Source organism: Pseudomonas sp. MT3 (assembly GCF_054720805.1).
This window is the reverse complement of record NZ_JBTVPY010000008.1, coordinates 170,890-211,561: the sequence shown is the minus strand read 5'-3', so window position 1 is coordinate 211,561 and position 40,672 is coordinate 170,890. Positions and strand designations below refer to the sequence as shown.

The window sequence follows — 40,672 nt, the reverse complement described above, 5'->3', positions numbered from 1 at the left end:
GCCCTTAATGCTGGAGTTCGGAAGGTGACTTGGCTGGACGCTTACGTCGCGTCGTCATTGCTTTTCGTAGGAGCGAGGGGGACGCCTAGTTCTTGCTCGCGAACAACTTCGCAGCGGGGCTAGTTCGCGAGCAAGCTCGCTCCTACAAGAGCCGATCCTCCGCCAGCGGGCAGGCACAAAAAAGCCGCCCGAAGGCGGCTTCTTCACCGAGGCAGAAGCCTCACAGCACCTGCCGCAGAAAGCTCTGCGCGCGCGCATCCTTCGGCTGGGCGAAGAACTCCGCCGGTGCGGCGTCTTCCAGCAGCTTGCCGTGGTCGAAGAACAGCACGCGATCCGCCACTTCACGGGCGAAGCCCATCTCGTGGGTCACGCAGACCATCGTCATGCCTTCCACGGCCAGGGTCTTCATCACGTCCAGCACTTCACCGACCATCTCCGGGTCGAGCGCCGAAGTGGGCTCGTCGAACAGCATCACCTTCGGCTCCATGCACAGCGCACGGGCAATCGCCACGCGCTGCTGCTGGCCGCCGGAGAGGCGCGACGGGTATTCGTTGGCCTTCTGACCGATGCCGACCTTCTCCAGCAACGCCTTGGCCTTGGCCTCGCGCTCGGCCTTGCCGCGCTTGCGCACGACTTTCTGCGCCAGGCACAGGTTCTCCAGCACGGTCATGTGCGGGAACAGGTTGAAATGCTGGAACACCATGCCGACTTCGCGGCGGTAGGCGTTGATGTCGGTCTTCGGATTGGCGAGGTCGACGCCGTCGATGCTCACCGAGCCGGAGTCGAACTCCTCCAGGCCGTTAAGGCAGCGCAGGAAGGTGGACTTGCCCGAGCCGGACGGCCCGATCACCACCACCACTTCGCCCTTGGCCACGCCGGTGCTGACGTCATCCACCGCGCGCACGACCTGCCCGCGGGTGTCGAAGACCTTGGTCAGGTTACGGACTTCAATCACTTTGGCCGAGCCTCCGCTCCAGGCGCCCCGCAATATGCGACAGCGGCAGGTTGATCACGAGATAGAGCGCGGCAACGCAGAACCAGATCTCGAAGGTGGAGAACGAGGTGGTGATCGCCTCGCGGCCGCTCTTGGTCAGCTCGGTGATGGCGATCACCGAGACCAGCGAGGTGTCCTTGACCAGGCTGATGAACTGCCCGGCCAGCGGCGGCAGCACGCGCTTGAAGGCCTGCGGCAGGATCACGTGGCGCATCGACTGCGCGGCGTTCAGGCCCAGGGAGCGCGCGGCTTCGTCCTGGCCACGGGCGATGGATTGCACGCCGGCGCGGACGATCTCGGCGACGTAGGCGCCGGTGAACAGCGCCAGCGCCGCCACACCGGCGAACTCGCGGGACAGGTTCAGCACGGTGCCGATGAAGAAGTAGAAGATGAAGATCTGCACCAGTAGCGGCGTGCCGCGCACCAGCTCGACGTAGAGGGTCGAGAGATCATGCAGGGTCGGGTTCTTCGACAGGCGGCAGAGGCCGGTGAACAGGCCGATGACCAGGCCGAACGCACCGGAGACGAAGGAGATCCACAAGGTGGTCCACAGACCCCAGGCCAGCGGGCCGGCGGCCCAGTGGCGGGTCGAGCCGACCACATCGCCTTCGGCGACATCGTCGTTCTCGGAGAACTGCAGGCTGTCGGCGGCGACGGTCAGCACCTGCTGCTTGCCGTCCTCGTCCACCAGGGTGACGCGGGCGCTGCCGCCCTGGTCCTCGATCTTCTCCACCCGCGAGATGCTCTCCGCGCGCTGCGGCTCTTCGGCCTGGTAGGCGAAGTACTGCGGGACGCGATTCCAGCGCCACTCGTAGGAAATCAGCGAAGTGGAATACCAGAGGGCCAGGCCGATCAGCAGGATGATCAGCCCGGTCAGCCCGTGCCAGGGCCAGGTTGCGCGTTTCGTTCTAGCCACGAATCTCTACCGTGAAAATGCGAACGCGCAGGCCGGGGCCTGCGCGTCGGGAAAACCTGCGTCGGACGTGGATTACTCCATGTCCTTGAGCCAGTCGGTGCTCTTGAACCACTTGTCGTGCAGACGATCGTAGGTGCCGTCTTCGTGGATCTGCTTGAGGAAGTTGTTGATGAAGTTGATCGAGTCGTAATCACCCTTCTTCAGGCCGAAGGCCAGCGGTTCGTAGGTGAACGGTTGGTCCAGGTACACCAGCTTGCCGGCGCCGAACTTGCTGACGGCCACGACGTTGTACGGCGAGTCGTAGATGAAGGCGTCGGCCTTGCCGTTGACCACGTCCATGACCGCTTCGGGCTCGTTGTCGAAGCCGTGGTACTGGGCCTTGGACAGCTGCTTCTTGGCGACGAACTCGCCGGTGGTGCCGATCTTGGAGGTGATGCGGTATTTGGCATCGTTCAGGTCCTTGTAGGACTTGATGGTGCCTTCGAGCTCCTTGCGGATCAGCAGGGTCTGGCCGACCACGATGAAGGGATCGGAGAAGTTCAGGCGCAGGTTGCGTTCCTGGGTCAGGGTCATGCCCGAGCCGATCATGTCGAACTTGTCGGTGAGCAGGGCCGGGATGATGCCGTCGTAGGCGGTGGAAACCAGCTCCAGCTTGACGTTCATGGCCTTGGCCATCGCCTTGAGCAGGTCCACTTCGAAGCCGACGATCTGACCGCGCTTGTTGGTCATCTCGAACGGCATGTAGGTCGGGTCCATGCCCACGCGCAAGGTGCCGCGCTTGGCCGCTTCATCGATGGCGCCGGCCTGTGCCGAAGCCACGCCCACCAGGGCGCAAACGCCCATGACCAGCGATGCCAGGTACTTTTTCATCCCCATACTCCCAAGCAAGTGAAAGGTCTTCTTGTTGTTCCCAGAAATCGAGTCGCGCCCGCCTCGCGGCGAGCCAGACGGTATGCCGCGCAGCGGAAGGGTGCGAAGCCTACCCCATGCGCTGGATATCTCAATCTTTTCTGGATAGCTGGCGCAGGGTACCAGCAGCGCCGCACCGGGAAAACAGGGAAACTCGCCAGTCGCCCTCGTCCACGCCGGGACGAGGGCGAACAGGCGTCAGGACTGCGCGGCAGGCAGCGGCATCGGCGCCTGTTCGGCCACCGGCGCCAGCGGTACGGAGGGCGCATGGCTGTCGGCCCGCAGCGATTGCTGCCATTGGCCGATCCACGCCTCCTTGTTGCCCTGCCAGAGCGCCAGGTGCAGGCGCGACAGCGCCACCGGGTCGCTCAGCAGCGCCAGGCGCAGGCCGCCATCCAGTTGCTCGGGGCTGGAGTCCAGCGCCGTCTGCACGCGCTCGGCGCGCATCGCCTCGATGGATCCGGCCTTGCCATGACGGGCCGTGCCCATTGCGCAGGCCAGGGCGTTGAGCACCGGATCCACGGCGGCACGGACGAAGCCGTCCTTCAGCGCCTGCCAGCGGTTCTGGTAGGTGTACTCGTCGGTGGCACGCAGCTCGCGCGGGGTGTCGTATTCCTCGGGGATGAGGAACAGCTTCTCGTCGCGCGAGGCCAGGCCCAGCCTGACCCGGCTGCTGATCACCGAGACCGGGATCGACAGCATCAGGGCGCCGACGATGGGCGACAGCCACCACAGGAAGCGCGGGTTCAGCCAGGCCACCAGCAGCGCCCAGCACAGGCCCAGCAGGGTCTGCAGGCCGTGGCGACGGATCGCCTCGCTCCACGGGGTGTCGTCGTCGTCGCGTTGCGGCGACTTCCACTGGGCTTCCCAGCCGAGGAACGCGGCCAGCACGAAGCGGGTGTGGAAGAGCATGCGCACCGGGGCGAGCAGCACCGAGAAGAACATCTCCAGGAGCATGCTCAGGGTCACCTTGATCACGCCGCCGTAGCCCTTGGCGCCCTTGGCCCAGATCAGCATGACGCTGAGCAGCTTGGGCAGGAACAGCAGGGTCAGGGTGGTGGAGAACAGGGCGATGGCCTTCTCCGGGTGCCACTGCGGCCAGATCGGGAACAGCTGGCGTGGCTCCAGGAAGTACTGCGGTTCCATCAGCTGGTGCACCGCCAGCAACGCGGTGGACAGCACCAGGAAGAAGAACCACAGCGGCGCCGACAGGTAGGACATCACGCCGGTGAGGAACACCGCGCGGTGCACCGGGTGCATGCCCTTGACCAGGAACAGGCGGAAATTCATCAGGTTGCCGTGGCACCAGCGGCGATCGCGCTTGAGCTCGTCCAGCAGGTTGGGCGGCAATTCCTCGTAGCTGCCTTCCAGGTCGTAGGCGATCCACACGCCCCAGCCGGCGCGGCGCATCAGCGCGGCTTCGACGAAGTCGTGGGAGAGGATCGCCCCGGCGAAGGAACCCTTGCCCGGCAGCGGCGCCAGGGCGCAGTGCTCGATGAAGGGTTTCACCCGGATGATCGCGTTGTGGCCCCAGTAGTGGGATTCGCCCAACTGCCAGAAGTGCAGGCCGGCGGTGAACAGCGGACCGTAGACGCGGGTGGCGAACTGCTGCATGCGCGCGTAGAGGGTGTCCATGCCCGACGCCTTGGGCGCGGTCTGGATGATGCCGGCCTCGGGGTTGGCCTCCATCAGGCGCACCAGCTTGGTCAGGCAGTCGCCGCTCATCACGCTGTCGGCGTCCATGACGACCATGTACTTGTACTGGCCGCCCCAGCGACGGCAGAAGTCGTCGATGTTGCCGCTCTTGCGCTTCACCCGGCGCCGGCGGCGGCGGTAGAAGATGCGGCCGAAGCCCTTGGCCTCGTTGCACAGTTCGATCCAGGCCTTTTCCTCGGCCACCGCGATATCCGGCTGGTTGGTGTCGCTGAGCACGAAGAAGTCGAAGCGGTCCAGCTCGCCGCTGGCGGCCACCGATTCGTAGGTCGCGCGCAGGCCGGCGAAGACCCGCGGCACGTCCTCGTTGCAGATCGGCATGACGATCGCGGTGCGCGCATCGGCGGCGATCGGCTCGCTCCCGGCGCTGCTGCCGGAGATGCGATAGCGATCACGACCGGTGAGCAGCTCCCAGAAGCCCATCAGGGCAGTCCAGAAGCCGGCGGAAACCCAACAGAAGAGGATGGCGAACAGCGTCAGCACGCCGAACTGGATGAGATAGGGCAGCACCTGTTCCAGGGTCTGCAGCCAGGTCTGGCGATTGATCTCTTCGAGGTCGACGAAGGCCCAGCCCTGGTAGGGCAGGATGCCTTTCATGTAGTAGGTGGCCACGCTGGTCTGGCCGAGCATGAGCAGGACCAGGATGAACCGGCGCAGCGAGCCGACCCGCTGCCAGCGCGCCTTGGGCAGGTCACGGGCGGGCCTGGACGGGTTGCTGCGGCCGGTCAGGCGGCGCCAGCCGCGCATGATCGGGTTGGTGCGCCAGGGCTCGGGGATGACCTTGGTACGCTGGATCGGCGGCGCGGCCTTGAGGTAGGTGCGGCCATTGTCGTCCATGCCCAGCATCCGGGCATCGTCCAGCTCCTGGCCGTAGCCGTGGCGCAGGCGCGCGCCGACCGAGGACAGCGCGACATCTTCGCCCTGGGAATCGCCAGCGAGCTGCTCGTGCAGCTCGCTGAAGGAACCGGCCCGGGCCAGACGCTCACGCTCCACCGCCGAAAGCGGCAGGTGCGCGAGGTAGTCGGCCACCGGCGCGGTGGTAGCGGTGGAGTTATTCATCGGCAGGCAGCTGGTAGCTCCAGGTTTCGGAAATGCTCTGGCCGCCATTCACCAGCGCGGCACGCATTTCCGTCGGCTTCTTCGGATCCTTGACCTTGATCCGCAGGGTCAGACGCCAGCCCTGGGTCACCGGGTTGTAGCGCAGGTTGTTCTCCTTCACCTCGGCGTTGTCATCCGTGCTCACCTGGGTGCTCACCGGCGCATCGCCGGCCAGCGCGCGCAGGGTCGGGCCGACGAAGTCGACGACCAGGGCGACGCTGCCGTCCGGCTGACGGATCAGGTTCTTCTGCTTCACGTCACCGACCGAGCGCAGGGTCTGCATGACCCAGGCGTTTTTCGGGTCGTGCAGGGCGTCTTCGTCCTTGGTCCAGCGCATGCGGTAGGCGAAGTCCAGCGGCTCGCCGTTCTCCGGGCGCTTCTCGGGATTCCAGAAGGCGACGATGTTGTCGTTGGTCTCGTCCGGGGTCGGGATCTCCACCAGCTCGATGGTGCCCTTGCCCCAATCGCCCTGCGGCTCGACCCAGGCGGACGGACGCAGGTCATAGCGGTCGTCGAGGTCTTCGTAGCGGGAGAATTCGCGGCCACGCTGCAGCAGACCGAAGCCACGCGGATTCTCGACGCTGTAGGCGCTGACCGACAGGTGTTTCGGGTTGTTCAGCGGGCGCCAGATCCACTCGTCGTTGCCGGCATGGATCTGCAGGCCGGTGGAATCGTGCAGTTCGGGACGGAAGTTGTGCTCGCCGGACGGCTGGTTGGAGCCGAACAGGAACATGCTGGTCAGCGGCGCCAGGCCCAGCTTGGAAACCTTGTCGCGCAGGAATACGCGGGCCTTCACGTCGACCACGGTGTCATTGCCCGGACGGACGATGAAGCGATAGGCGCCGGTGGCGCGCGGCGAATCCAGCAGGGCGAAGATCACCAGGTGCTTGTCGGCGGGCTTGGGATGCTCGATCCAGAACTCGCGGAAGCGCGGGAACTCCTCGCCGGACGGCAGCGCGGTGTCCAGCGCCAGGCCACGGGCGGAGAGGCCCCACCACTGGTCCTTGCCGATGATGCGGAAGTAGCTGGCCCCCAGGAAGGTGGCGATCTCGTCCTGCTTGTCCGGGCTGTTGATCGGATAGAGGATGCGGAAGCCGGCGTAGCCCAGGTCCTTGGTGGCATTGGCGTCGAACTTCAGCGAACCGAAGTCGAAACGCGAGGGATCGTACTTGATCTCCTTGACGCTGGTGGTGGTGACTTCGTTGATCTTCACCGGCGTGTCGAAATGCATGCCCTGATGGTAGAAGCTGATCTTGAAGGGCGTCTTCTCACCAGCCCAGTAAGCCTTCTCGTTGCGGAAGCGGATCTGCTGGTAATCGGCGAATTTCATTTCGCTGAATTCCGATGGCAGGTTGCTGGTGGGTGCGCTGTACTTTTCGCCCGCCAGCGCCTTGGCCTTCTCGGCCACGTCATCGAGATTGAAAGCCCATGCCTGGCCGATGCTCAACGCCATGAGGGCGGAGCCGACCAGTACGCGCAGGAAGCTAAGAGGTTGTTGAACGGAACGGAAAATCACGAGTCCCCCTCGTCCGTGAACATAAAGCTAATAAGGCCGGCAAAAGCGATGCCAAAATGCCGACGATTGAGTTCCGACCCCGGTGAGCCTGAATGATTCCCCGTTTTTTTCGACGGGTACTGAAGGCTCCCGGTGTCCCATTGTTCTAAGTGCATATGCCCTAACCATCATCCCACGGCGTTATGACAAGCTGCCGCGCGTTCAAGCCTCCAGAAGAAAGGTCACCGGCCCGTCATTGACCAGGTGGACCTGCATGTTGGCGCCGAAACGCCCCGTGGCAACCAGGGAATGACGGGCTCGCGCCTGCTCCACGAGTAGATCGAACAACGCGGCGCCCCTTTCGGGAGGCGCCGCGCTGGAAAAGCTCGGCCGCAGCCCCTTGCGGGTATCCGCGGCCAGGGTGAACTGCGAAACCAGCAACAGGCCGCCACCGACATCGCTCAATGAAAGGTTCATTTTACCTTCATCGTCGCCAAACACTCGATAGTTAAGCAGCTTGTGCAATAAACGGTTCACCGAGTCCTCGCTGTCCTGCGGCTCGACCCCCACCAGGACCAGCAGGCCGTGATCGATGGCGCCGACCACTTCGCCCTCGACTTCGACACGGGCGCCGCGCACCCGCTGGATCAAACCCTTCATTCAGCCTCCGGCGGGAGGTTCAGCAAGCGGCGGCCGATTTCATTGGTCGCACGCACCAGCGCGTCGGTGATCCCCGCCTCGCTGGCCGCGTGGCCGGCGTCGCGGACGATCTGCAGTTCGCTGTTGGGCCAGGCATTGTGCAGCGCCCAGGCATTGTCCAGCGGGCAGACCACGTCGTAGCGGCCATGCACGATGACACCCGGCAGATGGGCGATCTTGTGCATGTCGCGCAGCAGTTGATCCGGCTCCAGGAAGCCGCCGTTGACGAAGTAGTGGTTCTCGATGCGGGCGATGGACAGCGCGCGGTGCGGATCGGAGAAGCGGTCCACCACCGCCGGGTTCGGGCGCAGCGTGGCGGTGCGCCCTTCCCAGGTGGACCAGGCACGTGCCGCGTGCATCTGGGCGATCTGGTCGGGCCCGGTCAGGCGGCGATGGAAGGCGCGCACCAGGTCGTCCTGCTCGTCCGCCGGGATCGGCGCCAGGTAGTCCTCCCAGTAATCGGGGAACAGGCGGCTCGCGCCTTCCTGGTAGAACCAGCGGATTTCCTGCGGGCGGCACAGGAAGATGCCGCGCACGATGAGCGCCAGCACGCGCTCGGGGTGGGCCTGGGCATAGGCCAGCGACAGCGTCGAGCCCCAGGAGCCGCCGAACAGCACCCACTTGTCGATGCCCAGGTGCTCGCGGATGCGCTCGATGTCCTGCACCAGGTGCCAGGTAGTATTGTTCTCCAGGCTCGCGTAGGGCGTGGAGCGGCCGCAGCCGCGCTGGTCGAAGGTGACGATGCGGTACAGGTTGGGATCGAAGAAGCGTCGCGACATGGCATCGCAACCGGAACCCGGGCCGCCATGAATGAACAACACCGGCAGGCCGTCGGGCGTGCCGCTTTCGTCCACATAGAGGACGTGCGGCGCTTCGACGGCCAGCTCGTGGCGAGCGTAAGGCTTGATTTCCGGATACAAAGATTGCATGGCGCGCTCCTGGGTCAGTGCGTACGGTCGCTCCCGGACCAGTAACCATCCTATGGCCTGTTGGTGACTTGCAGGTAGTCGCGTTGCCGCAGCGCGCGACCCCGTTCAACTCACCAGCCCTCCAAGGTGTCGGGCATGATACTCGGGCCGGAGAAAAACCCATAAAGGAGTTGGTGCGCCATGCCACGGAAGTTGTTTCTTTCCCTGTTGCTGCTGGGCTTCCTGTTGACGGGCTGCGGACGGGACGATCCCCGCGCGCAACTCGATGCCGCCGTCAAGCAATTGCAGGACAACCTGGAAGCCAAGCATAGCGGGGCGGTAATGGAACAGCTGCATGGCGACTTCCGCGCCAACGGCGAGTTCGACCGCGACTGGGCGCGGCGCACCATGACACTGATGTTCCTGCGCCACCAGCAGATCAAGGTGATCGTCCTCTCCAGCGACAGCCAGCTCGACCCGACCTACTCCGGCCGCGGCCAGACCACCGCCCAGGTCGCCCTCACCGGCGCCGAGAATCTGATCCCCGACAGCGCCGCGCACTACGCTGTGAAACTGGAATGGTGGCGCGACGGCTCCGAGTGGAAACTGGCGAGGCTCGACTGGCAATGACTTCCCCCCTGCAACACCGCATCCGCGCCGCCGGCCTGCTGGTACGCGACGAACACATCCTGCTGGTGCGCCACGAGGTGGCCGGCGAGGAGTACTGGATCCCGCCGGGCGGCGGTTTCGAGTCGAACAAGGACGAATCCACCCGCGACACGGTGCGCCGCGAATGCTTCGAGGAAACCGGCCTCGCCGTGGACGTCGGCCCGCTGGTCTATGTCCGCGAGTTCGCCGAACCGCTGGCCGGGCGCTTCCACATGGAGCTGTTCTACCGCGTGGACGCCTGGGCCGGGGACGTCAGCCTGAACAACCTGCGCGGCCTGGGCGGAGACGAGTTCAACATCCGCGCGGTAGCCTGGGTACCGCGTGCGGAACTGCCGCGCCTGCCCTCCTACTACCCCGCCGAATTGCTCGACGACGTCTGGGAGCGCCTGGCCGAGGCGATGCCGCTGATCCGCCACCTCGGCCTGCAGCGCTGAACGCGGCTTACTGCACCGGTTCGCTGGTGGGCTTGGCGATGATCGCCTGCAGCTCGGCGGTCATCGGAAACTCCAGGTTGAGGTTCTTCGGCGGGATCGGCTGCTCGAACCAGCGCCGGTAGATGCCCTTGATCTCGCCGGAGGAGTACAGCTCAGCCAACGTCTGGTTGACCAGGGCGAGGAACTGCGGATCGTCCTTGCGCACCATGCAGGCGTAGATTTCCCGCGACTGCGGCTCGCCCACCACCACCCAATGGTGCGGGTCGCGCGCCTTGGCCTTCTCGCCGTAGAGCAGCGCATCGTCCATGTAGAAGGCCACCGCGCGGCCGGACTGCAGCATGAGGAAGGCTTCGCCGTGGTCCTTGGCGCTGACCACGTTCATGTCCAGCTTGTGCTCGGCGTTGTAGGCCTTGAGGTAGCGCTCGTTGGTGGTGCCGGCGGTGGTCACCACGTTCTTGCCCTTGAGGTCGTCGAAGCCCTGGATGCCGCTGTCCTTGGCGGTCAGCAACTGGCCCTTCACGTAGATGAAGCCGTAGGAGAAGGCGACCTGCTTCAGGCGCTCGGCGGTGACGCCGGTGGAGCCACACTCCAGGTCCACGGTGCCGTTCTGCACCAGCGGGATGCGCGTCTGCGAGGTCACCAGGTTGTACTTCACCTTCAGGTCCGGCTGGTTCAGCTTCTGCTTCACGCGCTCGACCACCTTGCCGGCCAGTTCCACCGAGTACCCCATCGGCTGGCCGCTGTTGTCGCCGAGATAGGAGAACGGCACCGAGGCATCGCGATAACCCAGGGTTATCGTGCCGCGATCAGCCACTTTCTTCAGCGTGCCGTCCAGCGCCTCGTTGGCCTGCGCCAGCGCGCAGACCAGGCTGGACGCCGCCAGCATTCCCAGTGCAAGTCGTTTCATGGATTGCGTGCCTCTCTTGTTGTTGTGAGTCGTATCGAGGTTCTGTTCAAGGCCGCGCGGCGATCACCGTGATTTCCACCAACACCTGCGGCCGCGCGAGCAGCGCCTGCACAGTGGTGCGGGTCGGCGCGCAGCCTGCGGGCAGCCAGGCCGACCAGACGCCGTTCATGGCCTCGAAATCGGCGGCGATGTCCTTCAGGTAGAGGGTTGCGCTGAGAATGTTCGCCTTGTCGGTGCCAGCCTCGTCCAGCAGCGCGTCGATCTTCGCCAGCACCTCGCGGGTCTGGCCCTGGATGTCGGTGGCCTGGCCGGGCACCTGCCCGGAGAGGAACACCAGCGAGCCGAAGACCATAGCGCCGGAGAGGCGTTCATTGGTGGCGATGCGGGTCAGTTGCATGTCGTGTCTCCAAATCGAGAGAGAAATCACCCGGCCAGGCGCTCCGGTGTCAGCCCTTGGGTATCGATAGCGGGGCGGCGTCCGGCGATCTGTTCGGCAATCAGTTGTCCGCTGCCACTGGCCAAGGTGAACCCCAAAGCGCCGTGACCGAGGTTGAGCCACAGGCCGCGCGGCCCGCAGGCCCCCACCAGCGGCACGCCGGTGGGCGTGGCCGGGCGCATGCCGGCCCATTCGATGGCGGCGCCGTAGTCGCAAGCATCGGGCAGGGTGTCCATCGCCTGCTGGCGGATCAGCGCCAGGCGCTTGGGCTCCAGACGCGGATCGAAGCCGACGATATCGACCATCGCGGCAATGCGCAGTTGTTCACCGAGGCGCGCATAAACCACCTTGCGGTCGTAGTCGGTGAGGCTCACGTCCGGCGCGCGGTCTCCGGCGCGGATCGGCGCGGTCAGGCTGTAGCCCTTGAGCGGATAGAGCGGCAGGCACGGCCCACCCGGCAGCAGCGCGGCGCTGCGATAGCCGGCGGCGAGCACGACGTGGTCGGCCTCGAAGCTCTCCACACCAGTCACCCCGCCCGCCTTCACGCCCGCCACGGCGTCGTTGCGCAGGATCAGCCGCGAAGCCGGATGGCCATAGACGATGCGGCAACGGCCGGACGCCTGGAGCCGCTCGGCCAGCCGCTGGCAGAACAGGAAGCAGTCGGCGACCTCCTCGCTCGGCGTATGGATGCCGCCGACGAAGGGCGCGCGCTCCAACGCCGGGTCCAGTTCGCGGCACTGCCGAGCCGAGAGCACGAACTGCGCGGCGGGATCGGAAAGGTTCTGCCGCGCGCTGCGGAAGCTGCCCTCAGCGCGGAAGGCCACCAGCTTGCCGTTGCACCGCCAGTCGAAGCCGTCCAGCCCGTCTTCGCGCCAGCGTGCCAGCGTGGCCTGGCTGAACAGGGCGAGGCGGAGCAGGTGTTTCGCATTGGCCTGGTTGACCGAGCGCCGGCAGGCCGCCGTGAACGCCATCAGCCAGCGCCATTGCGCCGGGTCCAGGCGCGGGCGCAGGCGCAGCGGCGAGTCCCCGCGCAGCAACCAGCCCAGCGCCTGCTGCGGCACGCCGGCATCGGCCAGCGGCGCCACATAGCGGTAGGACAACTGGCCGCCGTTGGCGAAACTGGTTTCCAGCCCGGCCTGGTCCCGTGCCTCCAGCAGGGTCACCTCGAATCCTTCCTGAACCAGCGCATGGGCGGTCGCCAGTCCGACCACGCCCGCGCCGATGATGCAAACCCGCTGTGCCATTGCCACTCCACCACCCAGAGATTCCAGGCCTCGACCTTAGGTCCGGATGACAGGCGGCGGACAATGAATAAAGATGGGCAATCCATAACCTTGGGTTATACACGCGATCCCGGAGCCCCCCATGCGCCTGCGCCATATCGAAGTGTTCCAGGCCATCCGCGAGACCGGTTCGGTCAGCGGAGCCGCACAATTGCTGCACGTCTCCCAGCCGGCGGTGACCAAGGTGCTGCAGCACGCCGAGCAGCAACTGGGCTTCCCGCTGTTCCTGCGCGTGCGCGGCAAGCTGCAGCCAACGCCCGAGGCGCTGGAACTGGAGCGCGAAGTGGCGAAGGTGACCGAGAGCCTGCAGGGCGTGCGGCGCCTGGCGCAAAGCCTGCGCCGCCAGCCGGAGAACCGCCTGCGCGTCGGCGCCACGCCGGCGATGGCGCTGTCGCTGCTGCCGCCGGTGATCCGCGAGTGGACCGACCGCTACCCGCAGAGCAGTTGCGAACTGGCCACCCAGCACTCCCGCGAGCTGATCCAGAACCTGCTGATGCGCGAACTCGACCTCGCCCTGACCCTGCAGCAGACCGACCATCCCGGCCTGCGCGTACAACCCATCGCCAGCGGCCCGCTGGTAGCCCTGGCGCCGCACGGACACTGGCCGGAAGAGCGTCTGGGCCAGCCGCTGACGCTGGACGAACTGGCCGGCGAACCCATGATCGGGCTCTCGACTTCCGACCCGCTGTCCGCACGCCTGGAAGGCCATCTGGCGAACGTCGAACCGCCGCCACGCGTGCGCATCGCGGTGCAGACCTATGCGCTGGCGCGCACGCTGGTGGAAGCCGGAACCGGATTGGCGCTGGTCGATCCCTTCACCGCGCTGGGCGCCGATGAACAGCTCACCGCGCGGCGCCCGCTGTCGCCACCGGTGAAGGTGACGCTCTACGCCCTGACCCGCAACGACGAAACACCGCCGCACACCCAGGCGTTGCTGCTGGAGATGCTGGTGCGGCACGCCGAGAAGCAACTGGCGCAGCACCGTTTCGAATGAAAAGACAGCTCCCTGCCAGGACAAGGGAAGCGCCGCCGGGATGCGTGGTCCGGCGGCGCCACGCCGACAAGATCCCCGCCCCGGCAGGAAGCTGCGTAAAACTCAGCGGCCGTAGCGCTCGCGGCCCCAGGCGATGAAGGTTTCCAGCATGCGTCGGATGACCTGGGCGGTCGGTGCGGCGAGGTCTTCGCGGTAGCCGAAGGGCGCCTGCTCATCCATGTAGTTGCACTGCGCGAGCTCCAGCTGCACCGCGTGCACGTTGTCCTGCGGCTGGCCGTAGTGGCGGGTGATGTGCCCGCCCTTGAAGCGGCCGTTGAGGATGTGCCGGTAGGCCGGGGCCTCGGCGCACACCGCGACCAGGCGCTCGGCCAGCTCTGCGTCGCAGCTCGCGCCGCTGTTGGTGCCGATGTTGAAGTCCGGCAGCTTGCCGTCGAACAGGTGGGGGATCACCGAGGCGATCGAGTGGGCATCCCACAGCAGCGCGTAGCCGAACTCGGCCTTCAGCCGCGCCAGCTCGGCGGCCAGGGTCTGGTGGTACGGCGTCCAGACTTCGGCGAGGTAACGCGCGCGCTCCTCGGCCGACGGCGTCTGGCCGTCCTTGAACAGCGGGCGGCCGTCGAACAGGGTGTCCGGGTAGAGGCCGGTGGTGGCGGTGCTGTACAGCGGCTTGTCGTCGGCCGGGCGGTTGAGGTCGATGACGTAGCGCGAGTAACCGGCGGCCAGGGTGCTGGCGCCCAGCTCCTCGGCGAAGGCGTAGAGCCGCGGGATGTGCCAGTCGGTGTCGGCCAGCTCGCGGGCCTCGTCCACCAGGCCGTTTTCCACGGCCGGGGTCAGGCGGGTGCCGGGGTGCGGCATGCTGATCAGCAGCGGCACGCGGCCGCGTTTGAAGGTCAGTACGTTATCCATGGGGTGATATCTCCAATACGGGCGAGACGTATGCATTGCCTGTAGGAGCGAGGGGGACGCCATCGTTATTGCTCGCGAACGCTCTGGTTCTCGGGCTGTTCGCGAGCAAGCTCGCTCCTACGAAAAGCGGCTTCACAGCTCTTCGCCATGACGAATAACGCGCTTGGGCAAATCACCGCCGAGCCAGTAGCTCAATTCGGCGGGGCGCTGGATGTCCCAGGCGATGAAGTCGGCGACCTTGCCCGCTTCCAGGCTGCCGTGGCTGTCGGCCATGCCCAGCGCCCGCGCGGCATTGAGGGTGACGCCGGCCAGGGCTTCTTCCGGGGTCAGGCGGAAGGCGGTGCAGGCCATGTTCAGCATCAGGCGCAGGGACAGCGCCGGCGAGGTGCCGGGGTTGAGGTCGCTGGCGATGGCGATGGCCACGCCGTGCTTGCGCAGGGCGTCCACCTGCGGCAACTGGGTTTCGCGCAGGACGAAGAAGGCGCCCGGCAGCAGCACGGCAACCGTGCCGGCCTCGGCCATGGCGATGGCGTCGCTCTCGTCCATGAACTCCAGGTGGTCGGCGGACAGCGCGCCGTAACGCGCAGCGAGGCTGGAGCCGTGCAGCGAGGACAGTTGCTCGGCATGCAGCTTCACCGGCAGGCCCAGGCGCTGGGCCGCCTGGAATACCCGTTCGACCTGCGCCGGGGAGAACGCCAGGTGCTCGCAGAAGGCGTCCACCGCGTCCACCAGCCCCTCGGCAGCAAGCGCCGGGAGGATGCGCGTGCAGACCTGCTCGATGTACTCGTCGGCGCGGCCGGCGTATTCCGGCGGCAGGGCGTGGGCGGACAGGCAGGTGGTGCGCACCGTCACCGGCAGCTCCTGCTCCAGCCGGCGGGCCACGCGCAGCATGCGGCGCTCGCTGTCCAGGTCCAGGCCGTAGCCGGACTTCACCTCCAGCACGGTGACGCCATCGGCCAGCAGCGGGCGGGCCCGCTTGATCGCGCTGGCCAGCAACTCGTCCTCGCTGGCCTCGCGGGTGGCGCACACGGTGCTGGCGATACCGCCGCCGGCCGCGGCGATCTCGGCATAGCTGACGCCGTTCAGGCGCTGCTCGAACTCGCCGCTGCGGTCGCCACCGAACACCAGGTGGGTATGGCAGTCGATGAAGCCGGGGGTGACCCAGGCGCCGCCCAGATCGGTACTTTGCCGAGGCTGCTCGGGCAACTCGGCGCGCGGGCCGATCCAGGTGATGCGCTCGCCTTCGGTGAGGATCGCGGCGTCTTCGATGATTGCGTAGCGGCCGTCCTTCATGGTCGCCGCGTGGCAGTGCTGCCAGAGGTGTTTCATTGCAGGCTCCCGATGCTCGCGCCGACGCTATGCAGCGCCGCCGGGTTGGCCAGCAGCTGGGCGGTGCGGGCGATGTCCGGCGCCAGCCAGCGGTCGCTGTCATAGGCCGGCACCTGTTCGCGCAGCAGGCTCCAGGCGCAGTCGGTGCCGCTGCCGAAGCGCTGCGGCTTGAGGAATTCGAAGGCCTGTGCGGCCAGCAGGTATTCGATGGCGAGGATACGCCGGCTGTTGTCCAGGGCGCGGCCGAGCTTGAGCGCGGCGCTGGTGCCCAGGCTCAGGTGGTCTTCCTGCAGACCGGAGGTGACGAAGTTGTCCACCACCGCCGGCTGCGCCAGCTGGCGGTTCTCGCCGGCCAGGGAAGCGGCGACGTACTGGGCGATCATCATCCCGGAGTTGACCCCCGGCTGGCTCACCAGGAAGGCCGGCAGGCCGCTGAGCAATGGGTTGACCAGACGATCCAGGCGACGCTCGGAAACCCCACCCAGCTCGGCCACGGCGATCGCCAGCAGGTCGGCGGCCATGGCCACGGATTCGCCGTGGGGATTGGCCTGGGACACCACCCGGTAGTCGTCCGGCGTGCCCAGCACCAGCGGGTTGTCGGTGGCGGAGTTGAGCTCGGTCTCGATCTGCTTCGCAGCGTGCTCCAACTGGTCGCGGCAGGCGCCGTGGATCTGCGGCATGGAGCGGATGCTCAGGGCGTCCTGGGTGCGGATGCCGCGGTTCGAGGCGATCACTTCGCTGCCTTCGAGCAGCGCGCGCAGGTTGGCGCCGACCTTCTGCATGCCGGGGTGCGGCTTGAGCGCGATGATCTCCGCGTCGAACGCGTCGATCTGCCCACGCAGGGCTTCGAAGCTCATGGCGCCGATCACGTCGGCCCACTGCGCGAGGCGGGTCGCCTCGTCGAGGGCGAGGCAGCTCAGCCCGGTCATGCACGGCGTACCGTTGACCAGGCAGAGCCCGTCCTTGGCGCCCAGCTGCACCGGCTCCAAACCTTCGGCGGCCAGCGCCCGGAAGGCCGGAACCACTTCGCCGCGATAGCTCACCTCGCCGATGCCCAGCAGCGCCACGCCGACGTGGGCCATATGGGTCAGGTAACCCACCGAGCCCTGGGACGGCACGCGCGGGGTGATACCGTGGTTGAGCAGCGCCAGCAGCGCTTCCACCACGCGGCGGTGCAGGCCGGACTTGCCGTGGCTGTAGTTGGCGATGGCGGCGGCGATGATCGCGCGGGTCTGTTCGTCCTTCAGCGGCTCGCCCACGCCGCAGGCATGGCTGAGCAGGGTGTTGCGCGACAACTGCGCCAGTTGCTCGCCCTGCAGCACCACGTTGCACAGCGCGCCCAGGCCGGTGCTGATGCCATAGGCCCGCTCACCCCGGCTGACGATGCGTTCGACGATGCCGTGGGCGTTGTCGATGCGCGCCCAGGCGGCCGCCGACAGTTGCAGGCGCGCCCCCTGGCGCGCCACCGCGACCAGGTCCTGCCAGCGCAGCGGGCCGTTGCCGAAGGTGAGGGTGGAAGAGGACGACATGCGGAACTCCTGTAGGCGGGGAAGCCCCCTTCCCCGCCGGCGAATGGTGTTACAGCGCGGCGACGCGGCGCTGGACGAAGCGGTCGACGTACTCGTCGGCGGGCTTGTGCAGGATGTCGGCGGGCGCGCCCACCTGGATCAGCTGACCGTCCTTGAGGATGGCGATGCGGTTGCCGATGCGCACGGCTTCATCGAGGTCGTGGGTGATGAAGACGATGGTCTTGTGCAGGGTCTTCTGCAGCTCCAGCAGTTGGTCCTGCATGTCCGCGCGGATCAGCGGATCGAGGGCGCTGAAGGCTTCGTCCATGAGGATGATGTCGGTGTCGGCGGCCAGTGCGCGGGCCAGGCCAACCCTTTGCCGCATGCCGCCGGAGAGCTGGTGCGGGTAGGACTTCTCGTAGCCCGCAAGGCCCACGGTGGCGATCCAGTGCAGCGCGCGCTCCTGGCACAGCGCCTTGCTCTCGCCACGGATCTTCAGGCCGTAGGCGACGTTGTCGAGCACGCTCTTGTGCGGCAACAGGCCGAAGCTCTGGAACACCATGCTGATCTTGCGCCGGCGGAAGTTCTCCAGCGCGGCGGCGTCGTAGGCGAGGACGTCCTCGCCATCCACCAGGATCTGCCCGCTGGTGGGGTCGATCAGGCGGTTGAAGTGGCGCACCAGGGTCGACTTGCCGGAACCGGAGAGGCCCATGATGACGAAGATTTCCCCCGCCTCGATGGACAGCGAAAGATCGTTGACGCCGACCACGCAATCGGTGGCGGCCAGCACCTCGGCCTTGCTCTTGCCCTGGCGGATCATCGCCAGCGCGGAGTCGGCCTTGGCGCCGAAGATCTTGTAGACGTTCTTGACCTGGATCTTGCTCATTTGCTGGCCTCTGTGTGGCGCGAGCGGCCGTAAGCCTGGGTGATGCGGTCGATGACCACGGCGAGGATGACGATGGCCAGACCGGCTTCCAGGCCCTTGCCGACGTTGAGGGTCTGGATGCCCACCAGCACGTCCTCGCCCAGGCCGCGGGCGCCGATCATCGAGGCGATGACCACCATCGACAGGGCCATCATGGTGGTCTGGTTGATGCCGGCCATGATGCTCGGCAGCGCCAGCGGCAGTTGCACGCCGAACAGTTGCTGGCGGCGGTTGGCGCCGAAGGCGGTGATGGCTTCCATCACCTCGCGGTCGACCTGGCGGATGCCCAGGTCGGTGAGGCGGATCAGCGGGGGAGCTGCGTAGATCACGGTGGCGAAGATCGCCGGCACCTTGCCCAGGCCGAACAGCATCAGCACCGGGATCAGGTACACGAAGCTGGGCATGGTCTGCATGATGTCCAGCAGCGGCAGCAGCACGGCGCGGAAGCGGTCGCTGCGCGCGGCGACGATGCCCAGCGGAATGCCGATCAGCACCGAGATGAGGGTGGCGACCATCATCAGCGCGAGGGTCTGCATCAGCTTGTCCCACAGCCCGACCGCCCCCACCAGGAACAGCAGGCCGACGATCACCGCCGTGGGCAGGATGCGCCGGGTGGCGTGCCAGGCGATGCCGCCGACGATGGCCAGCATCAGCCACCAGGGCGTGGCGCGCAGCACGCTCTCCAGGTTGACGATGGCCCACAGCAGGGTGTCGGAGATGTGGCGGAACACGTCGCCGTAGTTGGTGACCAGGGCATCGACCCAACCGTTGACCCAGTCGGCGATGGAGAAAGTGAAGCGTTCGGGAAACATGGCACGTACTCGTCAGGAGTGGGCATCACCGGGGAGGCGGGGCCTCCCCGGATTCGGCGGCTTGAGCACCTGTCCCTGATCTGCTGCGCTCGGCCAGGCGGCGTTGAAAGCCGGCTCGGACTGCTCATTTACTGTGTGTAAACTCCGCGTCCTCGCCATCTTTCGCCTTGCCTGGCCGTCGCTCGCGACGATCAGGGCACAGGCGCTCAGAGCGCGGCCTGGACCTTCTTCGCAGCGTCCTCGCTGACCCAGGTGGTCCACACTTCCGGGTGCTCCTTGAGGAAAGTCTTGGCCAGTTGCTCGGAGCTGAGTTTCTCCTTGGCCATCTTCGCCAGGTTCTGGTTCAGCAGGTCGATGGGCAGGTTGATCTTCTCCAGCACCGCCACCAGTTCCGGGGCCTGGTCGTGGAAGGCCTTGGACAGGCCGACCTGGATCTTCACGTCCTTGTTCACGCCCGGCTCATCCAGCTTCACCAGGTCGGCCTGGCCCATCAGGGGCGTCGGCGACCAGTAGTAGAAGAGGATAGGCTCCTTGCGCTTGTAGCTCGACAATACGGCGGCATCCAGGGCCGGGCCGGTGCCGGGGCGGAAGTTGGTGTACTTGTCCTCGAGGCCGTATTTCTTCAGCATCTCGGAGTTTTCCAGCTCGCAGGTCCAGCCGGCCGGGCAGTTGTAGAAGCGGCCCTTGCCCGGCTCTTCCGGATCGCGGAACACCTTGGAGTATTGCGCAAGGTCGGTGACAGCCTTCAGGTTCGGCGCCTTGGCTTCGATGTTGCGCGCCTTGTCGCCCTCGATCACGAAGCGCGGCACGTACCAGCCTTCGGTGGCGCCGACGATGGGCGCGCCCACGCCGACCACCTTGTTGGCGGCGGCGGCCTTGTTCCAGGCGTCGCTGCGGCCGATCCATTCCTCGCTGAAGATCTGGATGTCGTTGTTCGCCAGCGCCTGCTCCATGGTGATGGAGTTGCCCGGCAGGCTGTCGGTTTCGCAGCCGTAGCCGTTCTTCAGGATGATCTGCATGAGGTCGGTGAGCAGCATGCCGCTCTCCCAGTTCAGCCCGGCGAATTTCACCGGCTTGCCGCTCTCGCACCAGCCGGCGGCCTGGGCCGTGGTCATGGTGCCGCCGAGCAGACCGGCGGACAGGAACAGGCCCAGCAGCGTCTTCTTGGTGTTGTTCATCTGATGCTCCTAAACGTGAATGAGGTTGGGCAGTGCAAGGGCCGCGCGTGCTCGTGGCCGCACGGCCGGGCCGGTCTGTTCAGGTGCGGGCCGGCAGGATCAGCCGGTCCGGTACTGCCCGCGTGACGCGGCGGGCGACCAGGTAATAGAGAACGGCCGGAACCACGAGGCCGATGATCCAGGAAATATCCACGCCACCCAGGGCGTCCACCAGCGGGCCGGTGAAGAACTTGGTGGAGATGAAGGGCAGTTGCACCAGCACGCCGATCACGTAGACGCTGATGCCGGGGATGTTCCAGCGGCCATAGCGGCCATCGGGATCGGCCAGCGCCGGCACGTCGTAGTGCTCGCGGGTGATGCAGTAGTAATCCACCAGGTTGACCGCGCTCCACGGGGTGAAGAAGGCCAGCAGGAAGAGGATGAAGGACTTGAACGCGCCGAGGAACGAATGCTGGCCGAGCAGCGCGATCAGGGTCGCGGCGCCGACGATCAGCAGGACGAACACCAGCCGCTGCACGCGGCTCACTTCCAGGTGGCCACAGAAGCCGCTGATCACCGTGGCGATGCACATGAAGCTGCCGTAGGAGTTCAGCGTCGAGATGGTGATCTTGCCGAAGGCGATGCTGAAGTAGAGCAGCGCGGCGACGGCGCCGCTGCCGCTCAGGCCGACGATGTAGGCCACTTCATGGCCGGCGAACTGGCCGTTGGCCCCGGCCGCGGCGAACACGCCGAAGATCATCGCCACCTGCGCGCCGATCACCGAACCTGCGCCCACGGCGAGGAAGGTCTTCACCGAGGAAGTCTTGCTCGGCAGGTAGCGCGAGTAGTCGGCGACATAGGGGCCGAAGGCGATCTGCCAGGAGGCGGCCAGGGACACCGCGAGCAGGAAGCTGCTCCAGCTGAAGTGGCGAATCTGCAGCAGCGCGCTGACGTCGGTCTGGCTCATCAGACGGGAGAACAGGTAGACGAAGGCGATCACCCCGATGACGCTGGCGATGCGGCCGATCACGTGGATCACCCGGTAGCCGAGCACGGTCACCAGCACGATGACGCTGGCGAACATCAGGATGCCGACGCTGTCGCTGACGCCGAACAGCTGGCCCAGGGCCTGGCCGGACAGCACGGTGCCGGTGGCGGTGAAGCCCAGGTACATCAGGCACACCAGCACGATCGGGATGGCCGCGCCGTAGACGCCGAACTGCACGCGGCTGGAAATCATCTGCGGCAGGCCGAGCTTCGGACCTTGCGCCGCATGCAACGCCATCACGCCGCCGCCCAGCAGTTGGCCGATGAGCAGGCCGATCAGCGACCAGAACACGTCGCCGCCCAGCACCACGGCCAGGGCGCCGGTGACGATGGCGGTGATCTGCAGGTTGGCACCCAGCCACAGGGTGAACTGGCTGTAGAGCTTGCCGTGGCGCTCGGCCTCGGGGATGTAGTCGATCGAACGCACTTCGATCAGGGGTTTGGAGCTGTCACTGGCCTGGGACATCGTTATTGTTCTCCCGAAGGGAATTCTTGTCTGTCGATGTACTGCTTTACGGACCGGGCCGCCGCACCACGCCGTGCGGCGGCCCTCTCCCTGGTCCTGACTGGCGACTGCGAGATTACTTGCCAGTGATCATCGGCAGGTTCAGGCCCTGCTCCCTGGCGCAGTCGATGGCGATCTGGTAGCCGGCGTCGGCATGGCGCATCACGCCGGTGCCCGGGTCGTTGGTCAGCACGCGGGCGATGCGCGCCGCCGCTTCGTCGGTGCCGTCGCAGACGATCACCATCCCCGAGTGCTGGGAGAAGCCCATGCCCACCCCGCCGCCGTGGTGCAGCGAGACCCAGGTGGCGCCGCTGGCGGTGTTCAGCAGGGCGTTGAGCAGCGGCCAGTCGGACACGGCGTCGGAGCCGTCGCGCATGGCTTCGGTCTCGCGGTTCGGGCTGGATACCGAGCCGGAGTCGAGGTGGTCGCGGCCGATCACGATCGGCGCCTTCAGCTCGCCGCTGCGGACCATCTCGTTGAACGCCAGGCCGAGCTTGGCGCGCTGGCCCAGGCCGACCCAGCAGATACGCGCCGGCAGGCCCTGGAAGCTGATGCGCTCCTTGGCCATGTCCAGCCAATTGTGCAGGTGGGCGTCGTCGGGGATCAGCTCCTTGACCTTGGCGTCGGTCTTGTAGATGTCCTCGGCATCGCCCGACAGCGCGGCCCAGCGGAACGGACCGACGCCACGGCAGAACAGCGGGCGGATGTAGGCCGGGACGAAGCCGGGGAAGTCGAAGGCGTTGTCCACGCCCTCTTCCTTGGCCATCTGGCGGATGTTGTTGCCGTAGTCGAAGGTCGGCACGCCCTGCTTCTGGAATTCCAGCATGGCTTTGACGTGCACGGCCATGGACTGCTTGGCGGCCTTCACCACGGCGGCCGGCTCGGTCTGCGCGCGGTCGCGGTACTGCTCCCAGGTCCAGCCGGCCGGCAGGTAGCCGTTGAGCGGGTCGTGGGCGGAGGTCTGGTCGGTGACCATGTCCGGGCGCACGCCGCGCTTGAGCAGTTCCGGGAGGATTTCCGCGGCGTTGCCCAGCAGGGCGATGGAGATGGCCTTGCCTTCGGCGGTGTATTTGGCGATGCGCGCCAGGGCGTCGTCGAGGTCCTTGGCCTGCTCGTCGACATAGCGGCTGGCGAGGCGGAAGTCGATGCGGCTCTGCTGGCACTCGATGTTCAGCGAGCAGGCGCCGGCCAGGGTCGCGGCCAGCGGCTGGGCGCCGCCCATACCGCCCAGGCCGGCGGTAAGCACCCAGCGGCCCTTGAGGTTGCCGTCGTAGTGCTGGCGGCCGGCTTCGACGAAGGTTTCGTAGGTGCCCTGGACGATGCCCTGGCTGCCGATGTAGATCCACGAGCCGGCGGTCATCTGGCCGTACATGGCCAGGCCCTTGGCATCCAGTTCGTTGAAGTGTTCCCAGTTGGCCCAGTGCGGCACCAGGTTGGAGTTGGCGATCAGCACGCGCGGGGCGTTGGCGTGGGTCTTGAACACGCCGACCGGCTTGCCGGACTGCACCAGCAGGGTTTCGTCGTCATTCAGTTCCTTCAGGGTGGCGACGATCTTGTCGTAGCACTCCCAGTTGCGCGCAGCGCGGCCGATGCCGCCGTACACCACCAGTTCCTTCGGGTTCTCGGCGACTTCCGGGTCGAGGTTGTTCATCAGCATGCGCAGCGGCGCTTCGGTCAGCCAGCTCTTGGCGCTGCGTTGGGTGCCGCGCGGGGCACGGATTTCGACGTCACGGAATTTGGTCACGGAAGGCTCCTTCGCTTGCTCGGGTCGGTGGCCGTGGGGGCGGCCTGGCGGTTCGTTCGACGGTGCCGAGGGGTTCGCCACCATCATGTCTATGCTTGTATGTACAAGTATAAGCAAAGGAGAGGCCAACCCGGTCCAGGGACTTCTGGAGAGTCTCAAATATTTGAATAACCTACTGATTTATATGAATTTAATTTGAATGAAGCACACGATTGAGCAGCGCACAGCTATTACCTGCTTTCAGAGTCATGCCCCAGAAACGGGCTGCCCTGCGCCTTTTCGTAGCATTCGGTAACACCGCTCGTTACGAAGGAACGCAGGTTGTATAGACAAGCACTGGAAAGCGAAGGACGTCCGCGCAATGGGGTTCGCCAGCGGGCCCGCGCCGCCCAGGCAGTTCGTTTCAGGGCAGTAGGGGCCAGCCCATCACGATGATGCGGGGTCAGATTCACCGGCAACCCAATGAAGGGTAGCGATGGCGGAATCGCCTCGAACCCCGTCGCCGCCTTCAGCACCCAGCCAGCCGCGGACTCGCGACAGTTCGCGAGCATCGGACTGGCAATGCCACCGGCGGTGACATTCACTTGCCTGGAGAGCGCCCGCACCCTGCACCAACCAACGCCAACGCAGGCCCGGAACGCATGGCACGGCGATTGCTATACCTGTATATACAGGATACGACCACAGTAACACTTCACCGACTCCAGGAAGCTGACATGTCCGACACCCTGCTCCTGACGCCCGGCCAGTTCGACCTCGACCAGCTGCGCGCCATCCATCAGCACCAGCCCACCCTGCAGCTTGCCGACGAGTGCCGCGAGACCATCCTGCGCAGCGCGCAGACGGTCAGCCAGATCATCGCCGACCAGCGCACCGTCTACGGCATCAACACCGGCTTCGGCCTGCTGGCGCGCACCTCCATCGCCGAAGACCAGCTCGCCACCCTGCAGCGCAACCTGATCCTCTCCCACTGCACCGGGACCGGCCCGCTGCTGGACGACACCAGTGTGGCGCTGATCATGGCGCTGAAGATCGGCTCCCTGGCGCGCGGCTTCTCCGGCGTCGGCATGCCGGTGATCGAGACGCTGCTCAAGCTCTACCAGGCGCGGGTCTATCCGTGCATTCCGTCGCAGGGCTCGGTGGGTGCTTCGGGCGACCTCGCGCCGCTGGCGCACCTGTCCTCGACCCTGCTGGGCGTCGGCCAGGTACGCCATGAAGGGCGCATCCTCGAAGCCACCGAAGGCCTCGCCATCGCCGGCGCCGAACCGCTGGTGCTGGGGCCCAAGGAAGGCCTGGCGCTGATCAACGGCACCCAGGTGTCCACTGCGCTGGCCCTGCGCGGGTTGTTCGCGGCGGAGAAGCTGTTCATCTCGGCGGTGGTCGCCGGCAGCCTGACGGTGGAAGCGCTGAAGGGCTCGTTCGTACCCTTCGATGCGCGCATCCAGGCAGTGCGCGGCCAGCCAGGACAGATCGCGGTCGCCGCGCTATACCGCGAACTGCTGCACGACAGCCCGATCAACCAGTCGCACATCGACTGCAAGCGCGTGCAGGACCCCTACTCCCTGCGCTGCCAGCCGCAGGTGATGGGCGCCTGCCTGGATCACCTGCGCTTCGCCGCCGGGGTGTTCCTGCGCGAGGCCAACGCCGTCTCCGACAACCCGCTGGTGTTCAGCGCCGATGGCGACGTGCTCTCCGGCGGCAACTTCCATGCGGAGCCCGTAGCGATGGCCTCCGACGTGCTGGCCCTGGTGATCGCGGAGATCGGCGCGCTGTCCGAACGGCGCATCGCCCAGTTGGTGGACCCGGCCATGTCCGGCCTGCCGGCCTTCCTGGTCAAGGAAGGCGGACTGAACTCCGGCTTCATGATCGCCCAGGTCACCTCGGCGGCCCTGGCCTCGGAGAACAAGACCCTCGCGCATCCGGCTTCGGTGGACAGCCTGCCGACCTCGGCCAACCAGGAGGACCACGTGTCGATGGCCACCTTCGCCGCCCGCCGCCTGCTGGACATGGCCGGCAACAGCGCCGGAGTGGTCGCCATCGAACTGCTCGCCGCCGCGCAAGGCGTGGACTTCCACGCGCCGCTGCAAAGCTCGCCGCAGTTGCAGGAAGTGCGCACGCTGATCCGCAGCCAGGTGCCGCACTATGACCAGGACCGCTACTTCGCCCCGGATATCGCCGCTGCGCGAGCGTGGGTGGAGGATGGGGTGATGAGCCGGTGGATCGCTTATTCGCGGTTGTATTCGTAACCACGACGTAGGGCGCATAACGCCTATGGCGTTATCCGCCGCTCGGTGATGACGGCGGATAAAGCGTTCCGCTTTATCCGCCCTACAGTTGGAGCGCAGCGATTGATGGGTATCGCTTCGCTCCACGCCATCCTGCAAAAGCAAAGGGCGCCTCCCGGCGCCCTTTTTGCTCAGCGTGCTTCGAGTTCGATCACGCAGATATCCGCACGCCCCACCACCGTCAGCCGCCACTCCTGCAGCGTGCCGTCGCCCTCGGCTATCAGCGTGTCATGCAGGCCCAGCACCCCGCCGGCCACACCGTTGAAGCTGGCATGGATACCCTCGCCCGCGCTGAACAACAGCACGGTCGAAGCGCTGCTGAAAAAGTGGGCGGAGCCATTCAGCTTCAGCCATTGCAGACGCGCACGGTAGCGAGCCGGTGAATAGATCAGGTTGAAGTCGCGGATCGCGCCGCCCAGCAGCGTGCAGTCCACCGCGCTGGCGCCATCGAAGGCGAAGGCATCGAGCGCACGCAGGTCGCGGGAGTCGGCGCCATCCACCTTCAGCCGCATGCCCTCGCCTTCCAGCACGCTAATGACGCGCTGATAGCCGGTGAACGCGGAGAATGGCCCCGGCGCGCCGACGTCGGCGATGGACACGCGCCAGCCGAAGCCTTCCAGGCCGTCGCCGGCATCGCGGACGATCTCGCGGGTGGTGCCCGCGCCGTTCTTCCAGGGCATCGCCGGGTAATCGGCGGCGCGCAGCAGCTTCACATCGGTCATGAACTGAAACGTCCTTCCAGGCGGTAGCGCGAGCCCGGATAGAGCAGGCGCGAGCTGGTCACGGTATTGCGTCCCGACCAGGTCCGCCGGCGGATCAACAGGCACGGCTCGTGGCGGTCGACGGACAGCAGCTTGCATTCCTCGGGGCTGGGCAGCACCGCTTCGACCACGTGTTCGCCCTCGCTCAGCGGCGCCACTTGCGTGAGGTAGGCAAACGGCGTCTGCCCGGTGAAATCCTGCTTCATGTAGTCTGGCGCCACGGCGGCGTTGACGTAGCGGTCCTCGATCTGCACCGGGATGTCGTTCTCGTAGTGCACGATGATCGAGTGGAAGATGCGTTGTCCCTCGCGCACGTCCAGCGCCAGCGCACGCTCGGCGGTAGCCAGTTCCTCGACCAGGCTGACCACCACGCAATGATGCTTGTGCCCGCGGGCGGTGATTTCCTCGGCGATGTTCTGCACCTGGAACAGCGCCGACTGGCCCTTGGGCTCGGCGACGAAGGTGCCCACGCCCTGCATGCGCACCAGCAGGCCGTCGGCGGTCAGCTCGCGCAGCGCGCGGTTGATGGTCATGCGGCTGACGCCCAGCTCGTCGACCAGCTCCGCCTCGGACGGCACGCGGTGGTGCGGCGGCCAGGTCCCGGACTGGATCTGCTGGATGATCAGTTGCTTGACGCGGGCATACAGCGGCGCGGGAATTTCCCCCATCTGCGCGGCGAGCGACGAACCCTCGGCGGGCGGGGTAGGCGTGGGCGATGCGGGCACGGGAAACTCCTTGTCGTGGCGACGATGGGCGAGGACTGGATCTGCCTCCGGCATGTACCGGATTCGACCGGTGCATACAAGTCCTTCGACGACCGCCGGGTTGCCTTGCAGTTTACGGCCTCGGCAAACGTCTGTATATGTATATACAAATTCGAAGAAACCTGCGAGGCCCGCGCATGTCCGTCCTGTTCGCCGAATCCGCCCTGCTGCCCTCCGGCTGGGCACGCAATGTCCGCTTCGAGATCGATGCCGACGGCCTGTTCACCGCGATCACCCCGGACGCCAGCGCCGAAGGCGCCGAGCGCGTGGCCGGGCCGCTGCTCGCCGGCATGCCGAACCTGCACTCCCACGCCTTCCAGCGCGCGATGGCAGGCCTGGCGGAAGTCGCCGGCAACCCCAACGACAGCTTCTGGACCTGGCGCGACCTGATGTACCGCCTGGTCGGCCGCCTGTCGCCTGAACAGGTCGAGACGATCGCCCGCCAGCTCTATATCGAAATGCTCAAGGCCGGGTACACCGGCGTCGCCGAATTCCACTACGTGCACCACGACGCCGACGGCACGCCCTACGCCAACCCGGCGGAGCTGGCCCTGCGCGTCAGCCAGGCGGCGCGCGACACCGGCATCGGCCTGACCCTGCTGCCGGTGCTCTACTCCCACGCCGGCTTCGGCGGCCAGGCGCCGAGCGAAGGCCAGCGCCGCTTCATCAACAGCACCGACAGCTACCTGAAACTGATCGACGGCCTGCGCGCGCACCTGTCGAACCAGCTGCAGCAGAGGCTGGGTCTGTGCTTCCACTCCCTGCGCGCCGTCACGCCGCAGCAGATCACCGAGGTGCTGGGCGCCGATGCCAGCGATTGCCCGGTGCACATCCACATCGCCGAGCAGCAGAAGGAAGTCGACGACTGCCTGGCCTGGAGCGGCCGCCGTCCGCTGCAGTGGCTGTACGAGAACGTCGCGGTGGACGCGCGCTGGTGCCTGGTCCACGCCACCCACGCCGAGGCCGACGAAGTGACGGCGATGGCGCGCAGCGGCTCGGTGGCCGGGTTGTGCCTGACCACCGAGGCGAACCTGGGCGACGGCATTTTCCCGGCGGTGGACTACCTCGCCCAGGGCGGTCGCTTCGGCATCGGCTCGGACAGCCACGTCACCCTGAGCGTGGTCGAGGAGCTGCGCTGGCTGGAATACGGCCAGCGCCTGCGCGACCAGCGCCGCAATCGTCTGTATGGCGCCAACCAGCCGATGGTCGGCCGCACCCTGTTCGACGGCGCCCTCGCCGGCGGCGCCCAGGCCCTCGGCCAACCCACCGGTGAACTGGCCGTCGGCAAGCGCGCCGACCTGCTGGTGCTCGATGGCGGCGATCCCTACCTGCAGACCGCCCGTGGCGACGCCATCCTCAATCGCTGGCTGTTCGCCGGCGGTGACCGCCAGGTACGCGACGTGATGGTCGCCGGCCAGTGGCGCGTGCGTGACGGCAAGCACCCGCTCGAAGAGCAGAGCGCCCGCGAGTTCGCCGATGTGCTGCGCACGCTGCTGAACTGATCGCAAGGGCGTACAACCGTTCGCGGTGGTACGCCGTTTCAACTCGCCCGCCGGCGGACCCGGTGCCGAGCTCGGGGCCAGGGACCAAGCGCCGAACGTTTACGCCCTACGCTCCTGCGGATGCGGTTCGCGAGCAAGCTCGCTCCTACAGGGAAACGTCGTAGCGCTCTTCGTAGGAGCGAGCTTGCTCGCGAACCGCTCGGCACCGAACCAGTCGCGTTTCGATCCCCCCGCATCGCCCATGAAAAAACGCCCCTCGGGGCGTTTTTTCAGGGTGCACGGAAACAACGGTCGCATCCGACCCTGTCGCCCGTTCCGACTCGCCTTACTTCAGGCCCTGGGCGGAGAACAGCAGCACCTTGTCACCGGCATACTGGATGCTGATGAAGGCCTTGTCGTCGCCCCAGGTGCAGCTGGACACACCCAGCGCGCCGGAACACTCGGTCGGCTTGCCGAGCAGGCCTTCGACTTCAGCCTTGGTCATGCCGGTTTTGATCTTGGAATAGTTTTCCTGGTTGATCTTGCTGCAAGCAGCCAGGACGACACAGAACGCGACGAGCGCGAGGCGGCGGAAGGACATCGACAACTCCATTGTGTAGGGGCAGGCCAACAAGCTTGGCACAGGACGGCCGGATCGGCCGCCGTGTTGGAGTCAGAAACGTGAGCCGGGTTCCGTGAGGAACTGCGTTTCTTCGCTGCTGGACGGGCGTCCGAGGATGGCGTTGCGGTGAGGGAAGCGGCCGAAGCGGGCGATCACCGCCTGGTGCTTGCGCGCATAGGCGAGAAAGCCGGCGAACAGCACCTTCTCGCTGGCGCCGGATTCGGCCTGCAACTCTTCGTACAGGCGCACCGCCTCGTCCTGGCTGGCCAGGTCCTCGGCGTGTTCCAGCACGATATAGGCGAATACCCGCTCGATGCGCGGCAGCTTGCGGTCGAAGCCGGCTTCCAGCCCCTGGCGCACCAGTCGCTGGGCGCGGGCGTCGCCGGCGTAGGCGCGCGAGGTATCGCGGAAGATCATGCGCGGCAACTGGTCGAGCAGCAGGATCAGCGCCAGCCAGCTTTGCGGCTCGCGCTCCCACTCCTGCAAGCCGCCGTCCAGGGCCTGGCGCACCAGGCCGCCGAAACGGTTGTCGGAGTCCACATCCTGACAGACGCTCTTGCCAAACCACAGGGCGTTACGCTGCGCGGACACCTCGACGGCATCCAGCGCACTGCCGAACCACCAGTCCAGCAACGCCTGCCAGGGGGCCTCCCGGAGCATCAGCCTTCCTTGTGGTAGGCGGTGGCGCGCTCGACTTCTTCCTTGGAACCCAGGAACACCGCAACGCGCTGGTGCAGGTTCTCCGGCTGGATGTCGAGGATGCGCTGGTGGCCGTTGGTGGCGGCGCCGCCGGCCTGCTCGATGATGAACGACATCGGGTTGGCTTCGTACATCAGGCGCAGCTTGCCGGGCTTCTCCGGCTCGCGGGCATCACGCGGGTACATGAACACGCCGCCGCGGGTCAGGATGCGGTGCACGTCGGCCACCATCGAAGCGATCCAGCGCATGTTGTAGTTCTTGCCCAGCGGGCCTTCCTTGCCGGCCAGCAGCTCGCTGACGTAGCGCTGCACCGGGGCTTCCCAGTGGCGCTGGTTGGACATGTTGATGGCGAATTCGGCGGTGCTGGTGGGAACGGTGATGTTCTCATGGGTCAGCACAAAGCTGCCCAGCTCGCGATCCAGGGTGAAGCCCTTGACGCCGTTGCCCAGGGTCAGGATCAGCATGGTCTGCGGGCCGTAGATCGCGTAGCCGGCGGCGACCTGGGTGGTGCCCGGCTGGAGGAAGGCTTCCTCGCGCAGGCTGTCATTCTGGCTCAGGTACTCGGTGGGGCAGCGCAGCACGGAGAAGATGGTGCCGACCGAGACGTTGACGTCGATGTTGGAGGAGCCGTCCAGCGGATCGAAGACCAGCAGATAGGCGCCCTTGGGATACTTGCCCGGGATCTGGTAGGGATGGTCCATTTCCTCGGAGGCCATGCCGGCCAGGTTGCCGGCCCACTCGTTGGCTTCCAGGAGGATCTCGTTGGAGATCACATCCAGCTTCTTCTGCACTTCGCCCTGCACGTTCTCGGTGCCCATGCTGCCCAGTACGCCGCCGAGGGCGCCCTTGGACACCGCATGGCTGATTTCCTTGCAGGCGCGCGCGACCACCTCGACGAGGAAGCGCAGGTCGGCCGGGGTGTTGTGACTGCGGGTCTGCTCGATCAGATAGCGGCTCAAGGTAACGCGGGACATGGAAGGCTCCAGGGGAGAAGGTGGAAAAAATCAGGGCGCATTCTAGCGTGGAAACGACCGCGATGCCTCCTTGCGCAGAGGCTCGCCGAATGCTTGGAGCCCGCCGCGCACGGGCAGTTCCCCAAAGTCGATCGGCCCCGCGACCTTCGGCCGCGCGGCGAGCGGTCCACTGGAAAGAAAGCGGGGTGACGGCCGAGTCCGCCCGTCACCCCGCGCCGTTCACCTCAGGCGATCAGAAGTCCAGGCTCAGCGCCAGGCTCACGCCCTGGGCCAGGTCATCGCTGCTGCGGTGCGCACTGTAGCCGCCGCGCAGCGACAGCTCCGGGGTCAGCTTCTGGGCGAAGCCGAGGGTGGCGCGCTGCAGGTGGCTCTGCGGGGTGTAGCCCTGCAGGGTGAAGCCGTTCGCCGGCAAACTGGTGAAGTTCATGCCGATGTTCCGGGTGTCGTCGGCATACTCGCGCTCCACCGCGACCTCGCCGAACAACTGGGTGTCCTGCGACAGGTCCAGCTTGCCCTGCAGGCCGGCGCCGAGGCGACGGGAGTAGCGGTTCTGCTCGTCATAGGCCAGCGCGGTGGAGCGGCCGCTGTCCTCTTCGTAGCCGTCCACTTTCACCCGCGCCCAGTCGGCGCTGACGAAGGGCGACAGGTGCCAGTTCTCGCCACCCTGGGCGATGTCGTAGCCCAGTCGGCCGCTGAAGGCCAGCAGGCTGCCGTCGGTATCGGCCTTCTCCTCGACCTCGTGGTCGATGATGGAGAACTTGCGGTTGGCATCATCAAAGTCGAGCTTGCCGCCGGTCACCGAGGCGTCGGCCCACCAACGGTTCTGCTGGAACTGCACGAACAGGCTGCCCAGGTAACTGTTGAGCTTGTAGTCGGAGTCGTCCGAGCCCAGTTCCAGCTTCTGCCGGTAGAAGCCCAGCGAACCGCCGACGCGCCAGGCGTCATCGAGACGATAGCTGGTACCCAGGGTCAGGTTGGCGCCGTAGCCGTCGCCGTCGGCCGCGCTGTCCTGGTCGTCGTAGTCCAGGTGCTGGGCGCCACCGGTGACGAAGCCGCGCCACTGCCCGGTGCCCTGCCAGTTTTCCCAGTCCGCCAGCCATTGGCTGCGCAACTGGTCCTGGTAGGCGTTGTAGGTGCCCAGGGCCATCTCCGGCAGCATGGTCGCTTCCCACGGGGCGGAGAGTACCGAGTAGGCGTAGTCGGCGATCAGGCGCTGGCCGGCGATGGTCGGGTGCACGCCGTCGTTGAAGATCAGCTTGGTCGGGTCGGGGGTCGCGCCGTGGCGGCCGTAGAGCGGGTTTTCCGGGCAGCCGTTGCCGCTGAAGCAGGTGCCCACCAGGTTCGTGCCGGTCGCCAGGCCGAAGGCACCGGGATCGGCGAGCACTTCCTGGAACATCAGCGGGATGTTCAGCGGGATGACGTTCGCAGAAGTCGCCGCCAGTTGGGCCGCCAGCTGCTGGTTGAAGATACCGCTGAGCTCGGTGCCGAAGGGTTGCAGGGACGTGCCGTTGGTAGCGGGCGTCAGCCCCAGGTCAGGCAGCAGCCAGACCATGATGTAGCGCGCGCCGGCCTGGTGCAGGGCCTCGACGCTGTCCACCAGGCGCCCGGCTGCGGCGCCGGCGCTCGCGGCGTCGAGAATCCGCCCCTGGAGGAAGTCGTTGCCGCCACCGGTGAGGTAGTAGAGCGCATTCGGATCGGCCCGGCGCCCGACCAGATAGCCGTCGCGCGTACGGGTATCGCCCCCGGCACTGACCACCGAGCCATCCGGCGCGGTGATGGAGTCGTAGATCTGGTCGGTACGGTAGCCGCCTACCGCCCAGTTGTTGCCGTCCTGGGTGCCGCTGACCAGCGAGGTCGAGGGATTGAGGTCGGCGGAAGAGACGCCCAGCTTGCCGCCGAGGATCATCGGCGCGGTCGGTCCGAAGGCTTCGCCGCTGCCTTCCAGATAGGTCGGACCGGTGCGGTTGGTGAAGCGCGTGGAGGCGCCGGGCGGGCCGCCGGCGTCGGGGAACTGGCCCGCGTCGCTGAGGCTGTCGCCGAACACCACCAGGGTCGAATAGGGAGAAGGGGCTGCCGAGGCCTGCGAGGCAATCGCCAATACGCAGGCAGCCGCCAACGGGGTGAGCGCCTGTCTGATCATCCTGCTACTCCGTGCTTGTTTTTATTGGGCGGACAGAACGCCATCACAGTAGCAGAGTTTTCCCCGGCGGCCCCCTATCTCGCGGCTATCTCCGTGAACCTTGCTCAGTTTTGCGGGCGACTGCTGCGCAACAGGCTCAGCGCCATCAGCCCGAGCAGGACGACCCCGGCCAGCAGCACGGCCCACAGGCCATAACGTTTCCAGCGGCCGTCAGCGTTCGGCGGCGCGCTCTGCGTCACGGACGCCTGGGGCTGCAGAGCGCCCTTCAGGTGCGCATCGCCCATGACGGACAGGCGCCTGGGATCGAAGCCCGGCACCAGGGTGGCCAGCGGCAGGCTGCCGTCGGTGGCCGATGCGCTGCCGACCGCCAGTTGATAGGGCTCGCCGCCACGGGCGAGGAAGACCACTTCGGTCGCGCGGATACCGATGCTCAGGTTCGCCGTCGAGCCGCCCAGGCCGCCACCACGGGCATCCAGTTGCAGGCGCAGTTGGCTGACCGCTCCGCCGGGCAGTTCCAGTTCCTCCTGGGTGATCTCGCCGCCCTCCCCCGGCAGCCGGTAGAGCACGCCACGCGCCAGCGGCGCCCACTGCACGGCGCCATCGCGGCGACCGGAGAGCACCACCGGTGCCAAGGTATTGGCCCGCTCCAGCGGAATCCGCACGCGCTCCACCGGCAGCGCCAGCGGCAGGCTCCAGCTGAACGCGCCCTCGGCGTCGGCCTTGGCGGCCAGCGGCGCGGACCACAGCATGGGCACCGGTCCGGTGCTGTTGCGACTGCCGCTCAGGACGGCGCCGGCCAGTTGCGCGGCCTGTTGCGGCGACTCCCACCACAGGCGCTGGTAGCGCGCCGTCTCGCCGGGCAGCGCGATGTCGTTCTGCTCGATGCGCTGGCCGTTGAAATCCAGCCGCGCCAGTTGCCCTTCACCCAGGGAACGCCAGTGCTCCAGGTCGTCGCTGGCCTCGATGCGCAGGCGTTGGAAGCCATCGCTGTCCGCCGCCCAGTCCAGCTGCAGGCGGTCCAGCGGCAAATCGCCGGAACCGGTTTCCAGCAGCCAGCCGCGCAGTACCTGGGTCTTGTCCTGGGCAGGCGCGTTCGGGGTGATTTCGAGGATGGTGCCGGTGGTGCTGCGGACGATCTTCAGGTTGTCGCCGGCCGCGCTGCCGGAAGCACCGCGCAACGGGAAGATGCGCGCCTGCACCTCGCTGCGCACACGCTTCTCGCTGGCGGCACCGGTGCGCAGGCTGTAGGGCAGCGCCTCGCCCTCGGCATTGAAGATGCGCAGGTCGCGCAGATCGCCGTGGCGGGCGCCGAACAGCACCTCGATCGGCAATTGCAGGCGGTACCAGGGCCCTTTGCCGGCCACCTCCAGCGGCACCCGGTTGGCGAAGTCGGCCGGAGTCGGTACGGCGCCAACGGCGGTGCCGGCCAGGCACGCGCCGACGAGCAGGAGGAAGGTTTTCAGCTTCATGCGGAGGGTTGCTCCCGTTGCGGTTCAGGCGTCGGCCGGCGCGGCGGCAACGGCGCGAAGTAGCCGACGATCAGCATCAGCACGCCGACGCCGATGAAGGAAATGATGCGTTCCAGGCTGCCGCCGCTGGCGCGGTCGACGAGGAACAGCTTGACCACCACGACCACCAGCAGCGCCGCGCCGACCAGCCAGAAATCACGGCGGCCACGCAGGTGCCCGGCGATCATCAGGCCCAGCGCGATCAGTGCCCAGACGATGGACAGCCCCGCCTGCACCAGCATCGACTCGCGCAGGGCGAAGGCATCGAACGGCACGCCGCCCCAGTGGTGCGCGGCACGGCAGACCATCAGAGTCAGCAGGGCGAACAGCGAGGCCCCCAGCACCGCCTGCACCGGCAGGCGCAGGGTGGATTCGGCCACGCCCAGCTGCGGCAGGCCCAGGCGCGTCCACTGGAACACCGCCACCAGCACGATCAGCATGCCCAGCTCCAGCGGGTTGAGCAGCGGCAGGTAGGGTAGAGGCTCCGCCGAACCGTCGCTGAACAGGTTGACCAGCCAGAACCAGCCGAGCAACGCCACGGCCACCGGCACAGCGGCAATCGCCCGGTACTCGCGCTCGAAGGCCGCCACCGGCCAGGGCAGGCGCGCGACGCCGCCCATGAGGATCAGGTAGAGACTCGGCACCAGCGCCCAGCCCAGCCAGCGCCAGGCGTTGTAATGCTCGGCCAGGGCGAAGAACAGGTAGCGCAGCTCCAGCGCCAGCACGCCAAGGATCAGCCAGCAGCCCAGCACATGGGCTACCTGCGCGGCACGGCGCGGCAGCAATGCATCGAGTCGGCGCAGCGTGAAGAAGTGCACCGCGAACACCGCCACCCAGCCGAGCCAGCCCAGCGCCGCCAGCGGGTGATATTGCAGGTTCCAGGCACTGGCCAGCGCCACCAGCGACAGCGGCACCAGCGCCAGGCACAGCAGCGCCAGCGCGCGCCATTGCTCGCGGCGCGCCAGCAGCGAACCGAGGCCGATGCTGATCGCAGCCACCAGCAGGGCCACGTGTTCACGCATCTCAGCGGGCACGAAGCGGGCGATCTCCCACAGCGCGCTCAGCGCCCACCAGCCGGCGCCCCAGACCAGCAGCAGTTGCGACAGTTGCTCCAGGCCCAATCCAGACAACGCCAGACGACGCTCGCGCTCGCTGGCCCGGTGCAGGCGCCAGGCGCCGACCAATGCGGCCAGCGCCAGCACCACCGGAGTCCAGAAGCCCATGTGCGCCAACGGCTTCAGGCCCTCGCCGGGCAGGTCGCCGAACAGCGCCGGACCGCTGAACAGGAAGGCGCCGGCGCCGATCACCTGCAACCCCAGGCCGAAGACGAAGGCCGCGCGCTGCTGCAATTGCAGGCTCAGCCAGAGGATCAGCAATCCACTGCCGGCCCAGACGGCGGCAGCGGTCTGCCACGGCAGCACGAACAGTACCGCAAGGTTGATGAAGGCCAGCCCCAGCAGCAGGACCACGCTCAACCCCAGCATCAGCCGGCGGTCATCGCGCACCAGGGAGTCGCGGGCGGCGATCAGCATCCCGGCGATCAGCGCCAGACCGATCAACGAGGCGGCCACCAGGCCGCGCCAACCGGAACCCAGTACGCCACCGCCTGCCTCGGCCCCCCGCAGGTGCAGGAGGAAGATCGCCCCGCCCAGCAGTTGCACCGCAAAGGCGCAGGCCAGGAAGGTGCGCGAACGCAGGCGCAGGCCGGCGAACAACGTGGCCAGCCCCGCAACGGCCCAGACCATCGCGGTACCGTCGGCCCCCAGGCACAGCGGCGCGATCAGGTAGAGGAAGGCCAGCCCGAGAGTCGCCAGCGCCGGACGGACGTTCGGTTCCCAGTGGCGCAACGTCTGCGGATCGGCATTGCGCAGGTTCCAGAAGCTGAACAGCAGCGCCACGCCGAGCATCAGCGCGCCCAGCGGCGCGCCTTCCAGCAGGTGCAGCGACAGCGGGTCGGAACGCAGGTCGGCGAGGAACGCCAGCGCCGCACCGGCCTGCAGCAACAGCGCGAAGATGCGCGCCAGCGGCCGCTGCTGGCGCAGGCCCAGCCAGTAGATGCCGGCGCCTTCCACGGCCCAGGCGGCGGAGGTCCAGCGTGCGTCCAGGCCCAGCGGGATCGCCAGGGTGCCGAACACCACGCCCAGCGCCAGGCAGGTCTCTACCAGCAACAGCGCGCGACCGGTGGTGCGCCCGGCCAGCAAACGCGCGAGAACCATGTAGAACAGCCCCAGCGCCAGCGCACTGAACGCCGCGCCGAACTCCAGGTGCTGGATGATCCCGTACTGCAGGCCGAAGCCCACCAGCGGCGTGCCGAACAGCACGGTGCCATCGACATAGTCGGTCTGTCGCGCCGACCAGCGCAGCAGCGCTTCGCGGGTGTCGTCCTGCGGCGCGCCGGCGGCCTCGCGCAGGCGGCGGCGGGCGAACAGCAGGCCGATGGCGACGTAGGTGAGGAAGAACAGGACCAGGAACGGCTCGGTCGTGACGAACAGGTCAGGCCGGTACGCACGCAGCCCCCAGGCCAGGCCGATGCCGAAGGTGCCGAAGAAACCGATCAGGTTGAGCATCCGCCAGGCCTTGAACCAGGCGATGGCGAAGATGCCGGCGTTGAGCAACGCAAAGTAGCTGAACAGCGCGACGTGGTTGCCGCCGCCGGTGGACGCCAGGATCGGCGCGGCGAAGCCACCCAGCGCGGCGGCTGCGGCGAGGCCCAGGGCGTCCTGGAGGATCGCCAGGATCGCCGAGAACAGGGTGACCGCCACCAGCAGCGCGAAGCCGGCCTGCGGATCGATCAGCACCTCGCCGTGGTTCATCGCCGGGTACAGCTTGATGCCGGCGAACACCGTCAGGTAGAGCACGGCAATGCCGGTACCCTGCAGGACCAGCGCATAGGCCGGGCGTCGATGACGCAGCCACCAGCCCAGGCCCAGCAACGCCAGCGCGGCGGCGGCAGTGCCGATGTAGGGCCCTTGCGGCGGCAGGGTCATGCCTTCGGTGGCGTAACGCAGCAGGAAGGCCAGGCCGAGGAACAGCAGCACCACGCCGACGCGCAACACGGTGTTGCCGCCCAGGAGCCAGTCGCGGGCGGCGCCGAGGGCGCGGTCGAACAGCGGCGGGACAGGGGGGGATGGTGGCACCGGAGGCGCGGCGGGAGGGACTTCCGATTGTGCTGCCGCCTCTTCGACGCGGGCCTGGGCAGTGGGCTTCTCCAGCGGCTCCAGGACCAGGTCCGACCACTCGATGGGGGCATCCATCCGCGCGGCAGCGGCCGGAGCCGGCGCCAGCTCGTCGGCGGGCAGTTCGATGCTCCAGTCCAGTTCGGTGGCAACGGGCTCGCCGACCGGCGCCTCGACCTCGGGCTCAGCCGGTGCAACCGGCACTTCCGGCGCGACGTACTCGCCGCCGGTCGGCGGCGCCTGCTCGGCGGCGCGGCGCTCTACCTGCAACAACCGTTCATAGAGAGCTTGGGTGCCGTGATCGAAGCGCTCGCCGAAGACCTTCAGCTCACCGCGAAGGCTGGCGTTCTCCCGCTTCAGGCCCTGCAACGCGAAGGCCTGCCCCAGCGCCAAGCCGAACACCGCGCCCAGCACCGCCCCAGTGACCGACTCGCCCGCGGCGATGCCGATGACCAGGCCGACCAGCATGAAAATCCATTGCATGTGTTCGAATCCTTGAAGTTCTGTGCGAATCCATCCCAAGCCGGACGGCAACGTCCGGAAAGCTGAGTATATCGGCCCGGACTCCCTGGCCTGCGTCCACGAACTCACAGCTTCACGACATCAGACGTCGCGACACCGCCTTGCGGCCACGCGAAGGGGAACTCCTCCCGGCGGGAAACGACTGTTCGCAGGAGCTAGCCTGCTCGCGAACCGCGTGGCGCCGGCGCTGCAGGGCAATCCGTTCGCGAGCAAGCTCGCGCCTACAGGGTGCCAGTTGTTGGCGGCAGGGCACAAAAAAGCCGGGCATAAGCCCGGCTTTTTCTCACTTCTGGTCGAATCAGACCTTGGCGCGTTCGTAGCGCTTGCGGTCGTTCTCGTTCAGCAGCTTCTTGCGCAGGCGGATCGACTTCGGCGTCACTTCCACCAGCTCGTCGTCGGCGATGAACTCCAGCGCCTGCTCGAGGGTGAAGCGGATCGGCGGAACCAGGGCGATGACTTCGTCCTTGCCGGAAGCGCGCATGTTGTCGAGCTTCTTGCCCTTGGTCGGGTTGATCACCAGGTCGTTGTCACGGCTGTTGATGCCGGCCAACTGGCCTTCGTAGATTTCGTCGCCCGGGCCGAGGAACAGCTTGCCGCGGCTCTGCAGGGTCTCCAGCGAGTAGGTCAGCGCGGTGCCGGTGGCCATGGAGACCAGTACGCCGTTCTGGCGGTTGCTGACTTCGCCGGCCTTGATCGGACCGTAGTGGCTGAAGGTCGAGGTCAGGATGCCGGTGCCCGAGGTCAGGGTCAGGAAGTTGTTGCGGAAGCCGATCAGGCCGCGCGCCGGAATGGTGTACTCCAGGCGCACGCGGCCCTTGCCGTCGGGAATCATGTTGCTCAGGTCCCCCTTGCGCAGGCCCATCTGCTCCATCACCGAGCCCTGGTGCTGCTCCTCGATGTCGATGGTGACGTTCTCGTAGGGCTCCTGCTTCTCGCCATCCTTCTCGATGATCACCACTTCCGGGCGGCCCACGGCCAGCTCGAAGCCTTCACGGCGCATGGTTTCGATCAGAACCGACAGGTGCAGCTCACCACGGCCGGAGACCTTGAACTTCTCCGGGGAATCGCCTTGCTCGACGCGCAGGGCCACGTTGTGCAGCAGTTCCTTGTCCAGACGGTCCTTGATGTTGCGGCTGGTGACGAACTTGCCTTCCTTGCCGGCGAACGGCGAGTCGTTGACCTGGAAGGTCATGCTCACGGTCGGCTGGTCGACGGTCAGCGGCGGGCGGGCTTCGACGTTCTGCGGGTCGCACAGGGTGTCGGAGATGAACAGCTCGTCCATGCCGGACACGCAGACGATGTCACCGGCTTCGGCTTCGGCGACTTCGATGCGCTGCAGGCCCGAGTGGCCCATGATCTTCAGGATGCGGCCGTTGCGCTTGGTGCCGTCGTCGCTGATGGCCACGACCGGGGTGTTGGTCTTGACCTTGCCGCGGGCGATACGGCCGATGCCGATCACGCCGAGGAAGCTGTTGTAGTCCAGTTGGGAAATCTGCATCTGGAACGGGCCGTCGACGTCGACTTTCGGCGCCGGGACGTGGTCGATGATCGCCTGGAACAGCGCGTCCATATTGTCGTCCATCTTCTCGTGGTCCATGCCGGCGATGCCGTTCAGGGCACTGGCGTAGACGATCGGGAAGTCCAGTTGCTCGTCGGTGGCGCCGAGGTTGTCGAACAGGTCGAAGATCTGGTCGATGACCCAGTCAGGACGCGCGCCCGGACGGTCGATCTTGTTCACCACGACGATCGGACGCAGGCCGGCCTTGAAGGCCTTCTGGGTCACGAAGCGGGTCTGCGGCATGGGGCCGTCCTGGGCGTCGACCACCAGCAGCACGGAGTCCACCATGGACATCACGCGCTCTACTTCACCGCCGAAGTCGGCGTGGCCGGGGGTGTCGACGATGTTGATGCTGTAGTCGTTCCACTTCAGCGCGGTGTTCTTCGCCAGGATGGTGATGCCACGCTCTTTTTCCTGGTCGTTGGAGTCCATCACGCGCTCGTTTTCCGCTTCTTTGCGGTCGAGGGTGCCGGACAGGCGCAGGAGCTTGTCTACGAGGGTGGTCTTGCCATGGTCGACGTGGGCGATGATGGCGATGTTGCGCAGTTTTTCGATCACAGTGTCAGTCTCGATAGTGAATCTTCGGCTGCCGTTTTCGGCAGCGGGGGCCGGGCCGTGGCGCGGCGGTGCAAAAGGTCAGGGCGTGAGCCTACGCACCGAATGTGTCGGGAGGTCGGTGGCGGATACTGCCGCCGAACAGTCCGGGCTGGCGGCGTTGGTCCGCGCCTTTATTGCGGACGGTAAACACGCACATTGGTGTGCCCTTCGTTGACCAGGTGGTGGGCGTGCAGGCG

General features: G+C 66.8%; 32 protein-coding genes and 1 pseudogene (1 of these 33 cut by a window edge). 5 read left to right on the top strand and 28 right to left on the bottom strand.

Translation table 11 applies throughout. The features are described 5' to 3' along the window. Positions 1 to 220: 220 nt before the first annotated feature. The 7 genes from ACYCAX_RS10825 to pip all read right to left on the bottom strand — a co-directional run bounded on the left by ACYCAX_RS10825 (position 221) and on the right by pip (position 8,753). Positions 221 to 955, bottom strand: coding sequence for an amino acid ABC transporter ATP-binding protein (locus ACYCAX_RS10825; protein ID WP_015479276.1), 735 nt, complete (start codon positions 953 to 955; stop codon positions 221 to 223). Next, positions 948 to 1,910, bottom strand: a complete 963-nt coding sequence (locus ACYCAX_RS10820) for an amino acid ABC transporter permease (RefSeq protein ID WP_015479277.1) — start codon at positions 1,908 to 1,910, stop codon at positions 948 to 950. Before ACYCAX_RS10820 ends, ACYCAX_RS10825 begins: the two co-directional genes overlap by 8 nt. Before the next feature lie 72 nt (positions 1,911 to 1,982). Further along, entirely contained in the window at positions 1,983 to 2,780 is a 798-nt protein-coding gene (locus tag ACYCAX_RS10815; protein WP_015479278.1) for a transporter substrate-binding domain-containing protein, read from the bottom strand. Between the two features lie 237 nt (positions 2,781 to 3,017). Then, complete coding sequence (mdoH, locus tag ACYCAX_RS10810) at positions 3,018 to 5,591, bottom strand: glucans biosynthesis glucosyltransferase MdoH (protein WP_460247985.1); 2,574 nt, start codon at positions 5,589 to 5,591, stop codon at positions 3,018 to 3,020. Further along, positions 5,584 to 7,146, bottom strand: a complete 1,563-nt coding sequence (locus ACYCAX_RS10805) for a glucan biosynthesis protein G (protein ID WP_015479280.1) — start codon at positions 7,144 to 7,146, stop codon at positions 5,584 to 5,586. The genes mdoH and ACYCAX_RS10805 overlap by 8 nt, the downstream gene beginning before the upstream one ends. Positions 7,147 to 7,347: 201 nt before the next feature. Continuing rightward, the gene (gene dtd / locus ACYCAX_RS10800) at positions 7,348 to 7,785 is read right to left on the bottom strand and encodes a D-aminoacyl-tRNA deacylase (protein ID WP_015479281.1); all 438 of its coding nucleotides are present in this window, start codon (positions 7,783 to 7,785) and stop codon (positions 7,348 to 7,350) included. Further along, a complete protein-coding gene (pip, locus tag ACYCAX_RS10795) occupies positions 7,782 to 8,753 on the bottom strand; it encodes a prolyl aminopeptidase (protein WP_460247984.1) in 972 nt (323 codons plus the stop codon). Before pip ends, dtd begins: the two co-directional genes overlap by 4 nt. A 180-nt stretch (positions 8,754 to 8,933) precedes the next feature. On the opposite strand from pip, the gene ACYCAX_RS10790 reads away from it, so the two are divergent. Further along, positions 8,934 to 9,362 (top strand): hypothetical protein, encoded by a 429-nt coding sequence (locus ACYCAX_RS10790; RefSeq protein WP_015479283.1) that lies wholly within the window; start codon positions 8,934 to 8,936, stop codon positions 9,360 to 9,362. Continuing rightward, entirely contained in the window at positions 9,359 to 9,835 is a 477-nt protein-coding gene (locus tag ACYCAX_RS10785) for an NUDIX domain-containing protein (RefSeq protein WP_460247983.1), read from the top strand. Before ACYCAX_RS10790 ends, ACYCAX_RS10785 begins: the two co-directional genes overlap by 4 nt. Positions 9,836 to 9,842: 7 nt before the next feature. Here ACYCAX_RS10785 and ACYCAX_RS10780 read toward each other — a convergent pair whose 3' ends face one another. From ACYCAX_RS10780 to ACYCAX_RS10770, 3 genes are read right to left on the bottom strand one after another with little or no spacing between them, the layout of a single operon-like run. Beyond that, positions 9,843 to 10,742: a transporter substrate-binding domain-containing protein gene (locus tag ACYCAX_RS10780; RefSeq protein ID WP_460247982.1), complete on the bottom strand. Its 900-nt coding sequence runs from the start codon at positions 10,740 to 10,742 to the stop codon at positions 9,843 to 9,845. A gap of 46 nt (positions 10,743 to 10,788) precedes the next feature. Further along, positions 10,789 to 11,139 carry a RidA family protein gene (locus ACYCAX_RS10775; RefSeq protein WP_294972702.1) on the bottom strand — a complete coding sequence of 117 codons (351 nt, stop codon included), beginning with the start codon at positions 11,137 to 11,139 and terminating at the stop codon, positions 10,789 to 10,791. Positions 11,140 to 11,165: 26 nt separating this feature from the next. Further along, positions 11,166 to 12,422 (bottom strand): D-amino acid dehydrogenase, encoded by a 1,257-nt coding sequence (locus ACYCAX_RS10770; RefSeq protein WP_460247981.1) that lies wholly within the window; start codon positions 12,420 to 12,422, stop codon positions 11,166 to 11,168. Positions 12,423 to 12,485: 63 nt separating this feature from the next. On the opposite strand from ACYCAX_RS10770, the pseudogene ACYCAX_RS10765 reads away from it, so the two are divergent. Next, a pseudogene (locus ACYCAX_RS10765) lies at positions 12,486 to 13,455 on the top strand (LysR family transcriptional regulator). Between the two features lie 102 nt (positions 13,456 to 13,557). On the opposite strand, the gene hutG reads toward ACYCAX_RS10765, so the two are convergent. The 8 genes from hutG to hutU all read right to left on the bottom strand — a co-directional run bounded on the left by hutG (position 13,558) and on the right by hutU (position 23,388). Next, positions 13,558 to 14,361: an N-formylglutamate deformylase gene (gene hutG, locus ACYCAX_RS10760; RefSeq protein ID WP_294972698.1), complete on the bottom strand. Its 804-nt coding sequence runs from the start codon at positions 14,359 to 14,361 to the stop codon at positions 13,558 to 13,560. A 132-nt stretch (positions 14,362 to 14,493) separates the two neighbouring features. Then, a complete protein-coding gene (gene hutI / locus ACYCAX_RS10755; RefSeq protein ID WP_294972696.1) occupies positions 14,494 to 15,690 on the bottom strand; it encodes an imidazolonepropionase in 1,197 nt (398 codons plus the stop codon). Continuing rightward, a complete protein-coding gene (gene hutH, locus ACYCAX_RS10750) occupies positions 15,687 to 17,219 on the bottom strand; it encodes a histidine ammonia-lyase (protein ID WP_460247980.1) in 1,533 nt (510 codons plus the stop codon). Before hutH (ACYCAX_RS10750) ends, hutI begins: the two co-directional genes overlap by 4 nt. Before the next feature lie 49 nt (positions 17,220 to 17,268). Continuing rightward, complete coding sequence (locus ACYCAX_RS10745) at positions 17,269 to 18,084, bottom strand: quaternary amine ABC transporter ATP-binding protein (protein WP_294972692.1); 816 nt, start codon at positions 18,082 to 18,084, stop codon at positions 17,269 to 17,271. Further along, positions 18,081 to 18,935: an ABC transporter permease gene (locus ACYCAX_RS10740; protein WP_015479293.1), complete on the bottom strand. Its 855-nt coding sequence runs from the start codon at positions 18,933 to 18,935 to the stop codon at positions 18,081 to 18,083. The genes ACYCAX_RS10745 and ACYCAX_RS10740 overlap by 4 nt, the downstream gene beginning before the upstream one ends. Positions 18,936 to 19,141: 206 nt before the next feature. Beyond that, positions 19,142 to 20,050: an ABC transporter substrate-binding protein gene (locus ACYCAX_RS10735; protein ID WP_460247988.1), complete on the bottom strand. Its 909-nt coding sequence runs from the start codon at positions 20,048 to 20,050 to the stop codon at positions 19,142 to 19,144. A 142-nt stretch (positions 20,051 to 20,192) separates the two neighbouring features. Continuing rightward, a complete protein-coding gene (locus ACYCAX_RS10730; RefSeq protein ID WP_460247978.1) occupies positions 20,193 to 21,605 on the bottom strand; it encodes a purine-cytosine permease family protein in 1,413 nt (470 codons plus the stop codon). 115 nt (positions 21,606 to 21,720) lie between these two features. Then, positions 21,721 to 23,388 carry a urocanate hydratase gene (gene hutU / locus ACYCAX_RS10725; RefSeq protein ID WP_460247977.1) on the bottom strand — a complete coding sequence of 556 codons (1,668 nt, stop codon included), beginning with the start codon at positions 23,386 to 23,388 and terminating at the stop codon, positions 21,721 to 21,723. A gap of 716 nt (positions 23,389 to 24,104) precedes the next feature. Here hutU and hutH (ACYCAX_RS10720) point away from each other — a divergent pair. Further along, the gene (gene hutH / locus ACYCAX_RS10720; RefSeq protein WP_460247976.1) at positions 24,105 to 25,634 is read left to right on the top strand and encodes a histidine ammonia-lyase; all 1,530 of its coding nucleotides are present in this window, start codon (positions 24,105 to 24,107) and stop codon (positions 25,632 to 25,634) included. A gap of 170 nt (positions 25,635 to 25,804) precedes the next feature. Here hutH (ACYCAX_RS10720) and ACYCAX_RS10715 read toward each other — a convergent pair whose 3' ends face one another. After that, positions 25,805 to 26,395 carry a HutD/Ves family protein gene (locus ACYCAX_RS10715; protein WP_015479298.1) on the bottom strand — a complete coding sequence of 197 codons (591 nt, stop codon included), beginning with the start codon at positions 26,393 to 26,395 and terminating at the stop codon, positions 25,805 to 25,807. After that, entirely contained in the window at positions 26,392 to 27,102 is a 711-nt protein-coding gene (hutC, locus tag ACYCAX_RS10710; protein WP_015479299.1) for a histidine utilization repressor, read from the bottom strand. The genes ACYCAX_RS10715 and hutC overlap by 4 nt, the downstream gene beginning before the upstream one ends. A 233-nt stretch (positions 27,103 to 27,335) precedes the next feature. Here hutC and ACYCAX_RS10705 point away from each other — a divergent pair, with 233 nt between their 5' ends. After that, positions 27,336 to 28,700, top strand: coding sequence for a formimidoylglutamate deiminase (locus tag ACYCAX_RS10705; protein WP_460247975.1), 1,365 nt, complete (start codon positions 27,336 to 27,338; stop codon positions 28,698 to 28,700). A gap of 325 nt (positions 28,701 to 29,025) precedes the next feature. Here ACYCAX_RS10705 and bamE read toward each other — a convergent pair whose 3' ends face one another. The 8 genes from bamE to thiI form a co-directional block, all read right to left on the bottom strand. After that, on the bottom strand, positions 29,026 to 29,280 hold the full coding sequence (bamE, locus tag ACYCAX_RS10700) for an outer membrane protein assembly factor BamE domain-containing protein (protein WP_015479301.1): 255 nt from the start codon (positions 29,278 to 29,280) through the stop codon (positions 29,026 to 29,028). A 72-nt stretch (positions 29,281 to 29,352) separates the two neighbouring features. Continuing rightward, on the bottom strand, positions 29,353 to 29,961 hold the full coding sequence (locus tag ACYCAX_RS10695; protein WP_460247974.1) for a DUF924 family protein: 609 nt from the start codon (positions 29,959 to 29,961) through the stop codon (positions 29,353 to 29,355). Then, positions 29,961 to 30,974 (bottom strand): class 1 fructose-bisphosphatase, encoded by a 1,014-nt coding sequence (locus ACYCAX_RS10690; protein ID WP_460247973.1) that lies wholly within the window; start codon positions 30,972 to 30,974, stop codon positions 29,961 to 29,963. The genes ACYCAX_RS10695 and ACYCAX_RS10690 overlap by 1 nt, the downstream gene beginning before the upstream one ends. Positions 30,975 to 31,206: 232 nt before the next feature. Continuing rightward, on the bottom strand, positions 31,207 to 33,114 hold the full coding sequence (gene estP, locus ACYCAX_RS10685) for an esterase EstP (protein ID WP_015479304.1): 1,908 nt from the start codon (positions 33,112 to 33,114) through the stop codon (positions 31,207 to 31,209). 104 nt (positions 33,115 to 33,218) lie between these two features. Next, positions 33,219 to 34,583: a DUF3999 domain-containing protein gene (locus tag ACYCAX_RS10680; protein ID WP_460247972.1), complete on the bottom strand. Its 1,365-nt coding sequence runs from the start codon at positions 34,581 to 34,583 to the stop codon at positions 33,219 to 33,221. Then, complete coding sequence (locus ACYCAX_RS10675) at positions 34,580 to 38,281, bottom strand: DUF2339 domain-containing protein (protein ID WP_460247971.1); 3,702 nt, start codon at positions 38,279 to 38,281, stop codon at positions 34,580 to 34,582. The genes ACYCAX_RS10680 and ACYCAX_RS10675 overlap by 4 nt, the downstream gene beginning before the upstream one ends. A gap of 337 nt (positions 38,282 to 38,618) precedes the next feature. After that, the gene (gene typA, locus ACYCAX_RS10670) at positions 38,619 to 40,436 is read right to left on the bottom strand and encodes a translational GTPase TypA (protein ID WP_460247970.1); all 1,818 of its coding nucleotides are present in this window, start codon (positions 40,434 to 40,436) and stop codon (positions 38,619 to 38,621) included. 170 nt (positions 40,437 to 40,606) lie between these two features. Then, positions 40,607 to 40,672, bottom strand: the 3' portion of a protein-coding gene (gene thiI / locus ACYCAX_RS10665; RefSeq protein WP_015479308.1) for a tRNA uracil 4-sulfurtransferase ThiI. 1,389 nt of this gene lie beyond the right edge of the window; the window shows 66 of its 1,455 coding nt (coding positions 1,390–1,455); the start codon falls outside the window, past its right edge — the gene reads right to left on this strand; it ends in the stop codon at positions 40,607 to 40,609.

Excerpts from the sequence above, each read along its gene's own strand:
- ACYCAX_RS10675 (WP_460247971.1), bottom strand. The coding sequence starts at position 38,281 with ATGCAATGGATTTTCATGCTGGTCGGCCTGGTCATCGGCATCGCCGCG.
- ACYCAX_RS10690 (WP_460247973.1), bottom strand. The coding sequence starts at position 30,974 with ATGTCCCGCGTTACCTTGAGCCGCTATCTGATCGAGCAGACCCGCAGT.
- ACYCAX_RS10780 (WP_460247982.1), bottom strand. The coding sequence starts at position 10,742 with ATGAAACGACTTGCACTGGGAATGCTGGCGGCGTCCAGCCTGGTCTGC.
- ACYCAX_RS10745 (WP_294972692.1), bottom strand. The coding sequence starts at position 18,084 with ATGAGCAAGATCCAGGTCAAGAACGTCTACAAGATCTTCGGCGCCAAG.
- ACYCAX_RS10695 (WP_460247974.1), bottom strand. The coding sequence starts at position 29,961 with ATGCTCCGGGAGGCCCCCTGGCAGGCGTTGCTGGACTGGTGGTTCGGC.
- ACYCAX_RS10680 (WP_460247972.1), bottom strand. The coding sequence starts at position 34,583 with ATGAAGCTGAAAACCTTCCTCCTGCTCGTCGGCGCGTGCCTGGCCGGC.
- mdoH (WP_460247985.1), bottom strand. The coding sequence starts at position 5,591 with ATGAATAACTCCACCGCTACCACCGCGCCGGTGGCCGACTACCTCGCG.
- ACYCAX_RS10715 (WP_015479298.1), bottom strand. The coding sequence starts at position 26,395 with ATGACCGATGTGAAGCTGCTGCGCGCCGCCGATTACCCGGCGATGCCC.
- estP (WP_015479304.1), bottom strand. The coding sequence starts at position 33,114 with ATGATCAGACAGGCGCTCACCCCGTTGGCGGCTGCCTGCGTATTGGCG.
- hutC (WP_015479299.1), bottom strand. The coding sequence starts at position 27,102 with ATGGGGGAAATTCCCGCGCCGCTGTATGCCCGCGTCAAGCAACTGATC.
- hutH (WP_460247980.1), bottom strand. The coding sequence starts at position 17,219 with ATGTCGTCCTCTTCCACCCTCACCTTCGGCAACGGCCCGCTGCGCTGG.
- ACYCAX_RS10770 (WP_460247981.1), bottom strand. The coding sequence starts at position 12,422 with ATGGCACAGCGGGTTTGCATCATCGGCGCGGGCGTGGTCGGACTGGCG.
- hutI (WP_294972696.1), bottom strand. The coding sequence starts at position 15,690 with ATGAAACACCTCTGGCAGCACTGCCACGCGGCGACCATGAAGGACGGC.
- ACYCAX_RS10815 (WP_015479278.1), bottom strand. The coding sequence starts at position 2,780 with ATGAAAAAGTACCTGGCATCGCTGGTCATGGGCGTTTGCGCCCTGGTG.
- ACYCAX_RS10790 (WP_015479283.1), top strand. The coding sequence starts at position 8,934 with ATGCCACGGAAGTTGTTTCTTTCCCTGTTGCTGCTGGGCTTCCTGTTG.
- ACYCAX_RS10775 (WP_294972702.1), bottom strand. The coding sequence starts at position 11,139 with ATGCAACTGACCCGCATCGCCACCAATGAACGCCTCTCCGGCGCTATG.
- ACYCAX_RS10740 (WP_015479293.1), bottom strand. The coding sequence starts at position 18,935 with ATGTTTCCCGAACGCTTCACTTTCTCCATCGCCGACTGGGTCAACGGT.
- pip (WP_460247984.1), bottom strand. The coding sequence starts at position 8,753 with ATGCAATCTTTGTATCCGGAAATCAAGCCTTACGCTCGCCACGAGCTG.
- ACYCAX_RS10730 (WP_460247978.1), bottom strand. The coding sequence starts at position 21,605 with ATGTCCCAGGCCAGTGACAGCTCCAAACCCCTGATCGAAGTGCGTTCG.
- ACYCAX_RS10785 (WP_460247983.1), top strand. The coding sequence starts at position 9,359 with ATGACTTCCCCCCTGCAACACCGCATCCGCGCCGCCGGCCTGCTGGTA.
- ACYCAX_RS10705 (WP_460247975.1), top strand. The coding sequence starts at position 27,336 with ATGTCCGTCCTGTTCGCCGAATCCGCCCTGCTGCCCTCCGGCTGGGCA.
- ACYCAX_RS10735 (WP_460247988.1), bottom strand. The coding sequence starts at position 20,050 with ATGACCACGGCCCAGGCCGCCGGCTGGTGCGAGAGCGGCAAGCCGGTG.
- hutG (WP_294972698.1), bottom strand. The coding sequence starts at position 14,361 with ATGGATAACGTACTGACCTTCAAACGCGGCCGCGTGCCGCTGCTGATC.
- hutH (WP_460247976.1), top strand. The coding sequence starts at position 24,105 with ATGTCCGACACCCTGCTCCTGACGCCCGGCCAGTTCGACCTCGACCAG.
- bamE (WP_015479301.1), bottom strand. The coding sequence starts at position 29,280 with ATGTCCTTCCGCCGCCTCGCGCTCGTCGCGTTCTGTGTCGTCCTGGCT.
- dtd (WP_015479281.1), bottom strand. The coding sequence starts at position 7,785 with ATGAAGGGTTTGATCCAGCGGGTGCGCGGCGCCCGTGTCGAAGTCGAG.